This window comes from Sporosarcina sp. ZBG7A, assembly GCF_000813425.1.
Lineage (GTDB): Bacteria > Bacillota > Bacilli > Bacillales_A > Planococcaceae > Sporosarcina.
Genome location: NZ_JWIB01000007.1, coordinates 1 through 57,671, shown reverse-complemented (window position 1 = coordinate 57,671; position 57,671 = coordinate 1). Strand labels below are relative to the sequence as shown.

General features: G+C 41.9%; 62 protein-coding genes (1 of these 62 running past the window's edge). 52 read left to right on the top strand and 10 right to left on the bottom strand.

What is annotated here, in order from left to right:
- The 8 genes from yhbY to RL70_RS01710 all read left to right on the top strand — a co-directional run.
- Positions 1–141: the end of a ribosome assembly RNA-binding protein YhbY gene (yhbY, locus tag RL70_RS01745; RefSeq protein ID WP_039041720.1), read on the top strand. The gene continues 150 nt to the left of window position 1, outside the view; 141 of the gene's 291 nt are visible here — the last part of the coding sequence; its start codon lies off the left edge, out of view; it ends in the stop codon at positions 139–141.
- Positions 142–152: 11 nt separating this feature from the next.
- Positions 153–725, top strand: a complete 573-nt coding sequence (locus tag RL70_RS01740; protein WP_039041719.1) for a nicotinate-nucleotide adenylyltransferase — start codon at positions 153–155, stop codon at positions 723–725.
- Positions 712–1,266, top strand: a complete 555-nt coding sequence (gene yqeK, locus RL70_RS01735; protein ID WP_039041718.1) for a bis(5'-nucleosyl)-tetraphosphatase (symmetrical) YqeK — start codon at positions 712–714, stop codon at positions 1,264–1,266. The genes RL70_RS01740 and yqeK overlap by 14 nt, the downstream gene beginning before the upstream one ends.
- 15 nt (positions 1,267–1,281) lie before the next feature.
- Positions 1,282–1,632: a ribosome silencing factor gene (rsfS, locus tag RL70_RS01730; protein ID WP_039041717.1), complete on the top strand. Its 351-nt coding sequence runs from the start codon at positions 1,282–1,284 to the stop codon at positions 1,630–1,632.
- Positions 1,629–2,363, top strand: a complete 735-nt coding sequence (locus RL70_RS01725) for a class I SAM-dependent methyltransferase (RefSeq protein ID WP_039041716.1) — start codon at positions 1,629–1,631, stop codon at positions 2,361–2,363. The genes rsfS and RL70_RS01725 overlap by 4 nt, the downstream gene beginning before the upstream one ends.
- 156 nt (positions 2,364–2,519) lie before the next feature.
- Positions 2,520–3,113, top strand: coding sequence for a helix-hairpin-helix domain-containing protein (locus RL70_RS01720; protein WP_231567214.1), 594 nt, complete (start codon positions 2,520–2,522; stop codon positions 3,111–3,113).
- 40 nt (positions 3,114–3,153) lie between these two features.
- Positions 3,154–3,717, top strand: a complete 564-nt coding sequence (locus RL70_RS01715; protein WP_039041714.1) for a ComE operon protein 2 — start codon at positions 3,154–3,156, stop codon at positions 3,715–3,717.
- Positions 3,718–3,956: 239 nt separating this feature from the next.
- Positions 3,957–6,011, top strand: coding sequence for a DNA internalization-related competence protein ComEC/Rec2 (locus tag RL70_RS01710; protein ID WP_197054065.1), 2,055 nt, complete (start codon positions 3,957–3,959; stop codon positions 6,009–6,011).
- Between the two features lie 53 nt (positions 6,012–6,064).
- Here the strand turns inward: RL70_RS01710 and RL70_RS17440 are convergent, their stop codons facing one another.
- Positions 6,065–6,199 (bottom strand): YqzM family protein, encoded by a 135-nt coding sequence (locus tag RL70_RS17440; protein ID WP_025784809.1) that lies wholly within the window; start codon positions 6,197–6,199, stop codon positions 6,065–6,067.
- 156 nt (positions 6,200–6,355) lie between these two features.
- Here RL70_RS17440 and holA point away from each other — a divergent pair, with 156 nt between their 5' ends.
- Positions 6,356–7,366 (top strand): DNA polymerase III subunit delta, encoded by a 1,011-nt coding sequence (gene holA / locus RL70_RS01700; protein WP_039041713.1) that lies wholly within the window; start codon positions 6,356–6,358, stop codon positions 7,364–7,366.
- A 39-nt stretch (positions 7,367–7,405) separates the two neighbouring features.
- On the opposite strand, the gene rpsT is transcribed toward holA, so the two are convergent.
- Positions 7,406–7,657 (bottom strand): 30S ribosomal protein S20, encoded by a 252-nt coding sequence (gene rpsT / locus RL70_RS01695; protein WP_039041712.1) that lies wholly within the window; start codon positions 7,655–7,657, stop codon positions 7,406–7,408.
- A 196-nt stretch (positions 7,658–7,853) separates the two neighbouring features.
- On the opposite strand from rpsT, the gene gpr reads away from it, so the two are divergent.
- The 25 genes from gpr (at position 7,854) to recO (ending at position 32,617) form a co-directional block, all read left to right on the top strand.
- On the top strand, positions 7,854–8,897 hold the full coding sequence (gene gpr / locus RL70_RS01690) for a GPR endopeptidase (RefSeq protein ID WP_039041711.1): 1,044 nt from the start codon (positions 7,854–7,856) through the stop codon (positions 8,895–8,897).
- A gap of 44 nt (positions 8,898–8,941) precedes the next feature.
- Positions 8,942–9,739, top strand: a complete 798-nt coding sequence (spoIIP, locus tag RL70_RS01685) for a stage II sporulation protein P (protein ID WP_052245726.1) — start codon at positions 8,942–8,944, stop codon at positions 9,737–9,739.
- A 182-nt stretch (positions 9,740–9,921) separates the two neighbouring features.
- A complete protein-coding gene (gene lepA, locus RL70_RS01680) occupies positions 9,922–11,745 on the top strand; it encodes a translation elongation factor 4 (RefSeq protein ID WP_039041825.1) in 1,824 nt (607 codons plus the stop codon).
- 69 nt (positions 11,746–11,814) lie between these two features.
- On the top strand, positions 11,815–12,948 hold the full coding sequence (hemW, locus tag RL70_RS01675; RefSeq protein WP_039041709.1) for a radical SAM family heme chaperone HemW: 1,134 nt from the start codon (positions 11,815–11,817) through the stop codon (positions 12,946–12,948).
- Positions 12,949–13,044: 96 nt separating this feature from the next.
- A complete protein-coding gene (gene hrcA / locus RL70_RS01670) occupies positions 13,045–14,097 on the top strand; it encodes a heat-inducible transcriptional repressor HrcA (RefSeq protein ID WP_039041708.1) in 1,053 nt (350 codons plus the stop codon).
- Positions 14,094–14,684, top strand: coding sequence for a nucleotide exchange factor GrpE (gene grpE, locus RL70_RS01665; protein ID WP_039041707.1), 591 nt, complete (start codon positions 14,094–14,096; stop codon positions 14,682–14,684). Before hrcA ends, grpE begins: the two co-directional genes overlap by 4 nt.
- A gap of 48 nt (positions 14,685–14,732) precedes the next feature.
- Entirely contained in the window at positions 14,733–16,559 is a 1,827-nt protein-coding gene (gene dnaK / locus RL70_RS01660; RefSeq protein ID WP_039041706.1) for a molecular chaperone DnaK, read from the top strand.
- Between the two features lie 128 nt (positions 16,560–16,687).
- Positions 16,688–17,824, top strand: a complete 1,137-nt coding sequence (gene dnaJ / locus RL70_RS01655; protein WP_039041705.1) for a molecular chaperone DnaJ — start codon at positions 16,688–16,690, stop codon at positions 17,822–17,824.
- Positions 17,825–17,839: 15 nt separating this feature from the next.
- Positions 17,840–18,784: a 50S ribosomal protein L11 methyltransferase gene (gene prmA, locus RL70_RS01650; protein ID WP_039041704.1), complete on the top strand. Its 945-nt coding sequence runs from the start codon at positions 17,840–17,842 to the stop codon at positions 18,782–18,784.
- A 1-nt stretch (position 18,785) separates the two neighbouring features.
- Positions 18,786–19,526 carry a 16S rRNA (uracil(1498)-N(3))-methyltransferase gene (locus RL70_RS01645; RefSeq protein ID WP_039041703.1) on the top strand — a complete coding sequence of 247 codons (741 nt, stop codon included), beginning with the start codon at positions 18,786–18,788 and terminating at the stop codon, positions 19,524–19,526.
- A 16-nt stretch (positions 19,527–19,542) separates the two neighbouring features.
- Positions 19,543–20,886, top strand: a complete 1,344-nt coding sequence (mtaB, locus tag RL70_RS01640) for a tRNA (N(6)-L-threonylcarbamoyladenosine(37)-C(2))-methylthiotransferase MtaB (RefSeq protein ID WP_039041702.1) — start codon at positions 19,543–19,545, stop codon at positions 20,884–20,886.
- Positions 20,887–20,984: 98 nt separating this feature from the next.
- Positions 20,985–21,653, top strand: a complete 669-nt coding sequence (deoC, locus tag RL70_RS01635) for a deoxyribose-phosphate aldolase (protein ID WP_039041701.1) — start codon at positions 20,985–20,987, stop codon at positions 21,651–21,653.
- Between the two features lie 100 nt (positions 21,654–21,753).
- Positions 21,754–21,927 (top strand): 30S ribosomal protein S21, encoded by a 174-nt coding sequence (rpsU, locus tag RL70_RS01630; RefSeq protein WP_025784794.1) that lies wholly within the window; start codon positions 21,754–21,756, stop codon positions 21,925–21,927.
- A gap of 270 nt (positions 21,928–22,197) precedes the next feature.
- The gene (locus RL70_RS01625; RefSeq protein ID WP_039041700.1) at positions 22,198–23,541 is read left to right on the top strand and encodes a nodulation protein NfeD; all 1,344 of its coding nucleotides are present in this window, start codon (positions 22,198–22,200) and stop codon (positions 23,539–23,541) included.
- Positions 23,538–24,539, top strand: coding sequence for a flotillin-like protein FloA (gene floA, locus RL70_RS01620; RefSeq protein WP_039041699.1), 1,002 nt, complete (start codon positions 23,538–23,540; stop codon positions 24,537–24,539). The genes RL70_RS01625 and floA overlap by 4 nt, the downstream gene beginning before the upstream one ends.
- 36 nt (positions 24,540–24,575) lie before the next feature.
- Positions 24,576–25,106, top strand: coding sequence for a hypothetical protein (locus RL70_RS01615; protein ID WP_039041698.1), 531 nt, complete (start codon positions 24,576–24,578; stop codon positions 25,104–25,106).
- Between the two features lie 57 nt (positions 25,107–25,163).
- Positions 25,164–25,421, top strand: a complete 258-nt coding sequence (locus tag RL70_RS01610; protein WP_039041697.1) for a hypothetical protein — start codon at positions 25,164–25,166, stop codon at positions 25,419–25,421.
- Positions 25,411–26,505, top strand: a complete 1,095-nt coding sequence (locus tag RL70_RS01605) for a sporulation protein YqfD (RefSeq protein ID WP_039041696.1) — start codon at positions 25,411–25,413, stop codon at positions 26,503–26,505. The genes RL70_RS01610 and RL70_RS01605 overlap by 11 nt, the downstream gene beginning before the upstream one ends.
- A complete protein-coding gene (locus RL70_RS01600; protein WP_039041695.1) occupies positions 26,506–27,462 on the top strand; it encodes a PhoH family protein in 957 nt (318 codons plus the stop codon).
- 54 nt (positions 27,463–27,516) lie between these two features.
- Entirely contained in the window at positions 27,517–29,634 is a 2,118-nt protein-coding gene (locus RL70_RS01595) for an HD family phosphohydrolase (protein ID WP_039041694.1), read from the top strand.
- Positions 29,635–29,654: 20 nt separating this feature from the next.
- Positions 29,655–30,125, top strand: coding sequence for an rRNA maturation RNase YbeY (ybeY, locus tag RL70_RS01590; protein ID WP_039041693.1), 471 nt, complete (start codon positions 29,655–29,657; stop codon positions 30,123–30,125).
- 40 nt (positions 30,126–30,165) lie between these two features.
- Positions 30,166–30,480 carry a diacylglycerol kinase family protein gene (locus RL70_RS01585; RefSeq protein ID WP_052245731.1) on the top strand — a complete coding sequence of 105 codons (315 nt, stop codon included), beginning with the start codon at positions 30,166–30,168 and terminating at the stop codon, positions 30,478–30,480.
- A gap of 18 nt (positions 30,481–30,498) precedes the next feature.
- Positions 30,499–30,906 carry a cytidine deaminase gene (locus RL70_RS01580; protein WP_039041691.1) on the top strand — a complete coding sequence of 136 codons (408 nt, stop codon included), beginning with the start codon at positions 30,499–30,501 and terminating at the stop codon, positions 30,904–30,906.
- Positions 30,893–31,801: a GTPase Era gene (era, locus tag RL70_RS01575; protein WP_039041690.1), complete on the top strand. Its 909-nt coding sequence runs from the start codon at positions 30,893–30,895 to the stop codon at positions 31,799–31,801. Before RL70_RS01580 ends, era begins: the two co-directional genes overlap by 14 nt.
- A 30-nt stretch (positions 31,802–31,831) precedes the next feature.
- The gene (gene recO / locus RL70_RS01570; RefSeq protein WP_039041689.1) at positions 31,832–32,617 is read left to right on the top strand and encodes a DNA repair protein RecO; all 786 of its coding nucleotides are present in this window, start codon (positions 31,832–31,834) and stop codon (positions 32,615–32,617) included.
- A 28-nt stretch (positions 32,618–32,645) separates the two neighbouring features.
- Here recO and RL70_RS01565 read toward each other — a convergent pair whose 3' ends face one another.
- Positions 32,646–34,025, bottom strand: a complete 1,380-nt coding sequence (locus tag RL70_RS01565; RefSeq protein WP_039041688.1) for a glycine--tRNA ligase — start codon at positions 34,023–34,025, stop codon at positions 32,646–32,648.
- 324 nt (positions 34,026–34,349) lie between these two features.
- On the opposite strand from RL70_RS01565, the gene RL70_RS01560 reads away from it, so the two are divergent.
- The 9 genes from RL70_RS01560 to RL70_RS01520 all read left to right on the top strand — a co-directional run bounded on the left by RL70_RS01560 (position 34,350) and on the right by RL70_RS01520 (position 42,975).
- On the top strand, positions 34,350–34,979 hold the full coding sequence (locus RL70_RS01560; RefSeq protein ID WP_039041687.1) for a helix-turn-helix transcriptional regulator: 630 nt from the start codon (positions 34,350–34,352) through the stop codon (positions 34,977–34,979).
- 10 nt (positions 34,980–34,989) lie between these two features.
- On the top strand, positions 34,990–35,832 hold the full coding sequence (locus RL70_RS01555; protein WP_039041686.1) for a pyruvate, water dikinase regulatory protein: 843 nt from the start codon (positions 34,990–34,992) through the stop codon (positions 35,830–35,832).
- 165 nt (positions 35,833–35,997) lie between these two features.
- Positions 35,998–37,809: a DNA primase gene (gene dnaG, locus RL70_RS01550; protein ID WP_039041685.1), complete on the top strand. Its 1,812-nt coding sequence runs from the start codon at positions 35,998–36,000 to the stop codon at positions 37,807–37,809.
- A gap of 33 nt (positions 37,810–37,842) precedes the next feature.
- Positions 37,843–38,961: an RNA polymerase sigma factor RpoD gene (rpoD, locus tag RL70_RS01545; protein ID WP_025784778.1), complete on the top strand. Its 1,119-nt coding sequence runs from the start codon at positions 37,843–37,845 to the stop codon at positions 38,959–38,961.
- A gap of 61 nt (positions 38,962–39,022) precedes the next feature.
- On the top strand, positions 39,023–39,580 hold the full coding sequence (locus tag RL70_RS01540) for a hypothetical protein (protein WP_039041684.1): 558 nt from the start codon (positions 39,023–39,025) through the stop codon (positions 39,578–39,580).
- 84 nt (positions 39,581–39,664) lie between these two features.
- Positions 39,665–40,807 carry an acyl-CoA dehydrogenase family protein gene (locus RL70_RS01535; protein ID WP_039041683.1) on the top strand — a complete coding sequence of 381 codons (1,143 nt, stop codon included), beginning with the start codon at positions 39,665–39,667 and terminating at the stop codon, positions 40,805–40,807.
- A gap of 145 nt (positions 40,808–40,952) precedes the next feature.
- Positions 40,953–41,327: a cytochrome c550 gene (gene cccA / locus RL70_RS01530; protein ID WP_039041682.1), complete on the top strand. Its 375-nt coding sequence runs from the start codon at positions 40,953–40,955 to the stop codon at positions 41,325–41,327.
- Positions 41,328–41,470: 143 nt separating this feature from the next.
- Positions 41,471–42,169 (top strand): tRNA (adenine(22)-N(1))-methyltransferase TrmK, encoded by a 699-nt coding sequence (locus RL70_RS01525; RefSeq protein WP_039041681.1) that lies wholly within the window; start codon positions 41,471–41,473, stop codon positions 42,167–42,169.
- A complete protein-coding gene (locus RL70_RS01520; protein WP_039041680.1) occupies positions 42,166–42,975 on the top strand; it encodes a Nif3-like dinuclear metal center hexameric protein in 810 nt (269 codons plus the stop codon). Before RL70_RS01525 ends, RL70_RS01520 begins: the two co-directional genes overlap by 4 nt.
- Before the next feature lie 45 nt (positions 42,976–43,020).
- Here RL70_RS01520 and RL70_RS01515 read toward each other — a convergent pair whose 3' ends face one another.
- Both RL70_RS01515 and vrrA read right to left on the bottom strand, forming a co-directional pair.
- Entirely contained in the window at positions 43,021–43,992 is a 972-nt protein-coding gene (locus RL70_RS01515; RefSeq protein WP_039041679.1) for a 4-hydroxy-3-methylbut-2-enyl diphosphate reductase, read from the bottom strand.
- Positions 43,993–44,058: 66 nt separating this feature from the next.
- Positions 44,059–44,538, bottom strand: coding sequence for a VrrA/YqfQ family protein (vrrA, locus tag RL70_RS17180; protein WP_052245725.1), 480 nt, complete (start codon positions 44,536–44,538; stop codon positions 44,059–44,061).
- Positions 44,539–44,652: 114 nt separating this feature from the next.
- On the opposite strand from vrrA, the gene RL70_RS01505 reads away from it, so the two are divergent.
- On the top strand, positions 44,653–45,948 hold the full coding sequence (locus tag RL70_RS01505; RefSeq protein WP_039041678.1) for a DEAD/DEAH box helicase: 1,296 nt from the start codon (positions 44,653–44,655) through the stop codon (positions 45,946–45,948).
- 11 nt (positions 45,949–45,959) lie between these two features.
- On the top strand, positions 45,960–46,862 hold the full coding sequence (locus RL70_RS01500; protein WP_039041823.1) for a deoxyribonuclease IV: 903 nt from the start codon (positions 45,960–45,962) through the stop codon (positions 46,860–46,862).
- Positions 46,863–46,990: 128 nt separating this feature from the next.
- On the opposite strand, the gene RL70_RS01495 is transcribed toward RL70_RS01500, so the two are convergent.
- The gene (locus RL70_RS01495) at positions 46,991–47,239 is read right to left on the bottom strand and encodes a hypothetical protein (RefSeq protein ID WP_039041677.1); all 249 of its coding nucleotides are present in this window, start codon (positions 47,237–47,239) and stop codon (positions 46,991–46,993) included.
- Between the two features lie 99 nt (positions 47,240–47,338).
- On the opposite strand from RL70_RS01495, the gene RL70_RS01490 reads away from it, so the two are divergent.
- From RL70_RS01490 to RL70_RS01480, 3 genes are read left to right on the top strand one after another with little or no spacing between them, the layout of a single operon-like run.
- Entirely contained in the window at positions 47,339–48,112 is a 774-nt protein-coding gene (locus RL70_RS01490) for a metal ABC transporter ATP-binding protein (protein ID WP_039041676.1), read from the top strand.
- Positions 48,105–48,968, top strand: coding sequence for a metal ABC transporter permease (locus tag RL70_RS01485; RefSeq protein WP_039041675.1), 864 nt, complete (start codon positions 48,105–48,107; stop codon positions 48,966–48,968). The genes RL70_RS01490 and RL70_RS01485 overlap by 8 nt, the downstream gene beginning before the upstream one ends.
- Positions 48,965–49,375: a Fur family transcriptional regulator gene (locus RL70_RS01480; RefSeq protein ID WP_039041674.1), complete on the top strand. Its 411-nt coding sequence runs from the start codon at positions 48,965–48,967 to the stop codon at positions 49,373–49,375. Before RL70_RS01485 ends, RL70_RS01480 begins: the two co-directional genes overlap by 4 nt.
- Positions 49,376–49,412: 37 nt before the next feature.
- Here the strand turns inward: RL70_RS01480 and RL70_RS01475 are convergent, their stop codons facing one another.
- The 4 genes from RL70_RS01475 to RL70_RS01460 all read right to left on the bottom strand — a co-directional run bounded on the left by RL70_RS01475 (position 49,413) and on the right by RL70_RS01460 (position 52,109).
- A complete protein-coding gene (locus RL70_RS01475; protein ID WP_039041673.1) occupies positions 49,413–49,994 on the bottom strand; it encodes a nucleotidase in 582 nt (193 codons plus the stop codon).
- Complete coding sequence (gene ispG / locus RL70_RS01470) at positions 49,991–51,115, bottom strand: flavodoxin-dependent (E)-4-hydroxy-3-methylbut-2-enyl-diphosphate synthase (RefSeq protein WP_039041672.1); 1,125 nt, start codon at positions 51,113–51,115, stop codon at positions 49,991–49,993. Before ispG ends, RL70_RS01475 begins: the two co-directional genes overlap by 4 nt.
- A gap of 92 nt (positions 51,116–51,207) precedes the next feature.
- Positions 51,208–51,543 (bottom strand): hypothetical protein, encoded by a 336-nt coding sequence (locus RL70_RS01465; RefSeq protein WP_039041671.1) that lies wholly within the window; start codon positions 51,541–51,543, stop codon positions 51,208–51,210.
- Positions 51,544–51,587: 44 nt separating this feature from the next.
- On the bottom strand, positions 51,588–52,109 hold the full coding sequence (locus tag RL70_RS01460) for a DUF1189 family protein (protein WP_039041670.1): 522 nt from the start codon (positions 52,107–52,109) through the stop codon (positions 51,588–51,590).
- 197 nt (positions 52,110–52,306) lie between these two features.
- On the opposite strand from RL70_RS01460, the gene RL70_RS01455 reads away from it, so the two are divergent.
- The 4 genes from RL70_RS01455 (at position 52,307) to RL70_RS01440 (ending at position 57,422) form a co-directional block, all read left to right on the top strand.
- The gene (locus RL70_RS01455) at positions 52,307–53,938 is read left to right on the top strand and encodes a Na/Pi cotransporter family protein (RefSeq protein WP_039041669.1); all 1,632 of its coding nucleotides are present in this window, start codon (positions 52,307–52,309) and stop codon (positions 53,936–53,938) included.
- A gap of 16 nt (positions 53,939–53,954) precedes the next feature.
- Positions 53,955–54,437 (top strand): DUF456 domain-containing protein, encoded by a 483-nt coding sequence (locus tag RL70_RS01450; protein WP_039041668.1) that lies wholly within the window; start codon positions 53,955–53,957, stop codon positions 54,435–54,437.
- Positions 54,438–54,521: 84 nt separating this feature from the next.
- Positions 54,522–55,130 (top strand): superoxide dismutase SodA, encoded by a 609-nt coding sequence (gene sodA / locus RL70_RS01445; protein ID WP_039041667.1) that lies wholly within the window; start codon positions 54,522–54,524, stop codon positions 55,128–55,130.
- Between the two features lie 105 nt (positions 55,131–55,235).
- Positions 55,236–57,422: a penicillin-binding protein 2 gene (locus RL70_RS01440; protein ID WP_039041666.1), complete on the top strand. Its 2,187-nt coding sequence runs from the start codon at positions 55,236–55,238 to the stop codon at positions 57,420–57,422.
- Positions 57,423–57,671 lie beyond the last annotated feature (249 nt).

The window sequence follows — 57,671 nt, the reverse complement described above, 5'->3', positions numbered from 1 at the left end:
CTACAAAACTGTGAACAAGACAAAGAGGAAATTGCTGACTTACTTTCTGAACAAGCTGGTTTGGAAGTTGTACAAATTATCGGCAAAACGATTGTCCTTTACAAGGAATCGACAGAAAAGAAAAAGATCGTTTTACCATAAGGAGTGACGGAATGCGGAAAATCGGTATTCTTGGTGGTACTTTTAACCCACCTCATATCGGACATCTCATAATGGCCAATGAAGTTTGTGAAGCCCTCGAGTTAGATGAGGTGAGACTGATGCCGACAGCAATCCCTCCACATAAGCAGCTTTCCGATACTGCGACACCGATTCAACGTCTTGAAATGACGGAGTTAGCGGTGACTGGAAATGACTATCTCCACACTTGCGATGAGGAAGTGCATTTTGGTGGCGTTTCTTATACGTTCAATACGATGCAGAGATTGCTCGCAAAAGAACCTGAGACGGTGTTTTATTTTATTATCGGTGGAGATATGGTCGATTCTTTGCATACGTGGTACAAGATTGACGACTTGGTCAAGATGGTTCACTTTGTTGGTGTCAGGAGACCGGGTTCTATGAGTCTTACCGATTATCCGATTCAATTTATTGATACACCTATGATCGATCTGTCCTCGACTCTTCTTAGGGCTAAGTATGCACAGCATAAAACAACTGCGTATCTCATACCAAAATCTGTGGATCGCTACATTCGTCAGGAGGGCTTATATGGAGCCTGGTAACCTCATTCAAGAATTGCAGCAAAGGATGCCCCATCAGCGTTTTCAGCACGTGCTGCGTGTCACGGAAACAGCTAAATCCCTCGCCCAAATGCATGGCGAGTCAATCGAGGCGGCAGAAACAGCTGCACTGTTTCATGATATTGCAAAGTTTATGGATGCAGAAGAAATGCGAGAGCTTTTACTCGCACAGGACGTAGACCCATTGCTATTTGAATTTCATAAAGAACTTTGGCATGCTCCAGCAGGTGCTATCATTGCCTATAAGGAATTCAAAGTTCACGATGAAGACATACTAAATGCGATTCGTTTTCATACGACCGGCAGAGCTGCGATGTCAAAATTAGAAATGATTATATATATTGCAGACATGATCGAGCCTGGAAGAAACTATCCTAGTGTAGAGGAATTACGGCTAAGTGCAGAAGGTCCGTTACAACAGGCGATGCGTACATGCATTATCCACAGCGTTACACACTTAATTGGAAAACAGGTACCAGTATACCCGGACTCCATTGAGTGCTACAATTATTTTGTGAAGTGAAAGGGAAGTGAAACAATGCCAACATTATTAGAAGTAACATTTAAAGCAGCAGACGATAAACGTGCAGAAGACATTGTCGTCCTCAATATGGAAGGCGTATCTTTGATAGCAGATCAGTTTGTAATCTGTCATGCAAATTCCGAACGTCAAGTTCAAGCGATTGCTCGCGAAATTGCTGACAAAGCTTCTGAAGAAAACTATGAGGTGAAACGTATCGAAGGTATGGATTCAGGTCGATGGGTTCTAGTTGACCTAGGAGACGTTGTCGCTCATATTTTCCATAAGGATGAGCGTGGTTTCTATAACTTGGAAAGACTCTGGGGCGATGCACCAATGATTGAAATTGGAGAAGACTCCGTTCAATGATGTATGCTCAATTTGCGTCTGTATATGATGAGCTGATGTTAGATATTCCATATCCAGCATACGTGGACTTAGTCAATACTGCGCTACATGGGTTATCAGGTAAAAAGATCCTGGATGTCGCTTGCGGCACCGGGATTCTTTCCGTTCTACTTGCTGAAAAAGGAGCGGACGTCACGGGAATTGATCTATCGGAAGAAATGCTTGCTGTTGCTGAATCTCGCGCGAATGAGCGTTTTCCATCTATGGAATTTTCACAACAAGCAATGCAGCATTTGAATGTACCGGGTCAATATGATGCGGCGGTAATTCCGATTGATTCATTGAATTATTTAGAAGACGAACTTGAAGTGAAACAAACGTTTAAAGGCATCCACGATGCGCTTCTTCCAGGTGGATTATTGCTGTTTGATGTGCATTCAACGTTTAAAACTGATGAGCTATTCATGGAGAGCCCTTTTACGTATGTTAGCAATAATATTTCGTACATATGGGAGACTGAAGAAGGGGAAGAACCTCATTCTGTCCAATCTGAACTTGCATTTTTTGTGCGTGAAGAAGATGGTCGATATACTCGTTTTGACGAAGTCCATTATCAGCGGACTTTTCCAATTATGAAATACGTTGAATTACTTGAGGAAACAGGTTTCTCTGTAGAACGGATTTTCGCGGATTGGTCAGATGAAGCACCTGAATTAGAAAGTGAGAGAATATTTTTTCAAGTCCGTAAATAACAGTACCGCTTCATGAACGGATACGTTATAGTAAAGAGGTCTCCATAAGCTAACAACTTTTAGAAAGGATGACCGAATCTGTTTTCTGAACTAATCTTTGGGAAATGGCGGAAAGTCACCACTCCTCTTGCAATAGCGGCAGTCATCTCAGTTTTTTTGTTCTTTCCCCGAGGACAAGGAGATGACAAGCATCTTCCTGATGAAAGTTTGTACGATTCACTAGAAGTAACTTCGGAAACTCCACATGAAGTAACTCCTGGAAATGAGAAGATTGAATTGGTTGCTGATTCTACACCTCAGCCACCTGAACTAATTATCGTGGATGTGAAGGGTGCGGTTGTTCACCCTAACGTTTACACGTTACAAGAAGGACAGCGGCTAATAGATGCCATTACAGCTGCAGGTGGATACACCTCTGACGCGGACAGTCGACTTTTAAATCATGCGCAGCGCTTAACGGATGAAGCGGTAATTTACGTTCCTCTTACAGGTGAAGAACTTCCGGTTTTTGAAAATCCGACTAGCGTTTCGGACGAAATAGACGAGTCGGGTTCTGCATCGGTTAATATTAATACTGCAGATGAAACCGAATTGATGACACTGACAGGAATCGGTCCTGCCAAAGCAACTGCAATTGTGAAATACCGAACTGAACAAGGTGTTTTTCAAACAATCGAAGATTTAAAAAACATTTCTGGTATTGGGCAAAAGACCTTTGACGCGCTGTCTGATTCAATAACTGTAAAATAATATATAGTGTGGAATTTGGTAAAAGTTTGGAGGCAACCATATGGAAAGAATTACATGGGAACAATTTTTTATGGCGCAATGTAGCTTGCTTGCTGTTCGAAGTACGTGTACTCGGCTAGCTGTAGGAGCGGTCATTGTCCGAGATAATCGAATCATCGCTGGTGGTTATAACGGATCAGTTTCTGGTGGAGATCATTGCATTGACAAAGGGTGCTACGTCGTTGACAATCATTGCATTCGTACGATTCACGCGGAAATGAACGCCTTGTTGCAATGTGGCAAGTATGGAATTCCGGCTGCGGGTTCTGCGTTGTATGTGACACACTTCCCTTGTTTGCAATGTTCAAAGGCTATTATTCAAGCTGGTATTTCTAAAGTCTACTACGGCCAAGATTATCGCAATAATGATTATGCAATTGAATTGTTTAAACATGCAGGGATTGATGTAGAACATATTCCATTTGATGGACATGCCTTGGATTTTGAGAAAGCATCTAAAGAGAAATTGTTTAACGATATGTTGCACACGATGCAAAACGCCAATGTTCCTGAAAACGACCTGAAAAGCTTTTCGGAACGTGCACAAGAACTATTTGGAAAATAGTTCCTAGAACCCGCTTAATGTACTGGACAATCTCAGTAGCCGTATCAGCCATGGCTGCATACGGTATTACTGAATTGTTATGGCTTAACCTTCTTCTACTTCCCCTCATACTGACAAGTAAAAAAGACATCCCCAATTTAATTATTCTGTTAGCAGTTAGTTCACTTTCCTATTGTTACTTCATAGATTATCTATCTACACACACTCCTATACAGACTAAGGAGACAATAATACGCTCTATGCAATGGAGTGAAACCGTCAAAATTGATGGGGGTAAAGTAAAAGGATTCGCGAAAGATTCAGAGGGCGTTCCTTATTATGTCTCGTACACCATTGGAAGTGAAGAAGAAAAAAATAGCTTACTGGAAACCCCTTTAGCAGGTAGAGCAATTTCTGTGCAAGGTACGCTTGAACTACCAGAACCACCAGCCCATGAGTTTTCATTTGACATGGCTTCTTATCTACGTATGAATGGTGCCATCTATCTATTTCGTGCAACGCAAATGACTGTACATGGAAAGGTAAATCGACCATCGACTCGGTTAACAGAGAGGCGTAATGCAGTAAAAACTCATATAAAAAATACGTTTCCCGTTTCCTTGCAAACCGAAGCCGAAGCATTATTGATTGGTGATAGGAGTGGCATGGATACGGAACTATCCTCCGAATATAGAACCCTGGGTATCACCCATTTGTTCGCAATCTCAGGACTGCATGTTGGTTTGTTAACGGTCATGCTCCGCTTAGTCGCTAAACGGATGCGCCTGAGGATCGAGACGACTGATACACTACTACTGTTCCTGTTGCCTTGCTATGCACTATTGGCAGGTGGTGCACCCTCTGTATGGCGTGCAGTAACTGTTACGATGCTGTTGCTATTATCAGCATCCGGAAAGTTGAAATTGAAAATGGACGATGCGTTAGCGTTGAGTGCATTAGGTTTCATATTCTTAAAGCCATACGTTTTGTTTCAACCAGGATTTCAGCTATCTTATATGGCTGCCTTCTCGTTGCTGTATTCCGCTCAGTATCTCCAGAAACAACAATCGGTTCTTATGATCTCTGCTAGTGTGACCGCGATAACACAAGTCGCGCTAGCACCGATTTTATTGTTTCATTTCTATGAGTTATCACTTTCATCCTTTCTCGTGAATTTACTCTACGTTCCTTTATACTCAATAGTAATTCTTCCGAGTAACATTGTTCTACTCATCGTTTCATTATTTTCCAAAACAGCTGTTGCACCACTGTTTTTCATATACGAACCTTTTCGTAATTCCATCTCAACCGTTACCAGTTGGTTGGCGGGTTTACCTTGGCAAGTGTGGACTGCAGGTAAGCCGGGAGCTGTATGGCTAGTAATAATGGTTGTTAGTATTGCATGTGCCTTTATAGTGATCGAACGATGGAACAGAAGAATACTAGGACTTGTAATTGTCCTCATTCCAGCGCTACTCTTCCAAGTCAAACCGTATATAGATCCGACTACGTATGTTTCTTTTTTGGATGTTGGTCAAGGGGATAGCATAGTCATTGAACTTGGTTATAGAAAAGGTGTATACGTCATTGATACAGGTGGAACGGTTTCCATTGGTCCACCGACATGGAAAACCCCAGATAATCAGTTTGATGTAGGTAGGCAAATTGTCGTTCCGTATTTAAAAGGGAGAGGGATTAGTGCGATTGACAAGTTGGTCATTTCCCACGCGCATGACGATCATATGGAAGGTGCAGATGAAGTACTACAAGAACTAAAGGTTAAGGAAGTGCATGCTCCTGTTGGAAGTTTGACAGAAGAGAATATGATCCCGGTTTTAACAGAAGCAAAGCGTCGAAATGCTCGTATCATAAGCATGCAAGCGGGGGAAGGGTGGAAGACTGGTCGAACAGAATTTACGTACTTATCTCCATTCGATGAAAAGTACTCACATAATGACAGTTCACTTGTATTGCTGATGAAAAATGAATACGGGTACTTATTGTTCACGGGTGATTTGGAAATGGAGGGAGAACGGAAAATCATTAAGAAATACGGACAAACAGAACTTTCCCCTCTCATTTTGAAAGTTGGCCACCATGGAAGCAAAACATCGACAACGCAAGCGCTCTTGGACTTCCTACAGCCGGATATCGCAGTGGTTTCGGTTGGCCGTAATAATCGGTATGGGCATCCTCATGACGAAGTTATTGAACGTCTCTTAGCACAAAAAGTGAAGGTGTTTTCAACAGCAGAACATGGAACGGTCACCTTGCAGATTGACGGAGAAATATTGAAACCCTCTATTACGAGATAAAAAAAGAAAGACTCCAAGTTCTGGAGTCTTTCCCTAGTTTAACTATTGTCTGATCAGCGCGCAGCGACTTCGACAATCGTAGCAATTACCCAAATTAAAGAGAAACCTACGAAAGATACAATGAAGCCAACACCTGAGTCAAGAAGATCATTACGTTTGGACTGGACGTCCTTTTCGAATTCGTTCATTGCTACACCTCCTGATTCAACTTCAAGTATAGAACAATGGGACTTAAAAATCCATAGTAAAACAGAGATATGGCAATTGCGTTTCAATTTGTCACAAATTCTCCATACACATCATCTGTCATGTATACTTAGAGGTAGTGAATGAGGTGATTGAATATGGTATCAGCAGCGTGGAAAGAAATTGGAAAAAACCCTGAACAACCAATTTACTTACTAACAGGAACAGAGTTGTATTTGTTACAGCAAACATTGTCTAAAATCATTACTGGGACACCTGGTATAGAGCAGCAAGATGTCATGTACTTCGATCTGGAGGAAACATCAGTCGATCGAGTAATTGAAGAGGCGGATACCCTCCCTTTTTTACAAGATCGAAAAGTGATTGTCGCTAAAAATGCGTCATTCTTAAAGGCTAAGGAGCGAGGTAAAGAAAAGATCGAGCACCCCATCGACCAGCTTGAGGCGTGGCTCGAAAATCCCTCTCCAACAGCGACAGTTATTTTTACCGCGCCTTACGAGAAGTTGGACACTCGGAAAAAAATCACAAAAATGATGACGTCAAAAGCTGTTATCATTGAAGCGAATAAGTTGACTGGAAGTGACCTTACGGTTTGGGTACAACAAAATGCGACTTCGTTTGGGATTAGTATGGACCGGGAAGTAGCCGACTACCTGGTTGAAACAACGGGGGAAAATATGATGCAGCTCTCTAAGGAGCTGGAAAAAATCGCAGCATTTTTAGAGGAATCAGGGAAGGTAACAAAAGAAGTTATCGATAGCTTGGTACCAAGGTCCCCTGAAACAGAGATTTTCAGGTTAACGGACACGTATATTTCTGGAAATCGTGCTCAAACATTAGCGGTATACCATGATTTGTTGAGGAGTGGAGAAGAACCGATTGCGATGACCTCGTTAATCGCTGGGCAAGTTCGGCTGATGCTACATGTAGGAACGCTTAAAAGAAAAGGGTACCATCAACAACAAATAGCCAGCACTCTTAACGTACATCCATATCGTGTGAAACTAGTGATGAATAATCGAAACAGTCCTTCAGAACAAAGGTTGTTGCGGGTGTTGGATAAGCTGGCATCTATCGATTTGAAATTGAAATCCACATCTGGTAACCGTGAAAGAGTCCTCGAACTCTTTTTCATGGAAAAGTTATAACAAAAAAAGCTGTCCGTCAATGACGGACAGCTTTAAAAATTACAAAGCTTTTTTTGTAAGACGTGCTTTTTGACGTGCAGCTGTGTTTTTATGGATAAGGCCTTTACCGGCAGCAGTGTCCAATGATTTAATAGCAGCGCGCTTCAATTCCTCTGCATTGTCAGCTTTGTTGTCAATTGCAACATCAGCTTTACGCAAAGCAGAACGCATTGCAGACTTTGTGCGTGAGTTTTGTTCATTAGTCGCGTTGCTTTGCTTAACGCGTTTGATTGCACCTTTAATGTTTGGCATTTCATTCACCTCCAGAAATCAGGTAAGAAGAGTGTTTCCACGATCTCTCGGATATCTCTTTATAACAAAAATAATTTTATCAAATTCACACCATTTATGCAACAACAAAACGCAGACAGGGAGAATCTCCTGTCAAAAAAACGACAAAGCATAAAAAGTAACCATCGCGTACACACTTGTAATAGAGGTGATGGTCATGGAAAACTACGACTTTTACAGGACGGATCTAGTCGTTGAGAGTGAAGAAATGGTGAGACACCAAACTTCCGAGGAAAAAGAAAAGCTTGATGAATCAGCTGGTATACTGTTCAACGAAGAAAAAAAGGGAAGAACCATTCTAACGACCGTTGTTGTGGATGAAGAAGGTGAAAAACGAATTGGGAAGAAAAAAGGAACATACATTACGTTAACAGACCCACTGTTACATGCGGATGATAACGTAGGATTAACGAAATTGGCAAAATCAATGACCCAGCAACTAAAAAAGTTGACTGAGCCTTTAAATCTCAAGGAAGATAGTAAGATTTTGTTTATCGGGCTTGGAAACAAGGATGTGACACCTGATGCAGTCGGTCCGCTCACTATGGAGCGGCTCAATACAGTTGTTCCGGATTACTATAAAGATGAAGGAGCAGATGTATATGTGTATTCACCCGGAGTTACAATTCAAACGGGGTTAGAGACAGCCGACTTCATTAAAGCGGTTGTCGACGTTGTGAATCCGGATTTACTCATAGTCGTTGATGCACTTGCTGCACGTGATAGTTCAAGGTTGTGTAGGACAATCCAACTTACCGATACCGGGATTCACCCAGGCTCTGGAGTTGGCAATAGTCGTAAAGAAGTGTCTCAGGAATCGTTGGGAATTCCAGTTGTTGCAATCGGAATACCAACCGTAGTAGATGGACCTGTGCTAATTGCAGATGCAATTGATACATTATTCGGATATATGGCTGCTAAAATTGAGGAAGAAAGCAAACCATCTTCAAGGCTTTCTGTCACACCATGGCTACATTCTGATACCAAAAGTGCAGACCGAAAAAGTTTGATTCCTGTATTTGGTGATTGGGCATCTTGGCCGCACGAAGAGCGCGTGCAATTATTCGAAGAAGTCCTATCGAATCATCAGTTGAAGACGTTCATCTCCCCTAAAGAAATTGATAGCTGGGTGCAACATTATTCTTTGGCACTGTCGAGTTCCCTTGAATCTTGGATACGTAGTGTAAAACAGAGTTCTTGATAGGCATCCCCCTGCATATAGTAGCTGAGACGGGGGGATGACTGTTGAAAAAGACACTAAAAATCTGGACTCTTGCTGTATTAATCTTATTTCTATTTCCAATCTTGCTCCAATTGCTTCCCGCAAAACAATCGGACAGTTCCTCAGTGATGCTAAAACAAAAAGCATACATTGTTTACGCATCCAATGTACTGGAAGCACCTAAACCATCAAGCGACAAGAAGGTCTTAATCCATTTTACGCATTCTGAAGAAGCATATGAGCCGATCACACTCGCTGCAAATGGAAAAGTTGCCGTCTCTCACAAAACAGAGAATATCACGAAAATGGGAGAGAAACTTCAATTGCAGTTTGCTGCATACGGTGTGGAAGCTGATTTGCTACCAGTGGATATTCAAAAAGTAATGGCGAAAAAGAGCATTCCTTACCACCGTTCATACAAAACGATTCGGCCATATTTGCAACAAACACTTGCAGATAAAAACTATGACATTGTATTGGATATCCATCGGGACTCGTTGGCTGCGGACAAAACAACGGTTACTGTAGATGGGGAGAGGTATGCAAAAGTAGCATTTGTCATCGGAAAAGAACATAAGAATTATACCAAAAATTATGAAGTGGCTAAGCGATTGAATAAAGAAATGGAAACTCGAGTACCCGGCATTACGCGTAATATTATTGTAAAAGGTGGTCCGGGAGTGGATGGCAAGTACAATCAGGATCTTCATCCAGGATTTGTTTTAGTGGAACTAGGAGGAATCGGGAATAATGAAGAAGAACTAAATCGAACGGTTGCTGTAATTGCGGAAGCGGCCGCTTCAATATTTGGCGAAGAATGATAGGAAGTAATAGATAGTAATTTAACGGAAGCAGTGTTTCAAGAAAGGAGAAGCAGATACTGCTTCTCTTTTTTAGTTTTAAAGGAATTACGCATTTAATCTATAGTGAAAAGGAAATGTGTAACACCCCTGCTCGGTTTCTGCTATAATTCATACTAGCCGAATTAGGAGTGAGAATTATGATGAATCATCAACAGAAATTAGATCGACAGAAAAATATACGTAACTTTTCAATTATTGCTCATATCGATCACGGGAAATCCACACTCGCAGACCGAATACTTGAAAAAACTGAAACCATTACTGCTCGTGAAATGAAATCACAAACGTTGGATTCGATGGATCTCGAAAGGGAACGTGGAATTACGATTAAATTGAATGCAGTTCAGATTTCTTATACTGCGAAGAATGGGGAAGAGTACACGTTCCATTTAATCGACACTCCTGGGCATGTCGATTTCACGTACGAGGTGTCTCGAAGTCTTGCGGCGTGCGAAGGTGCGATACTCGTAGTGGATGCAGCACAGGGGATTGAAGCACAAACCTTAGCAAACGTTTACTTAGCGTTAGATAATGATCTTGAGATTTTACCAGTAGTAAATAAAATCGACCTTCCAGCAGCGGATCCAGAGCGTGTGAAAGACGAAATCGAAAATGTAATCGGCATCGATGCATCAGAAGCAGTCTTGGCATCAGCAAAAGCAGGAATCGGGATTGAAGAAATCCTGGAACAAATCGTTGAAAAAGTTCCAGCTCCAACGGGAGATCCAAGTGCCCCACTGAAAGCATTGATATTCGACTCCCATTACGATCAGTACAAAGGTGTCATTGTTAACATTCGGATAATGGAAGGCTCCGTTAAACCAGGAGATACAATTCGTATGATGGCAACTGGAAAAGAATTCGAAGTTGTCGATCTTGGTGTTTTCACTCCAAAGATCTCACCACGGGATGAATTGACAGTTGGAGATGTTGGTTATTTGTCAGCTGCTATTAAAACAGTAGGGGATACACGAGTGGGAGATACAATAACACTTGCTGAAAACCCTGCAGATATAGCATTAGAAGGGTACCGTAAGATGAATCCGATGGTGTTCTGTGGCTTATATCCGATAGACACTTCCAAATACAATGATTTAAGAGAAGCGCTCGAGAAGCTTGAGCTTAACGACTCGGCTTTGGAATACGAGGCGGAAACTTCTCAAGCTCTCGGGTTCGGATATCGTTGTGGCTTCTTAGGACTTCTCCATATGGAGATCATTCAAGAGCGAATTGAGAGAGAATTCAATATCGACTTAATCACCACGGCACCAAGCGTAATTTACAATGTCGTCATGACAGACGGTAGTGAAATGAAAGTTGACAATCCTTCAATGATGCCAGATGCACAAAAAACGGAATACGTGGAAGAGCCTTATGTTAAAGCATCGATAATGGTACCGAATGATTATGTAGGTGCAGTTATGGAACTTTGTCAGAAAAAACGAGGCAATTTCCTTACGATGGACTATATGGATTCTTCCCGTGTCAACATTATGTATGAACTACCATTAGCGGAAATTGTTTATGATTTCTTTGACCAGCTAAAATCGGGAACTAAAGGGTATGCATCCCTCGATTATGAATTAATCGGTTATAAGAAATCCAAACTTAATAAGATGGACATCTTGTTGAATGGCGAGACTGTCGATGCGCTTAGCTTTATCGTTCACCGTGATTTCGCATACGACCGTGGGAAAGCGATTGTTGAGAAGTTGAGATCCCTGATCCCACGTCAGCAATTCGAAGTTCCAGTACAAGCTGCAATCGGACAGAAAATCATTGCACGTTCGACGATTAAGTCAATGGGTAAAAATGTACTTGCGAAATGTTATGGTGGAGATATTTCACGAAAGAGAAAACTTCTTGAAAAGCAAAAAGAAGGTAAGAAGAAGATGAAACAAGTAGGATCAGTAGAAGTGCCACAAGAAGCTTTCATGGCAGTACTACGTATGGACGAAGAGTAATTGGAATAAGCTGCATGAGCAGAGGGCATATAGCCCTCTGTTTGGCGTTTACAGGAGGGAAAGCAACTAATGAGAGGTATTTACATCCACATCCCATTCTGCCACCAAATCTGCCACTATTGTGATTTCAACAAAGTATTTTTTGAAAACCAACCAGTGGACGAATACATTGAGACGATAGACAAAGAATTGTCGTTGTTAAAACAAAGCGGGGCCGATTTCACAAAAGTTGAAACTGTTTTTTTCGGAGGAGGAACTCCAACAGCACTAACAGCAAAACAGTTAGAACGATTACTTGAAATTGTTCATAGCTATATAAATGTCAAAGCTTTAACGGAGTTTTCAACAGAAGCGAATCCTGATGAGTTAACAATAGATAAACTGAGCGTGTTAAAAAATGGTCAAGTGAAACGGCTAAGTTTAGGAGTTCAATCATTTGATGCGGACCTATTGAAAAAAATCGGTCGTTCTCACAGTCCAAAGCAAGCAATTGACGTTGTCAACAACGCCAGACGCGCTGGTTTTGAAAACATCAGCATTGATATGATTTATGCGTTGCCAGGGCAAACACAAGCTCAATGGAAAGATACGCTAGACCAAGCACTTGCGCTTGAGTTACCACATTACTCGGGGTACTCGCTTATCGTTGAACCGAAGACGGTATTTTATAACTTGATGAATAAAGGACGACTTCCGTTACCAGGGGAAGATGAAGAGACGGTTATGTTTGCAGAACTTATCGATAGGATGGAGCGCGCAGGAAGATCACAGTATGAAATCAGTAACTTTGCAATTCCTGGCAGTGAGTCTATTCACAACATGATCTATTGGGAAAACGATGAATACGCTGGAATCGGGGCAGGAGCTCATGGTTATCTTAATGGTGTTCGTTATGCAAACATCGCACCTCTAAAACGGTATATGGAACATGTGGAAACTGGGGAGTTGCCAAGAAAAGAAGAGAATACAGTGACTCTTCAAGAAAGCATGGAAGAAGAAATGTTTCTCGGACTTCGAAAAACAGAAGGAGTTTCTATCCAACACTTCGCTGAAAAATTCGGAATTACAATGGATGAAAAGTACGGTGCGGTCATCCAGAATCTCATGCAAAAAGATTTGCTTGAACTCCATGAGAATCGAATTCGCCTAACGCGAAACGGAATTTTTAAAGGAAACGAAGCCTTTCAACAATTTCTTGGATGAAACAAGATTCAAATGTTTGACACTATCTTTGTCATTTGATAAATTATGAGTAGTATTAGCACTCGTTTAAAAGGAGTGCTAACAGGAGTGATGATTATGTTGACAAACAGGCAATTGCTTATCTTGCAACTGACGGTTAACGACTTCATCGAATCCGCTCAGCCAGTGGGCTCCCGGCAACTTTCCAAAAAGGAGGAAGCTCCTTTTAGTCCGGCAACCATCCGAAATGAGATGGCGGATCTTGAAGATATGGGGTTTCTTGAGAAAACCCATACGTCTTCGGGAAGGGTTCCTTCTGAAAAAGGATATCGATTTTACGTCGACCACTTGCTGACACCTCAAAAGCTAAAAATGGAGGACAACCTTCAATTACGTTCAGTCTTTCAGGAAAAAGTTCTGGAAGCGGAAGTACTCATCAGGAATTCAGCATCTATTCTTTCGGAACTGACGAACTATACAACAGTCTTACTAGGGCCGGATACAACGGCTCATAAAGTAAAACGGTTTTCAATAGTTCCTTTATCAGGATCGAAAGCAGTTGCCATTATGGTAACGAATAGCGGAAGAGTGGAGAATCATGTATTCGATGCAGCTGACGGATTATCGCCTTCAGATATTGAGAAAATGGTCAATCTCTTGAATGAGCGACTCGTTGGAACTCCGCTGTCTGAAATACCGCGTAAACTAGCTACGGAATCGAAACTGTTGTTTGAACGGCATGTCAAAAATGCGGGTACAATTCTTACTTCCATTCAAGACGCCATGGCAGGTAAAACAGAGGAACGTCTATTTTACAGCGGTCAGATGAACATGATGAAACAACCAGAATTTAATGATGTTCAAAAAGTAAAAACGTTCTTAGAAGCAATTGAGCATGGGATGCCGCTCACATTGTTCAAAAATGATCTCGCAGGCATCCAAGTACGGATTGGTTCAGAAAACAATGAGCAAACATTAGATGATTTTAGTGTCATAACGACAGCCTATGCAGTAGGTACGGATATGACTGGCTCAATTGCAATCATTGGGCCGAAACGTATGGATTATGGCAGAGTAATTACATTGCTTGATATTTTAAGTGATGATCTTTCTACTGCACTTGCGAGACTCACAATTGAGGGAAGAACGGATAGGAGGAACGAATCATGACAGAAAAAGGCCAAACATCTGAAGAGTTGGACACTGAAACTTCTGTACAACAGGACGAAGCAGTGACTGCTGATACAGTTGAAGATGAAACAGTTGAAGTGGAAGAACAAGAGACTCTAACAGCAGAAGAACTAAAAGATGCTGAAATTGAAGAGTTGAAGACAAAGTTGCAGGAAGAAGAGAACAGACGCTTACGAGTATTAGCGGACTTGGATAACGCTCGTAGAAGAGCTACGCTAGACAAAGAAGCGTTGCAAAAATACCGTTCACAAGAGGTTTTGACAAACCTTGTACCGGTATTGGATAACTTTGAACGTGGACTTTCTGTTAAAGCAGAAAGTGACGATGCCAAGTCATTACTTACTGGTATGGAAATGGTATTCCGTAGTTTGGAAGAGGCCTTGAAATCATCAGGATTAACTGAAATTGAAGCAGCTGGTATTGAATTCGATCCGAATTACCATCAAGCCGTCATGACAGACTCCGATGAGAATTTTCCGTCAGGATCGGTGCTTGAAGTGTTGCAGAAAGGGTATACGTTGAAAGATCGCGTACTCCGACCTGCAATGGTTAAAGTGAACGAATAACTATTCTACTAAAAACTTTGATGAACCAAAATTAGGAGGAATTTAGATATGAGTAAAATTATCGGTATTGACTTAGGAACAACAAACTCAGTAGTAGCAGTATATGAAGGCGGAGAGGCAAAAGTTATTCCAAATCCGGAAGGCAACCGTACGACACCTTCAGTTGTTGCGTTTAAAAATGGAGAACGTCAAATCGGTGAAGTTGCAAAACGTCAATCGATTACAAACCCGAACACAATCATGTCTGTTAAACGCCACATGGGAACAGATTACAAAGAAAAAGTGGAAGACAAAGAATATTCACCACAAGAGATTTCAGCAATGATCCTTCAATACATGAAAGGCTATGCAGAAGAATATCTTGGTGAAAAAGTAACGAAAGCAGTTGTTACAGTTCCTGCTTACTTTAACGACGCACAACGTCAAGCAACAAAAGACGCTGGTAAAATTGCTGGACTTGAAGTCGAGCGTATCATCAACGAGCCAACTGCAGCAGCACTTGCATATGGTTTGGATAAAACAGATGAGGACCAAACAATCCTAGTTTATGACCTTGGTGGCGGTACGTTCGACGTTTCCATACTTGAACTTGGCGACGGCGTATTCCAAGTACGTTCAACTGCTGGAGATAACAAATTAGGTGGAGATGACTTCGACGATGTCATCATCGAATATCTAGTGCAGGAGTTCCGTAAAGATAACGGTATTGACCTCTCTAAAGACAAGATGGCAATGCAACGTTTGAAAGATGCTGCTGAAAAAGCGAAAAAAGACTTGTCAGGTGTTACAAACACACAAATTTCACTTCCTTTCATCACAGCAGGAGAAGCGGGACCACTTCACTTGGAAGTATCAATGTCTCGTACTAAGTTTGACGAACTAACTGCATCACTAGTGGAACGTTCTATGATTCCAACTCGTCAAGCTATTAAAGATGCGGATCTTTCACCTTCAGATCTAGATCGCGTAATCTTGGTTGGTGGTTCTACTCGAATCCCAGCAGTACAAGAAGCGATCAAGAAAGAAACTGGAAAAGAGCCATTCAAAGGCGTTAACCCGGACGAAGTAGTAGCGATGGGTGCGGCTGTTCAAGGTTCAATCCTAACTGGGGACGTAAAAGACGTAGTATTGCTTGACGTAACTCCACTATCTCTTGGTATTGAGACAATGGGTAGCGTCTTCACGAAATTGATTGACCGTAATACAACGATTCCAACAAGTAAATCACAAGTGTTCTCAACTGCTGCTGATAACCAGCCAGCTGTAGACATCCATGTACTTCAAGGTGAGCGTGCGATGGCAACTGACAACAAAACACTTGGTCGTTTCCAATTGACGGATATCCCACCAGCTCCACGTGGCGTTCCGCAAATCGAAGTGACGTTCGATATCGACAAAAACGGTATTGTTACAGTTAAAGCGAAAGATATGGGAACTCAAAAAGAGCAAAATATCACAATTCAGTCAAGCTCAGGTCTTTCTGATGATGAAATCGATCGCATGGTAAAAGACGCTGAAGCTCACGCTGAAGATGATAAGAAGCAAAAAGAAGAAGCAGATCTTCGTAACGAAGCAGACCAACTCGTATTCATGTCTGAAAAGACGTTGAAAGACTTGGAAGGCAAAGTGTCTGAAGAAGAAGTGAAGAGCGTTGAAGAAGCGAAAGATGCTTTGAAAGCTGCAATTGAAGCAAATAACCTTGAAGAGATGAAAGAAAAGAAAGATGCTCTTGAAGCGGTTGTTCAACAAATGACTATGAAAATGTATGAGCAAGCCCAAGCTGAAGCTAACGCTCAAGGCGAAAATACAACGGATTCAGATGACGGTGTCGTTGACGCTGATTTCTCTGAAGTAGAAGATGACAAGAAAAACTAAATCAATAACTGATTGACGGAAAAGTCAAAGTCCGATATTCCGGCTTTGGCTTTTTCGTTTGTTACCAAACTTACTCAAAAAGTGTTACAATGCACACAACGCTAAATGAGTTTCGGGAGTGTAGATGAATGAGCAAACGGGATTATTATGAAATACTTGGAGTGCCGAAAACGGCTACTAAAGAAGAAATACGGAAAGCTTATCGTAAACTTTCCAAAAAGTTCCACCCGGATTTGAACAAAGAAGAAGGGGCGGAAGATAAGTTCAAAGAAGTTACAGAGGCTTTTGAAGTCCTTAGTGATGAAAATAAGCGCGCTTCTTATGACCAGTATGGGCATGCAGATCCGAGCCAAGGTTTTGGCGGAGGCGGATTCAGCGGCTTTGGTGGCGGTGGAGATGGATTTGGATTTGATGACATTTTCAGTTCGTTCTTCGGTGGTGGCGGAGGACGTCGCCGCGACCCGAATGCACCACGTAAAGGAGACGATCTTCAATATACAATGACCGTCGACTTCATGGAGGCTGCTTTCGGTAAAGAAACGGAAATTGAAATACCTCGTGAAGAAGTCTGTAATACATGTGATGGAAGTGGTGCCAAAAAAGGGACATCTGCGAAAACATGTACAAATTGTGGCGGTACTGGTCAAATTTCAGTTACGCAAAACACGCCGCTTGGTCAAATGGTGAATCGAAAAGTATGTAACGTCTGTCAAGGTACAGGTAAGATCATTCCTGAGAAGTGTGAAACTTGTCATGGTAGCGGCAGAATCAAAAAACGTAAAAAAATCAAGATTACCATTCCTGCAGGTGTTGACGATGGGCAACAACTACGCGTGGCGGGTCAAGGTGAAGCGGGAGTAAATGGTGGGCCATCAGGGGACTTGTATATCGTGTTCCGGGTGCGACCACATGAGAAGTTCATTCGTGAAGCGGATGATATCATTTTGGAAGTTGCGCTTACATTCCCACAAGCTGCTCTTGGTGATGAGATAGAAGTGCCGACTATTCATGGGTCTGTGAATTTGAAAATCCCGGCTGGTACACAACCAGGAACTACATTCCGGTTACGTGGAAAAGGGATTCAAAATGTTCATGGACATGGAATCGGTGACCAGCATGTAATTGTGAAATTGCTGACACCTAAGAAAATGACGGAAAAACAAAGAGAACTGCTTCGGGAATTCGCTTCAATCGATGGGGATGCTCCGGGAGAATATTCAAGTTCACTGTTTGATAAAATCAAACGATCGATTAAAGGTGATTGAAGGGACTGAGCGTAGGTGAAATGGTCTGAAATAGCGATTCACACGACAAATGAGGCAACTGAGGCAGTTGCCAACATACTTCATGAGGCAGGAGCAAGTGGTGTAGTCATTGAAGATTCAGGAGAACCGGAACGTACTCATGAAGATCGTTTCGGCGAAATATATGACTTGGATCCACAAGACTTTCCCTCTGAAGGCGTTTTAGTGAAAGCCTATTTACCAGCAAGCAGTTTCTTAAAAGAAACGGTGCAGGAAATTAGCGAATCGATTGATAAACTGAAGCAATTCAATTTGGATACAGGTAAGAAAGCCATAACAACTACGGAAGTGGATGAAGAAGACTGGGCGACTGCTTGGAAAAAGTATTATCATCCGGTGAAGATTTCAGGACGTTTCACCATTGTTCCAACTTGGGAAACATATGTACCGGTGGAATCTGATGAGCTAATTATTGAGTTGGATCCAGGAATGGCATTCGGCACAGGTACTCATCCGACTACGGTCATGTGTTTACAAGCACTTGAAAAGTATGTGAAGCCTGAAGACTATGTTATCGATGTAGGAACAGGCTCGGGTGTTCTCGCAATTGGTGCAACCTTGTTGAATGCTAAACGAGTACTCGCTTTGGATTTGGATGAAGTTGCAGTTCGGTCAGCAAAAGAAAACATTGCGTTAAATAATTGTGACGAAAAAGTTGAAGTCGTGCACGGCAACCTTTTGGATTCTGTCAAAGAGCCAGCAGATTTAATCGTCGCCAATATTTTGGCTGAAGTGATTGTTACATTCTCGCAAGACGCATTTCAGCTATTAGCGGATAACGGGTTGTTCATCGTATCTGGTATCATAGGGGCTAAAAAAGACTTTGTAAAAGAAGATCTCATTCAAAAAGGATTCGAAATCGTTGAATCTGTTGTAATGGAAGATTGGGTCGCATTGGTTGCCCGCAAACGGGGGGAATAACGTGCAACGCTATTTTCTTGATCAGCCGTTTAAAGAAGACGGCATTGCAATGATAACTGGTGAAGACGAAAAGCATATTACTCGTGTGATGCGTATGCGCGAAGGTGAAGAAATCTGTTGTGTTTCAGAAGGCGTTGGCCACATTGCAACAATTCTTCGGTTTGATGAAGATGGTGTAACTGTACAGGATACAGGTAATACTTCTTCTATGAGTGAACTTCCTGTGCAAGTTACACTAGCGTGTGGCTTACCTAAAGGGGATAAGTTGGAGTTGATCGCCCAAAAAGGAACTGAACTAGGAATGACAGGAATCATCCCTTTTCAAGCAGAACGATCTATTGTAAAATGGGACGAAAAAAAGGGAGACAAAAAAACAGCAAGGCTTCGTAAAATTGCCAAGGAAGCCGCTGAACAATCTCATAGAACCGTCATTCCAGAGATTTCGGAGCCTCTCACTTTTAAAGAGATATTGAAGCAAGCAAAATCTTTCGATGTTTGTCTATTTGCGGATGAAGAAGAAGCAAAAGAAGGAACTTCAAAAAGAATTGCGGTCCGTCTCGAGAAGGTGTATCATGGACAAACAATACTGGTATTATTTGGTCCTGAAGGTGGTCTCTCAAGATCCGAAGCAGAAATATTAAGGGTTGCTGGGTTCTTACCTATATCGCTTGGGCCACGTATTCTCCGCACAGAAACTGCGCCATTATACGTATTATCCGCCATGTCTTACGAATTTGAATGAAAGAGGTGAGCAGCTGATGTCATTGGTTGCCTTCCATACATTGGGCTGTAAAGTGAATCACTATGAAACTGAAGCAATCTGGCAGCTTTTTAAAGATGCTGGCTATGAACGGACTGACTTTGAAAAAAACTCTGACGTTTATGTCATTAATACATGTACAGTTACCAATACAGGAGACAAAAAAAGTCGACAAGTCATTCGGCGCGCAGTTCGTCAAAATCCAGATGCAGTCATTTGTGTAACAGGTTGTTATGCACAAACTTCACCTGCAGAAATTATGGCGATCCCTGGCGTGGATATCGTAGTCGGTACGCAAGATCGTACAAAATTGCTTGGGTTAATCGAAGAATATCGTGAAGAACGTCAACCAATCAATGCTGTCCGTAACATCATGAAAAATAGGGTCTACGAAGAACTGGATGTACCTGCTTTCACTGACCGTACACGTGCATCGTTGAAAATCCAAGAAGGGTGTAACAACTTCTGCACATTCTGTATTATTCCATGGGCTCGTGGTCTTATGCGTTCACGTGATCCTGAAGAAGTTGTTCGCCAAGCCCAGCAGTTAGTCGATGCTGGATATTTGGAAATCGTATTAACAGGTATCCATACAGGTGGCTATGGTGAGGATTTGAAAGACTATAATCTCGCTAAGTTGCTTATCGATCTCGAAACAAAAGTCAAAGGAATCAAAAGACTTCGTATTAGTTCGATTGAGGCAAGTCAGCTGACGGATGAAGTGATTGAGGTTTTAAATAACTCGTCAATTATCGTTCGCCATTTGCACATACCAATCCAATCTGGTTCTAATACCGTTCTAAAGAGAATGCGACGTAAATATACGATGGAGTTCTTTGCAGAGCGTCTGGATCGTCTTCGTGAGGCATTGCCTCATCTAGCGATCACATCAGATGTGATTGTAGGATTCCCAGGTGAAACGGAAGAAGAGTTTATGGAGACATATAATTTCATCCGTGATCATCGATTCTCGGAATTGCATGTATTCCCATACTCAAAACGTACAGGGACACCTGCAGCCCGCATGGAAGACCAAGTGGATGAAGACGTGAAAAATGATCGCGTTCATCGTCTGATCGAACTGAATGATCAGCTTGCAAAGCAGTATGCAGCCGAGTTTGAAGGGGACGTTCTTGAAGTCATCCCAGAAGAGAAGTTCAAAGAAGATCCGGAAAGTGATCTGTATGTAGGCTATACGGACAATTACTTAAAAGTGGTGTTCCCTGCTAACGAAGCAATGGTCGGTAAAATTGTTCGTGTGAAATTATTAAAGGCAGGATATCCTTACAATGAAGGACAATTCGTTAGAGTAATGGAAGAAGAACAAGAATTAGTCCATTAATGGAAACCGCTGGGCATTGTGCCTAGTGGTTTCTTTTCTATTTGGATTGATTCTGATATGATGGAAGAGGTACGTACATCCTCTAGGAGGTCATAACTATGAATTCAATAGCAAAAATGATCGATCACACATTATTAAAAGCAGATGCTACAAAAGAACAGGTTATAGAACTTTGTAATGAAGCGAAGCAATACGAATTTGCTTCTGTATGTTTAAACCCAACATGGGTAAAGACTGCTGCTGAATTACTTAAGGGAACCTCGGTAAAAACTTGCACTGTTATCGGTTTTCCGCTCGGTGCAACAACATCAGAGGTTAAAGCATTTGAAACGAAAAATGCGATTGAAAACGGCGCAAGTGAAATTGATATGGTCATTAACATTGGCGCTTTAAAAAGTGGAGATACGAAAGCAGTTCAACAAGACATCGAAGCTGTTGTGAACGCGGCAGCAGGAAAAGCCATCGTAAAAGTGATTATTGAGACGTCGTTGCTTACAGATGAAGAAAAGCGTACAGCTTGTGAATTATCAGTTCTTGCGAAAGTGGATTTTGTAAAAACCTCCACAGGATTTTCAACTGGCGGAGCAACAGTTGAAGACGTTAAATTGATGCGTAGCACGGTAGGTCCAGAAATGGGCGTCAAAGCTTCTGGTGGAGTTCGTAGTTTAGAAGATTTGACAGCTATGAAAGAAGCAGGTGCAACACGCATTGGTGCAAGCTCCGGTGTTGCGATCATGAATGGTCTTCAGTCAAAATCCGACTATTAATTTCATCTTTTATATTGACCGTTAGAAAATAATACGTTATAATTTTCAAGTACATAGCAGTATGCTATGTTCGAAGTGTGTTCGGAGGGAGGGACAAGAGATGACTAAAACAACTGTTCGTAAGAACGAATCACTTGAAGATGCTCTTCGCCGCTTCAAACGTACTGTATCAAAGAGTGGTACGATACAAGACGTAAGAAAGCATGAGTTTTATGAGAAGCCAAGTGTTAAGCGTAAAAAGAAATCTGAAGCTGCTCGTAAACGCAAATTCTGATTAACTCCTATATTGTTTGCTTAAAGCAACGTTAACCCAGTAAAATGCGCGTAAGCCAGAAAATCCTATGGATTTTCTGGCTTATTTTTTTAGCTTCACAAATTAAGTTCATTTCTTGATAGGAGTCCAAAGAGCTCATAGAACCTTAAGAACTCACAATCGCAGAAATATTTTTCACAAGAAACTTTCCGTATAGTGAAACTTACGTGTGTTTCGTCCGTATAATAGGTATACTTGAAGAGCAAACAACTTAGAAAGTAGGTGGGGTTTTTGCAGAAGCTCATTAGAGGATTTCTGCTTTTGACACTTATTGTTTCAGCCGTTGCACTTCCATTTTCGACTACGTCTCTAGCGAAAACTGGAACCGTTTACAAAGTTCCTATTCATGATGAAGTAGAGAAGGGATTGTATGCGTTTTTAAAACGTTCTTTCAATGAGGCTGAAGAAGCAGGTGCAGATGTAATTGTGCTTGATATCAATACACCAGGAGGCTTTACAGATACTGCAGGTGAAATCGCGAAGCTAATGGATGAGACTGAACCTAAAATTGTTGCATACATCAACAAACGGGCTTTATCAGCAGGGGCTTTTCTTGCCCTCCATGCAGACGAAATTTATATGGCACCAGGTTCTACAATGGGTGCTTCTGCAGTGATTGACGGTTCTGGTAATGCGGCAGATAAGAAAGCCCGCAGTGCATGGTCAGCTGCCATGAAAAATGCGGCTGAGTCACAAAAACGTGATCCTAAATTTGCACTGGCTATGGCAAATCCTGAGGAAGATCTCCCGGAATTCCGCGCGGGTAAAGGTGAGTTGTTAACATTGACTGACCGTGAAGCTGCATTACCGGATGTCCGATACAGTGAAGGAACAGTCGCTAATTATGATGAGTTGTTGGCGGAAATCGGCATGAAAGATGTAACAACTATCTCTACGGATCCGACATTTAGTGAAAAGATTGCACGATTCATTACCAATCCTGTAGTTGTTCCAATATTACTTTCAATAGCAGGTCTTGGGTTAATTGTAGAATTGTACTCCCCAGGATTTGGTGTAGCGGGTACAATGGGAGTTTCAGCTCTATTACTCTTTTTCTACGGACATTTGATAGCCGGTTTAGCGGGCTATGAAGCGATTCTCTTGTTCCTCCTTGGTGCGGGATTGATTGTTGCGGAGTTGTTCTTGCCCCATGGGATTGCAGGAATAGCGGGTGCAGTCGCTGTCACCGGTAGTATTATAATGGCAGGTGCGAATCCTGCATATATGGCGATTTCTGTGCTCATTGCACTAATAATTGCTACAACGGGGATGGTGGTTATTATGAAATTCTTTGGAAAGAAACTGCATTTGTTGAACAGAATGATTCTTATGGACGCAACGGATACGGAAAGCGGATATGTTTCAAATGTAAACCGTATTGATTGGCTTGGTAAGACAGCAATCACTCTAACACCGTTACGTCCATCAGGAGCAATCGTGTTAGACGGAGAACGAATCGATGTCGTTTCAGAAGGAAACTACATTGATAAAGGAAAGCGTGTTAAGATAGTGAAAGTTGAAGGATCTCGGACAGTTGTCAGGGAACTTCAAGAAATGGAGGGGAATGAAGGATGATCAGTGGTAGTCTAATTGGGATCGTAGTAATCGCCGTCGTTGCGATTATCGTGTTGTCTGTGTTCTTTACGTTCGTACCCGTTGCATTGTGGATTTCCGCAATATCAGCAGGAGTCAGAGTAAGCATCTTTACATTAGTGGGAATGCGTCTTAGAAGAGTAATTCCAAGCCGTGTTGTAAACCCACTCATTAAAGCACACAAAGCAGGAGTGGACGTTTCGATTAATCAGCTAGAGAGTCATTACCTTGCTGGTGGTAACGTTGACCGCGTTGTAAACGCACTAATTGCAGCTCAACGTGCAAATATTGAACTGACATTCGAACGTGCTGCAGCAATTGACCTTGCAGGTCGTGACGTGTTGCAAGCCGTACAAATGTCTGTAAACCCTAAAGTTATTGAAACACCATTCATCGCGGGTGTTGCGATGAACGGTATCGAAGTGAAAGCGAAAGCGCGTATTACAGTTCGGGCTAACATCGACCGTCTCGTCGGTGGTGCTGGTGAAGAGACAATTGTTGCTCGTGTTGGTGAAGGTATTGTTAGTACAATCGGTTCTTCAATTGACCACGCAAAAGTATTGGAAAATCCGGATTTGATTTCTCAAACAGTCCTTACAAAAGGATTGGATTCTGGAACAGCATTTGAAATCCTATCTATTGATATCGCTGACGTTGATATCGGTAAGAACATTGGTGCAGAACTTCAAACTGAGCAAGCTCAAGCAGATAAGAATATTGCACAGGCAAAAGCTGAAGAGCGTCGTGCAATGGCTGTTGCTAGCGAACAAGAAATGAGTGCCAAAGTTGTTGAAATGCGCTCTAAGGTTGTAGAAGCAGAAGCAGAAGTACCACTTGCTATGGCTGAAGCACTTCGTAGCGGCAATATTGGTGTGATGGATTACATGAACTATAAGAATCTTCAAGCAGATACAGGTATGAGAGATTCCATCGGGAAAATAAGCGGTTCTGGCGATCAGGACAATAAGCCGAAGAACTAATGATAAACCGCAACTTCCCGGAAAGGGGATGTGCTGATGGAACAAATTATAATTCTGATTGCGATTGGACTTATCAGTACGTTATTCGGTAAGAAGAATAAGAGCGACGATCAAAGTCAGAAGCAAGGGACACCTCAGAAAACTGAGATGCCTAAAAAGCAACCAGTGACAGAGAGACAGTCGATGCCACAACGAGCTCAACAGACTCAGACACGACAGTCATCAACCTCTGAACAGATGGATCCTTTTAAAAGATTAAAAGAGCTAACAGGTGAAATTTATAAGGAAATCCAACAAGATCAGCGGAAAACGGTCGCAGAACAACCCGTTCCGATTGAACCTGTTTTAATTCCTGAAGCACCTATGAGAAAGCCTGTAAGCCCAAAATCAGGTCGACCAGAAAGACAAACAAGTTCTCGATCTTCAGGTAGACTCTCGACGCATAATCCAGACCAACAGCGGTTTGTGAAGAGTGAATCCCTTAATGTGGATGTTACGAGTAAACAAGATATACTGAGAGGGATCGTGTTTTCAGAAATTCTGGGGCCACCTAAATCTAAACAATAAACCAATACGCATTGACCCCCTGTACCGAGCATAAGAATGGTATAGGGGGTCAATGCGTTGAGAAAACTATTTGAAATGGGATCTTTAATTTCACTGGAAGATTTAACTTCACTCAAAGTACTTGGTGGGTATGAGCTAGTGATCATTTCCGAAGGGTATGCGAAATTACGTAAGGAAGGCTATATCATCCATATTAAAGGCACTGATATTCATTTTGACATGTTAATGGAAAAATCAGCGTTACTCTCCTTCACAGAGTTACACGAACTTCGGATTACGAAAGACGCGAAGGAAGGAGAGGTGTATGAAGCGTAAGCTATTTGACGTAGAATTGAAAGGCGAAGGAAAACCCGCCCATCTAGTGAACGAGATGATTCGGAATAAGAAACGTGTTTCGAGACTTGAACACATAGATGGTGCTATTTGGTTTCGTACAGACTCAAGTGGTTTAAAGTACATCCGTACAAATAGGCGACGATTTAAATTGAAAGTCCATGTTGAGCGCTTAGGTGATGGAACCCCGATTAATCGATTATTCCATTCGTGGGTCGCTTTACTGCTCTGCATTATCCCGTTTCTTGCTTCGCTGTTTCTGTGGCAAGTAAACGTTGATGCGGAGCATCCTGAAATTGCTGAACGAATAGAACAAACTTTGCAAAAGTCAGCAGTCGTTCCAATGAAGTTGTTGCGTCAGCTACCAGATGAGACAACGATCCGGAGCCAAATTATGACTGATGAGCCGGACTTATCATGGGTGCGCTTCGAAAAAAAGGGTGCAACACTTACTGTGATTCCGATGATTTCACCAAAAACCTCAAGCAAGGTTGAAAAAACAGGGAAACCGGGTGAGTTAGCAGCACGCACTGGAGGAGTCATTACAGGCTTTCAGCTAAAAAGTGGAGAAAGGGTCGCTCGACTTAACCAAACCGTTAAAAAAGGGGATCTGCTGGCGACAGGCGTATTAGAACAAGGTGATAAGGTGGCAGTAGTAGGAGCAGAAGGTGCTGTTTTTGCGGACTATTGGCTAGAGTACAAATTCTCATTACCGAAAACGATTCAATATCGCGCTGCTGGGGAAAAAAGTGTGTCTATAGAATGGCACTTACCATGGCTGAAACAACAATCTGCAAATCGTCCATTTTGGAAGATTGTAGAGTGGAATGAAGAAGTGGATAATACCGTAAAAACTATTACTTTAGAAAAAGGAATGGAGAAAAATTTTTTAGTCCCATTATTAAAACATAAATTACTATCTGAAACCTCATTTGAAAAGGATATAAAGGATGAAAATATTTTACAGGTGACGTTTGGTAGTGATAAAGTAACAGGGACTATACTTTTTTTGATCAACGAAAATATTGCGGTAAAAAGACCATTATCCCAAGGGGGAGACGATTGATTGAGTGAACAACAACTTCAACTACATCTAGAAGATCCAAACGAAGCGATCATGTTACTTGGAATTTCCGACCAGAACATTAAGCTGATTGAAGAAAATCTATCCGTTGCTGTACTGTCACGAGGTGAAACGATTTCTCTCAAAGGGTCGGAAGAGAATACAGATGCAGCGAAACAACTCTTAGAACAATTGTTGAAAGTGATTCGCAAAGGAATCCAAATAAACCAAAGAGATGTTGCAACTGCTATTGAAATGGTGAATAATGGTACTATTGAATACTTTGCCGAACTGTATGATGTGGAAATCGCTCGGAACAGTAAAGGGAAAGTGATTCGTGCTAAAACAATCGGACAACGGGAATATGTTCAAGCAATCCGACAGAACGACCTAACATTTTGTATTGGACCTGCTGGAACTGGGAAAACGTATTTGGCCGTTGTACTTGCCGTGCATGCCATGAAAACCGGTTCTGCAAAACGAATTATTTTAACGCGACCGGCTGTGGAAGCTGGAGAAAGTTTAGGCTTTTTGCCTGGTGATTTAAAAGACAAAGTCGATCCCTATTTGCGTCCACTTTACGACGCACTACATGATATGTTAGGCGCTGAACATACGGAACGTCTAATAGAACGAGGAACCATTGAAATTGCTCCTCTTGCTTATATGAGAGGACGTACACTGGATGATGCGTTTGTTATTCTTGATGAAGCGCAAAATACGACGCACGCTCAAATGAAAATGTTCTTAACTCGATTGGGCTTCGGTTCTAAAATGGTCATTACGGGAGACAAGACACAGATAGATTTACCCAAGGGTTCAAAGTCGGGCCTCATTGCGGCGGAGTCTATTTTGTCAAAAGTTCGAGAGATCCACTTCCAATATTTAGAGCCAGCTGACGTGGTCCGACATCCTATTGTTGCAAAAATTATCGATGCATACGAAGAAGAGCAGTCCTAACCGGGCTGCTCCTTACATACTTTTTGTATTTCAGACTGAAAGGGGATTCAAGGGATGCTAAAGCCGTTGATCCAACTTATCAAGTCCTTAAAGTTTCATGTAACTGCCTGGTTGGTTATTGGATTGTCTGCAGTCGTTTTATTTTTTTTCATTTATGATGATGTGAAGCAAGAGACTTACGAGTTAACACCATTTCAAATTGCTCCAAGTACGCTCCGATCTTTAAAAACGGTAGAGGATACTGTGAAAACAGAGGAAGAGCGTGATCGTGTTGCAGAAGAACAACCACCTGTATATCAGTTCAATGAAGAGATTTCTACCAATCGACAGTCAATCGCTTCCTCATTGTTCGACTATATTCTTGAAGTGAAAAAAAGTACATTAAGTGAAGAAGAGACGATTTCGGCAACTTCGCTGAAATCGGCAATTCGTGAAATGAATAATAAGTTAAAAGAATTAAAAGAGACTGAACCAGACATTTACTTGAGTGAAACCGTTTTAACAGGACTACTCACTGAAAATGAAGCAGTATTACTAGAGATGCGCTCTGAACTCATTAAAATTGTGGCATCTGAACTATCGAAACCGATTAAGGCAAAAGATGTAACGGTTGCTCAATATGATGCTGAGCGTAAACTCAGAACTTCTTCAAAAATTCCTGATGGACAAGTTCAAACGATGATTCAGCTAGTACGACCGTTAATTGTCCCTACAGAAACTGTCAACGAAGATTTGACAGAGGAACGATTGAAACAGGCTCGAGATAGTATAGAACCAACCAGAATCCTACAAGGGCAAGTGATTGTAAGGGAAGGTCAAGTGATTGATAAGGAAATTTACCGACAGCTTGAAGTAACGGGATTGCTGACAAACCAAACATCTATCAAACCGATACTTGCACTAATTTGTTTGATTGTCCTTTTGTCGGGTCTTGTCTATGTTCATTTCATGTCAAGAAAAGAAGATAAACAAGTCTTAAAGAAAGCACTACTTATCTTTTACTCGATTTTCTTTTTAGTTGTTGTAATGATGAAGTTTACAGGTGTATTGGAAAAAGAGTTCGATGTCCAAGTCTCATTTCTTTTTCCTGCTGCATTAGCACCTTTGCTAGTGAAAATTCTTACGAATGAACGATTAGCCATACTCTCTGTCGTAATGATTGCTGCAACAAGTGGCCTCATGTTACAAGAAGGCGTTACGTCGATAATGCAAATGGAAGTAGTATTGTATTTCCTACTAGGCGGTGTAACGGCGCTACTTGTCCTTGGTGAAAGTGGAAGACGTCTTACGATTATGAGAACAAGCTTGGCGGTCGCCATTGCAAATTTGTTGTACGTTGCGTTTTATCTACTTATGACACAATCTACCTATACGCTTTCGGAAATACTTTTTTATGCGATAGCTGCAATCAGCTCAGCTATTCTCTCTGCGGCGCTCACGATTGGCTTGTTGCCGTTCTTTGAATCGATATTTGGGATCGTCTCTGATTTACGTCTAGTTGAGTTATCCAATCCAAACCATCCACTATTGAAAAAGGTATTGACAGAAACACCAGGAACGTATCATCACAGTGTGATGGTCGCCAATTTAGCCGACGCGGCTTGTGAGGCGATTGGAGCGAATGGATTACTAGCTCGAGTGGGCAGTTACTATCATGATATTGGAAAGACAGTAAGACCTTTGTATTTTATCGAAAATCAGCATGGTGTGAATCCCCATGATCAGCTAACACCTGAAGAAAGTCGCGATATTATTATTGCTCATGCGGGAGATGGCGCAGATCTACTTGCTGCAAAGAAGATGCCTCAACAAATTATAGATATCGCACGTCAACACCACGGAACCAGTTTCTTGAAGTACTTTTATTTTAAAGCGAAGGAACAAGGGAAAGATGTAGTAGAGGACGATTTTAGATACCACGGACCAAAACCGCAAACGAAAGAAATTGCAGTCATTTCAATTGCAGATAGTTGTGAAGCGGCCGTTCGTTCAATGAAAGAACCGACTCCTGAAAAAATCTCGGGTTTGGTTAAATCGATAGTGAAGGACAAACTTAACGATGGCCAATTCGATGAATGTGAGTTGTCCTTGAAAGAAATCCGTACTGTGGAACAAGTGATTTGTGAAACGTTGAACGGTATTTTTCATAGCCGGATTGAATACCCGAAATAAGGAAACTGAGGAGGGAGTATATGTTGGAAATCGATTTTATTGATGAAATAAATGGTGATGGGCAAATTGCAGAAAAACTTATTCAGAAGCTCCTTTCTTTTGCTGCTGATGCAGAAGGCCTTGAAGATGGAACTGAACTGTCGGTCACTTTTTTAGATGATAGCTCCATAAAACAGATCAACCGAGATTACCGAGGGAAAGATCAGCCAACAGACGTCATCTCATTTGCTCTTGAAGAAGAGGGTGAAGGAGAAGCGGCTATCATCGGTGCAGATGATATGCCACGTCATTTGGGCGACTTGCTAATATCGGTAGAAACCGCTCAACGCCAAGCCAAAGACTATGGGCATAGTGTGGAGAGAGAACTTGGATTCCTCGCATTGCATGGCTTTTTGCACTTGCTCGGATATGATCACATGACGGAAACTGATGAAAAGAAAATGTTCGGTCGACAAGATGAAATCTTAAAGTCGTACGGACTCGAGAGATAAAACTGTGAAAACATTTTTCAAAGCATTCTCCTACGCTTGGATGGGTATTATGCATGGAGCAACAAGGGAACGGAACGTAAAGTTTCATCTAGTGGCAGCAATTGTTGTGATAGTTGTAGGAGGGTTGACTGGATTAAGTCAATTTGAATGGATAATTATTACCGCTGTTATTGCACTGATGATTGCATTAGAATTAATGAATGCTGCAGTTGAGCGTGTGGTAGACTTAGTTACGCAAGAAAGGCATCCTTTAGCGAAACAAGCAAAAGACCTCGCAGCCGGGGCTGTGCTTGTTTTTTCTATCGCCAGTGCGATAATTGGGTTGCTGATCTTTTTGCCGAAATGGCTGATGTAAACGAATGGAGTGGAATTTTTGGACAAACAACAACTCATGGAGCATGCAAAACATGCAATGCAAAATGCATATGTACCCTATTCTAAATTTCCTGTAGGTGCTGCCTTACTTACAGAAGACGGGACCATATTTGAAGGGTGTAATATTGAAAACTCAGCTTATAGTATGACAAATTGTGCAGAACGCACTGCTTTTTTTAAAGCGATATCAGAAGGCAATCGCTCTTTCGTAGCGCTAGCTGTGACAGGGGATACAGACGGACCAATCTCACCGTGTGGCGCATGCCGACAAGTGATTTCTGAATTTTGTTCTGTAGACATGCCTGTCTATTTAACGAATCTTAAAGGTGATGTTCTGGACACAACAGTTGGAGAACTGATACCTGGTGCGTTTCGTAAGGAGGACCTCGAATATGGCGCAAAGTGAATTTAAATCAGGATTTGTTTCTATAATTGGAAGACCTAACGTTGGAAAATCAACATTTTTGAATCGTGTCGTCGGTCAAAAGATTGCCATTATGAGCGATAAGCCTCAAACAACCCGTAATAAGGTTCAAGGGGTCGTCACGGGCGATAGTTCACAGATTGTATTCATTGATACACCAGGGATCCATAAGCCAAAGCACAAGCTAGGTGATTTTATGGTGAAGTCTGCCAAGAATACATTAAAAGAAGTAGATGTGATCATGTTTATGGTGAATGCCAACGAGAAAATCGGACCTGGAGATCGCTTTGTTATTGAAATGCTTAAGAACTCAGATACGCCAGTGTTCTTGGTCATCAACAAAATCGACCTCGTTCATCCTGATGACTTGCTCGGAATCATTACATCTTATGTAGATGAATATGACTTCGCAGAAATTGTTCCGTTATCAGCATTAAACGGCAATAATGTTGATCGCTTAATGGAGACAATCAACAAGTATCTTCCGGAAGGCCCGAAATATTATCCGGACGACCAAGTAACCGATCATCCGGAACGCTTCATTATTTCAGAGTTGATTCGTGAGAAAGTACTTCACTTGACACGCGAAGAAGTTCCGCATTCGATAGCAGTTGTTATTGAGAAAATTGCGCGTGATGAAGACAAAAATATTGTCAATGTTATGGCGACAATTATTGTTGATCGGGATTCACAAAAAGGAATTGTTATTGGTAAGCAAGGAGCCTTGTTGAAGCAAATTGGTACAAAAGCACGACGCGATATCGAAATGTTATTAGGCTCTAAGGTATTCCTTGAATTGTGGGTGAAAGTACAAAAAGATTGGCGCAACAAACCAGGACAGCTGAAAGAATTTGGCTTCCGCGACGACGAGTATTGATCGTCCCGCACACTAGTGGAGGCGAACGTCATGATGAACAAATGGGAAGGTATTGTACTACGGACGATGCCTTACGGTGAGACCAACAAGATTGTAACGATTTTAACGAAGGAAGCAGGGAAGATGACAGCAATGGCCAGGGGAGCAAAAAAACCAGCCAGTCGGTTGTCTTCCATTTCTCAAGTCTTCGTCTATGGATCCTTTTTATTGCGTACAGGAAAAGGGATGGGTTCTCTTGAACAAGGGGAGCCCATAGATTCCATGCGTCATATACGTGAAGATTTGGAAGCCACTTCGTATGCCAGCTATATTGTAGAATTGGTAGACAGACTTACTGATGATGGTGAACGATCCACAGGCGTCTTTAATCTATTATACGAAGCATTGCATGCAATTAACGAAGGATATGATCCTGAAGCCATAGCGCTGTTCGTTGAGTGGAAGATGCTTCCCGTAGCAGGTATTCACCCTGTGTTGCATCATTGTGCGTCATGCGGTTCTGTTGAAGGGGAATTTGCATTTTCGTTCCAGGAAATAGGGTTTTTGTGCCATCGCTGCTTCCATACGGATCCATATATCGTAAGAATCACTCCTGCTCAACTGAAACTCATCCGTACATTTGCAACAGTACCGATTACACAAGTAGGTTCTCTTACATTAAAAAAATCGACCAAGCAATTCATGAAAAAGCTGGTTCGTCAAATTTATGATGAACAAGTAGGACTGAGATTGAAATCAAGGTCTTTTCTGGATCAGCTCGATCGGACACCTAACCTATTACCAACAAAAGAAAAACCGGCAGAGTCAGATGAATAATCTGACTCTGCCGGTTTTTAGTTTTTGGTTAAAATGCAATACGTTCTTCGATATAAGCTTTTAGCTCTTCAATCGGCAAGCGAACTTGTTCCATTGAGTCGCGGTGACGTACTGTTACTTGACGATCTTCTTCAGAATCGAAATCGTACGTAATGCAGAATGGAGTACCAATTTCATCTTGTCGACGGTAACGCTTACCGATGGACTGTGAGTCGTCATACTGTACAGGGAAGTGCTTGCAAAGCTCTGCATACACATCTCCAGCGCCTTCAGCCAACTTCTTGGATAACGGCAACACAGCTGCTTTAACAGGTGCTAAAGCTGGGTGGAACCGCATGACTGTACGTTTGTCATCGCCTTCAAGTACCTCTTCGTCAAACGCATCGCATAAGAATGCAAGAGTGACACGGTCAGCACCGACAGATGGTTCGATACAGAACGGAACAAACTTTTCGTTTGTAACAGGATCTTGGTAATGGAAGTCTTCATTGGAATACTCCATATGACGCTTCAAGTCGAAGTCTGTACGGTTAGCGATGCCCCATAGTTCACCCCAACCGAACGGGAATTTGAACTCGATATCGACTGTTCCTTTTGAGTAGTGGGATAGTTCGTCTTCATTGTGCTCACGAAGGCGCATATTCTCTTCAGTTAGGCCGAGGTCAAGTAACCAGTTCTTCGAAGCATCACGCCAGAAAGCATACCACTCTTCGTCCTCACCTGGTTTACAGAAGAATTCGAGTTCCATCTGTTCGAATTCACGTGTGCGGAATGTGAAGTTACCTGGAGTAATCTCATTACGGAAACTTTTACCGATTTGCGCGATACCGAATGGGAGTTTCTTACGCATAGAGCGCTGCACGTTCTTGAAATTCACAAAAATCCCTTGAGCCGTTTCAGGACGTAAGAAGATTTCGTTTGCAGACGAATCAGTAACCCCTTGAGTCGTTTTGAACATCAAGTTGAACTGGCGGATATCCGTATAGTCCAATGCAGAGCAAGACGGACAGACGATATTATGCTCGATGATCAAGTCCTTCATCTTCTCAAATGGCATTCCGTCAACAACAATTTCCATACCTTTAGCATCAAGTGCATCTTCAATCAGTTTGTCTGCACGATGACGTGTTTTACACTTTTTACAGTCAATCATAGGATCATTAAAGTTCCCGATATGGCCTGACGCTTCCCAAACTTTCGGGTTCATCAAGATTGCAGCATCGAGTCCTACGTTATGTGGAGATTCTTGAACGAATTTTTTCCACCATGCACGTTTGATATTGTTCTTCAGTTCAATACCAAGTGGACCGTAGTCCCATGTATTCGCTAGTCCTCCATAAATTTCAGATCCAGGAAATACGAATCCACGCTGTTTTGAAACGTTCACAATTTGTTCCATTGTATACATAATAATCCCTCCAATTAAAATAAGCACCCATCCTCGGACATATGTCCGAGGACGGGTGCGTAATGCCCCGCGGTTCCACCTCGATTGACTGCGCAACTAAACAGTCCTCTTTAAGCTTACTATGGCTCCAGGTTGCCTTTTCATGTCAAGTACGGGCTCTCACTATCCCCGTTCGCTTTTTGCTGACAGTACTTATTGACCTTTCTTCGCCTATTCAAATGTTGAGTTTAGTTTAGCACGGTTCATGATTCTTCGCAATAGAACTGGATTTGTTATATACTAAAGTAAGATTTGTTTAATTGAACGCTTAGGACGGTGACATAGATGGAACTCAATAAGCGCCAGACGGAGATCCTCGAGATCGTCAAGGCGGACGGACCGATTACCGGAGAACATATTGCCGAGCGGTTAAACTTAACAAGAGCTACCATACGACCTGATTTAGCCATCCTTACAATGGCAGGCTATTTAGACGCGCGCCCTCGTGTTGGTTATTTCTACTCGGGTAAAAAGCAAGTGCATTCCGTGGGAGATGAAATGATTGGCATGAAAGTTGGTGACTTTCAATCTACTCCAGCTGTTGTACCAGAACACAGTTCAGTTTATGACGCAATTTGCCAGATGTTTTTACAAGATGTAGGTACATTGTTTGTTGTAGATGAAGAAGCCTGTTTAACAGGAGTCCTTTCACGAAAAGACTTATTGCGGACAAGTATAGGGAATACGGAGCTTGAAAAAATACCCGTACACGTCATTATGACCCGAATGCCGAATGTTATATACTGTCACAAGAAAGACACACTTTTATCTGCTGCTCGAAAAATGATGGATAAGCAAATAGATTCGTTACCTGTAATAGGGACAGCAAAAGAAGGTCTAGAAGTGGTTGGAAGAATTACAAAAACAAATATAACTGCAGCGTTTTTAACACTTGCACAAGATCATGAGCTATGAGGTGAGTCCTATGAAAAAACTCAAGTTTTTTATCGTTTCAGATTCAGTTGGTGAAACTGCGGAACTTGTGGCGAAAGCGGCAGCGAGTCAGTTCCGCCAAGATTTGGATACGGTTTCGATGAAACGATTTTCCCATATTGAAGAAAAAAGTCAGCTTGAAGAAATTGCCTGGCTTGCTGAACAACAAAAAGCTGTCATCGTCTATACATTAGTTCGTAGTGATATGAGAGAATCGCTGACAGAGTGTTGTCGGGAGCGTGAAGTACAGTGTTTAGATTTATTAGGTCCCATTATGAAGTCTCTTGAACAAGTTTTAGATGAAAAGCCAACTGAAGAACCAGGACTTGTCCGACAGTTGGATGAAGACTACTTCCGAAAGATTGAAGCCATAGAATTTGCTGTGAAATATGACGATGGACGTGACCCACGTGGAGTATTAAATGCAGACATTGTACTCGTGGGAATTTCCAGGACTTCTAAGACTCCTCTTTCTCAATATTTAGCTCATCAGCGCTTTAAAGTCGCTAATGTTCCACTCGTTCCCGAGGTCGAGCCCCCGGCAGAACTTTATGAAATCGATCCTGATAAGTGTTTTGGGCTTGTCATTTCTCCTGAGATTCTCAATTCGATTCGTAAGGAACGTTTAATTGCATTAGGGCTAAAAGATGATGCGAATTATGCAAAAATCGATAGAATCGAACAAGAAATCGCTCACTTCAATAAAGTTGTTAGTAAAATCGGATGTACGGTAATTGATGTCTCAAATCGAGCAGTGGAAGAGACAGCAAATGTAATTTTATCGCATATGAATAGCCGGAAATTTGAGCAAATTCGGAAGGACCTCCATCGATAAGGCGGGTCCCTCTTTTTTCGTTCACATCTCCTTTTAGAACTATAACTAGTATTCACAGATATATTCCTGTAAAATAGCAGTTTCGGGGAAAAATAAAAAATTTGTCGAATAAGAAGGATTTTTAATGGATACATCGAATTTAAAGACAGTGAAGATGGTGATGGCATGTCAAAAATTCCTGAACAGACAATAGAGGAGATACGTTCAAAGACGGATATTGTGGATCTAATAGGTGAGCATGTCCGGCTTACGAAGAGAGGAAAGAATTGGTTTGGGTTGTGTCCATTTCATGGAGAAAGTACCCCGTCTTTTTCGGTATCTGAAGATAAACAGCTCTTTCACTGCTTTGGCTGTGGGGCAAGTGGAAACGCAATCACTTTTATAATGGACATTGATAACCGTCCATTTACAGAAGCAGTCGTACAGCTTGCTGAGCGACTTGATATTCCGATTGATGCATCTATTGAGATGGGAAGTGCGTCAGAAAAAGATGTGGCGCACAAACAGATGTATGAAGCCCATGAATTCGCGGCAAACTTCTATAATCACCTCTTGTTAAATACGGTGGAAGGCGAAAAAGCATATCAATATCTTGAACAAAGAGGATTTACAAGGGAAAACATCGAAAAGTATAGTATAGGATGGGCACTTGATGACTGGGAGGCGCTATCTTCCCTTTTACAGCGTCAAGGTTTTGATATGAATGAGATGGAACAAGCAGGACTTGTCATCCAACGAGACAATGGAACTGGATTTTTTGATCGGTTCCGCGGAAGAGTAATGTTTCCACTTTATGACGATCATGGTACAATAGTCGGGTTCTCTGGCAGAGTGCTTGAGAAGACCGAAAAAGACGCGAAGTACCTAAATAGTCCGGAGACTCCTATATTCGAAAAAGGTCGATTGTTGTATAATTTTCACCGTGCACGTCTTAATGCTCGGAAAAAGGGTAATGTAATAGTATTCGAAGGATTTATGGATACGTTGTCTGCGGATCGAAATGGTATTGAAAATACTGTAGCAGTCATGGGGACAGCGTTATCAGATACTCAACTGATCAAGTTGAAGCGGATTACTAACGATCTTATTATTTGTTGTGATGGGGACAACGCAGGTTGGGAAGCTTCTAAACGTTTTGCAGAGCTCGTCATGCAGAAAGGGTTTTCTCTTAAGGTTGCAGTACTTCCTAATAAAATGGATCCTGATGATTACATTTCTGAAAATGGAATTGAAGCATTTCAGGAAAAGATTCTGGGTCGTCCTCATTCTTATATGTCTTTCATTATGGCATATGCAAAAAGGTCTAAAAATTTATCACATGAAAATGATGTACTGCAATATATCCATGAAGTGATGGAAGAACTTGCGGGAGTCTTGGCACCGGTAGAAAAAGACATGATGTTGAGACAACTGTCGATGGATACCAATGTTTCGGTTGATGCGCTCGAGCAGCAGTATGCAAAAGCTGCAGGGAAAGCCGTCAGAAAGTCACAACCTGACAGCTTTTCCGAGCCCGTCATGCCGATCATACAACAAAGAAAGCAAAGCCTCTCTGCGACAGGACGTGCACAGAGGCTACTGTTAAGTCATCTGTTGAACGATGGGACCTTATTTGACACGATTCAGAATCACCACGAGGATCTGTTTGTTCATGATGATTACGCTACTATATATATCCATTTAGCGGGATTCTATGAGCAATATGGTGCACCTGATTTTCATCGATTTGCAGAAACGATTGAAGACCGTGAACTCCGAAAGATTGTGTTGGAAGCAGCTGTGATGGAACGGGACCCAGAACACGCAGAGCGGGAAGTGGAAGATTGTGTTTTACATTTAAAGAAACACCGAATTCAACAGCTCATTACGCAAAAAATGCACGAAGCCAAAGATGCAGAAAAAATGAACGATCTACCCGCAGCACTTCAGCTAGCGAGAGAGATCATACAGCTCCGGAAATCATTATCGGCAATGTAAGCCGACCGGCGTACTAAGGAGGAACAGGTTATTATGGCTAAAAAAGAGGAACTAACTGGAGAAACAGAGACAACGTTGGAGGAAGTCAAAGCTGCTTTGCTGGAAACCGGTAAAAAGAGTGGCGAGTTGACAATAGAAGAAGTCACTGAAAAATTGGCTACTTTTGAAATGGAGCCCGACCAGTTTGAAGAGTTCCTCGATCAAATCGAGGCAGCTGGTATTGAGATGGAAGGCAAAGAAGAAAGTTCTGAAGAAGCGCCGGGCAAGCCTGCTGCAGATGAAGAACGGTTCGACCTGAATGACCTGAGCGTTCCGCCGGGTGTGAAAATTAATGATCCCGTCCGCATGTACTTAAAAGAAATTGGCCGTGTTGATTTGCTTACAGGTAAAGAAGAAGTAGCTCTTGCTAAACGTATTATTGCAGGTGAAGAGGAAGCTAAGAAACGCTTAGCAGAAGCTAACTTACGTCTTGTTGTAAGTATTGCAAAACGATATGTAGGAAGAGGTATGCTCTTTTTAGATTTGATCCAAGAAGGAAATATGGGTCTTATTAAAGCCGTTGAAAAGTTTGACCATACAAAAGGTTTTAAGTTTAGTACGTATGCGACATGGTGGATTCGCCAGGCGATTACACGTGCAATCGCAGACCAAGCGAGAACGATCCGTATACCTGTTCACATGGTAGAGACAATTAACAAGCTCATCCGGGTTCAGCGTCAGTTATTGCAAGACTTAGGAAGAGAACCTTCACCTGAGGAAATCGGTGAAGAGATGGAACTGACTCCTGAAAAAGTTCGAGAAATCCTTAAGATTGCACAAGAACCGGTATCACTCGAAACACCGATTGGTGAAGAGGACGATTCGCATTTGGGAGATTTCATTGAAGACTCGGAAGCGCAGTCTCCTTCTGATCATGCAGCTTATGAATTGTTGAAAGAGCAGCTTGAAGATGTTTTGGATACACTGACAGATCGTGAAGAAAATGTCCTTCGATTGCGATTTGGATTAGACGACGGCAGAACTAGAACTCTTGAAGAAGTTGGTAAAGTATTCGGAGTAACTCGTGAGCGGATTCGTCAAATCGAGGCGAAAGCTCTTCGTAAATTACGACATCCTTCTCGTAGTAAGCGTCTGAAAGACTTTTTAGAATAAGAAACTGGCACCGGGCAAATTCCTTGCCGGTGTCTTTTTTCAGTAGAAGGAGAGAACGTTTATGAATGCGCAGCGTAAACGAATCATTATTTCAGAAATACATTATTGGAAAAAGAATCGTCTGTTGCCAGAGCATTATTGTGATTTTTTAATTACGTTATACGCTCAAGGGGATGCAGAAGCAGCGGCGAATGTAAAGATTGAAAAAGCTATTCTGGAAAAAGAGCGGTATTCGGTCACGAAGAAAATGATCATGTTGGTAATTTTAGCAGTAGGTCTTTCCGCTTTGATGTTTACAATTCGCAATTATCCTGTAATTATGATTGCAACTGCATCTATTTTTGTTCTTGGTTTACTAGTCAGGTTAATAATTAGTAAACCATTTCGTTCTGCCCTTATTCCTTTTACATATATTATTTCTGCTTTTATGTTGCTCGCGATATCACTTAAAATATGGTTTGCTTTTTTTGAAGGCGAAACAATGTTGTTAGTAGGCATTCTTATGTTGAATAGCATTTTATGGCTATTTGCAGGTCGTTTGCTCAAGCTATTGTATTTTACGATTTCAGGTGCTGCGGGATTACTGATGATTATCGGATTTTTGCTCATTTCATATTGAGCAAAAATCCTTTTTTTCTGTTAAACTATCAACTAATTCTGTATAATGAAATTTGTAAGCGTTCACAAAAAAGGGGATGTCATAATGGATTTCAATTTATCTACAGAACAACAAATGATACAGCGGACAATTCGGGAGTTTGCAAACGAAGTAGTCGCACCAGGTGCAATTGAGAGGGACCGGACGAATGAATTTCCTGTAGAAATCTTTAAACAACTTTCTGAAATGGGGATGATGGGACTTCCATTTTCAGAAGAGTATGGCGGAGCAGGAGCAGACACAATCAGTTTTGCGATCGTCACTGAAGAATTAAGTCGGGCTTGTGCGTCTACGGGAATTACTTATTCCGCGCACATTTCGCTTGGGGGAGCGCCACTTAACTTATTTGGAACAGAAGAACAAAAACAAAAATATTTACGTCCTATATGTGAAGGAACTTCTTTTGGTGCATTCGGACTGACTGAACCTAATGCGGGATCAGACGCAGGCGGCACACAAACAACAGCTAAACTTGGAGATGGAACTTATACTATTAATGGTTCAAAAGTATATATCACCAATGCCAGTTATGCTAAGAATCTTGCGCTTACCGCGATTACTGGACAGACAGATAATGGCGGAAAAGAAATTAGTGCGATTATTGTTCCTACAGATGCAGAAGGATTCAAAGTGATAGATAACTACGAAAAGATGGGATTGCACGCCTCTAATACAACTGAACTCGTTATGGAGAATGTACAAGTACCTGAAGAGAATCTACTTGGTAAAAAAGGGAACGGGTTCCGTCAATTTTTAGTAACATTGGATGGTGGACGAATTGGAATTGGAGCAATGGCAGTTGGAATTGCTCAAGCAGCCTATGAACGTGCCATGCAATATGCAAAAGAGCGGAAACAGTTTGGAAAGTCGCTATCTGAGTTCCAGGTGACACAATTTAAGCTAGCAGATATGGCGATGAAAATTGAGCTTGCAAGAAATATGGTCTATAAGGCGGCTTGGTTGAAAGACGAGGGAAAGCAGTTTACAAAAGAAGCTGCGATGTGTAAGTTGTATGCCTCCGAGATTGCAATGGAAGTTGCAGACGAAGCCATTCAAATCCATGGTGGTTATGGGTATATGAGAGAGTACGAAGTTGAAAGATATATGCGTGATGCAAAGTTATTGGAAATTGGAGAAGGAACTTCTGAAGTCCAACATATGGTGATTGCCCGCCAAATTGGCTGTTAACGAAAAAAGTTCACAAAGTATGTCCAAAATGTCACAAAAGAGAAAAGTCTGTTGATAAGTCTTTCGATTTCATCCAGAATACAGTACAATAAGATATGTGCACTATATACTACAGAATCGTTTCTGGTGAAGGAGGTTAAGTTCGTTGAGTAAAAATCCTGTTGTTCCTTATATTTTGATTTTCGCATTAGGTATCGGACTCATTTTCTTCATGTCCATGTATGGTATTGATCAACAAAAAGAGATTGCCGATGCAGATGGCGAAGCAACGGAAGAAGGTTCGAAAGAAGACGAAGGCGCATCTGCTGAATTCGATGCTGAAGCAGTAGCTCAGCAAAAATGTATCGGATGTCACGGTGGAGACCTAAAAGGAGCAGTCGGTCCTAGCCTTCACGGTGAAGACAAAGACGCTAAAGAGCTTCACGAAATCATCAAGAATGGTAAAGGCGGTATGCCTGGTGGACTCGTTCCTGATGAGAACATCGATGCAATGGTCGATTACATTCTAACTCTTAAATGATAATCTAGAGAGCAATCAGTGTGGCGGAACTCCGCTGCCTGATTGCTCTTTTGTTTGATGCGTGCAAAAAAGTCTAATTTTCGATAAGATTAATGGAAGAAGTCGACGACAGTTTGTCCGTCTGCTGAAAGGTGGAACAAAAATTGAACGCGAAAAATTTATCAGAACGATTGCGGTTGGTCGCATCATTTGCTGAACAAGGAACTGTCCTTGCAGATATAGGAAGTGACCACGCTTATTTACCATGCTGGCTAATTCAACAAGGGCAAATATCCCGCGCTATTGCAGGAGAAGTTGTAAAAGGACCATTTGAATCTGCGAAGCGAAATGTTGCGAAGGAAGGCTTAACGGATAAGGTTGTTGTGCGTCTCGAAAATGGACTACAAGCTATTTATCCTGATGATGGTGTTGAAACAGTGACCATCGCAGGGATGGGTGGTTCTCTAATTGCCTCTATTTTAGAAAATGACGCGGATAGGTTAACTGGGGTTAAACGAATCATTGTACAGCCGAATATCCATGCAAAGGCAATCCGTGTTTGGGCAGTCAGCAATTCATGGAAAATCTTGAATGAAGCAATTCTGAAAGAGGATCATAAAATCTATGAAGTCCTTGTGCTAGAGCGAGGAGATCAGTCTTATCACCCTGAGGAGTTACTAATGGGTCCACTTCTTTTACGACAACGTTCTGCTGTTTTTCAAGAGAAGTGGCAAGGTGAGCTAAATGAAATATCACGTGTAATCAATGTGTTAACACAGTCTGCGCAATCTGAAGAGGCAAAATCGAAACGTAAGCAATTGAGTGATACGAGGGATATGATTGAGAGGGTGTTGAAGTCATGAAAAACGTGAATGGTCATGAAATCATTCAAGTATTTGAAGCGTGGGCACCGAAAAAATTAGCAATGGAAGGAGATCCAATCGGCTTACATATTGGTCAATTGAATCGTCCGGTTGACACTGTCTTAGTCACATTAGATGTGAACGAAGCGATTGTTGACGAAGCGATCGAGCGTGGAGCGACGCTTATTATCGCACATCACCCACCCTTATTTAGACCTGCGAAACACATTTGGACTGATACACCACAAGGACGAATGATTGAGAAGTGTATCAAGAAGGATTTGTCGGTGTATGCAGCTCATACGAACCTGGATATAGCAAATGGCGGGGTCAATGATCTGCTTTCAGAAAAACTAGGGCTCACTCAGATAAAAATCCTTGAACGTACTTCTTTTGAATCTGATCAAGAATATGGCATTGGCCGAGTCGGTAAGCTTGCTTCGAGTATGTCGCTTGAACAGTTTGCCCTCCTTGTGAAGGAGAAGCTAGATGTGCCTGCAGTTAGAATGGTAGGAGATAAAGATCGATTGATTCATAAAGTAGGCGTTTTAGGTGGAGATGGAAACAAATATATACATGCCGCTAAACGTGCTGGAGCAGATGTGTTGGTAACGGGGGATTTGTATTACCATGTCGCCCAAGATGCCGAAGCGATTGACTTATGTATCGTAGATCCGGGTCATAATGTTGAAAAAGTGATGATTCAAGGTGTTGCAGAACATATGGCTGAGAAATGTGAACAACGTAACTACAATGTGACGTTTTTACAATCCCAACAAAATACAGAACCTTTCACCTTTATTTAAAAAAATCCCCCAATTTCTCAACTGAGAAGTGGGGGATTTACTCATTTATACATACGGTTCAATCCGTGTAACGGGTGCTGGTTTCTTAATCTTCGGTAACAGTCGATTTAAGTCAAACTTGCGCTCTGCAATGTGTGTTGACGGATCTGCAGGGTCAAACTTCGTAAGGAATTCGATCACTTCACGAACAATCAATGTAGGTGTAGAAGCACCTGCTGTGACGGCCACGCGTTCAACGCCCTCCAACCAACTTAAATCAATTTCAGAGACATCTGAAATTCGATAGGACGGGGTATTAGCAATTTCAACTGAAACTTGTGTCAAACGATTGGAGTTATTGCTCTTCGGATCACCAACTACAATCAGCAAATCTGCTTCGCCCGCTTGCTCGGCAACTGCTTCTTGTCTAACTTGTGTCGCCATACAAATTTCTTTATGGACTTCGATGTGAGGATATTTCTTTTTCAAGTCTTCCATGAGGTGGATTACGTCCCACTGACTCATAGTTGTCTGATTTGTGACAAGTAATTTGTCGTTTTGAAGAGTTAACTGCTCGATATGCTCGGCATTTTCAACTAAATGAACTCTTCCTGGGGCAACACCAAGAGCGCCTTCAGGTTCCGGATGATGCGCCTTACCAATATAGATGATATCGTAGCCTTCAGCAGTTTTCTCACGGATCAAGTCATGTGTGACAGTTACGTCAGGACACGTAGCGTCGATTGAAACTAGACCTTTTTTACGTGCGAGTTCACGTACTTCAGGAGAGACTCCATGTGCTGTGAATATTACAGTACCTGTTTCGACTTGATTGAGAATCTCGAGACGATTATTTCCTTCTAATGTGATGATGCCATCTTCCTCGAATGCATCCGTCACATGCTTGTTGTGTACAATCATGCCCAATATATAAATCGGTCTCGGCAATGATTCGTCGAGTGCCGCATTTCTAGCAATCACCATTGCATCGACGACCCCGTAACAATAACCCCGCGGGGAAATCTTCATTACTTCCATTTTAAGCTCACTCCTCTAAAGGGATCTACCCCTATTATAGCGGAGATGGCTTAAAGGTTCAAAGTCTTAGATTGGTGGCTGGAACACTTTAGGTATAGAAGGTAGTGGTCCTGAAGCGACTGGCGCTGCCCCGCGTGCAACAGATGCTGCTGCAGATGCTCCTGCTACCCCTGCATCCGGAAGAGATTGAAATCCTCGATACAATTTCCACATGGCAGGTATGTTTTGAAGCATTGGCGCAAACTGTTGTACCATTGGAGCATATTGTTGCACAGTTGTCATAAAACGATTGGCGGTTTCCATATACATTTCAGGTTTTGAAAGACCAGCCCCTGTAGGTGTTCCACCTTGTGCTTGCTGTTGACCACCAAATCCAGGATCCATCCCAAACGGGGAAGGTTGCTGATTCGCTTGGCCTTGTGTAAATGGTGCCGCAGGTCCCTGCATAAAGGGATTTGCCTGATGAATGTTTCCACGAAACATCTGTTGGCCAGCAGGAGCTTGCCGCTGCTGATTAGCAAATGGATAAAAAGATTGATATCTCATAATTATCTCCTTTCCCAAAGAGTACTTTGTCTATAATGTATCCTATGCGAAAAAAACAACCAGCGGTACAGTTTCGTGCTACAATGAACGAATGAATGATAGGAGGACACGAACATGTCTAGATACACTGATTACCAATTTAAACCGTTTCTTCGCGACGCGATAGAACAATTGGGCTTCACAAGTCCAACCCCCATCCAAAAGGAAATGATTCCGCTCATTTTAAAAGGTCAGAGCGCAATCGGACAAGCACACACAGGAACAGGTAAGTCTCATAGCTTCCTAATTCCAATTTTACAACGCATTAATACAGATGCAGATGAGCTTCAAGCAGTCATCACTGCTCCAACACGGGAGCTTGCTATCCAGTTATTTGATGAGTTGAAAAAACTAACAGCTTCTTCAGAAGTCCGCACAAGTTTATTGATTGGCGGGACGGATAAGAAACGTTCTGCTGACAAATTGAAATCGAATCCTCATTTAGTTGTTGGAACACCTGGACGTATCCGAGATATGTCAGATACAGGTGCGTTATCGATTCATACTGCCCGCATCCTCGTAATCGACGAAGCCGATCTTGCGTTTGATATGGGATTCATTGAAGACATTGACCAGTTTGCAGGAAAAATGCCAAGTGACTTGGAAATGTATGTTTTCTCTGCGACCATTCCAGAAAAACTTAAGCCGTTTCTTGCAAAGTATATGAACTCCCCTGTTCATATTCAGCTCGGCACAAAGAAGCCATTAACAGAAGGCATGCACTATTCGCTCGTTCCGGTACGAGGAATGGATCGCAAAAAGAAACTCTTAAACGTCATCCAGTCAATCAATCCCTATTTGGCGATTATTTTCACCAATACGAAACAAAATGCAGATGAGCTTGCGGGCTATCTTGCTGCGCAAGGTGTGAAGACTGGGAAAATTCATGGTGATTTGAACGCTCGTGAACGGACTCGTATGATGAAACAAATTCGTGACCTTGAATATCAATTCATTGTAGCGACAGATCTAGCAGCACGAGGAATTGATATCCCTGGCGTAAGCCACGTCATCAACTACGAGCTCCCTGAAGACCTAGAGTTCTATATCCACCGTGTTGGACGTACAGCACGTGCTGGTTTGGAAGGGGTAGCTATCACGTTATTCGATCCTTCTGAAGATGATGCTATCGTTAAAATCGAGAAAATGGGCATCCCATTCGTACATGAAGATGTAAAAAATGGAGAGTGGTCGCAACTGAAAGAGCGTCATTCCAGAAAAAATCGTCCGAAAGAACAGGATGAAATCGACAAGAAGGCTACTGCTTTAATCCGGAAACCTACTAAGGTGAAACCTGGTTATAAAAAGAAGCGGGCTGCGGAAGTGGATCGCTTTAAAAAGCGTGAAAGGAGAATGAATAAGAAAAAATGAGTGAACAACCTATATTAATCGGTTCCCATGTATCGATGAGTGGGAAGGACATGTTACTTGGTTCAAGTAAGGATGCTCTCGAATTTGGTGCTTCGACTTTCATGATCTATACAGGAGCTCCACAAAACACGCGACGTAAACCAATTGAAGAGTTGAACATTGCTGCAGGGCAAGCTCATATGTCGGAGCACGGACTATCCTCTATGGTCGTCCATGCGCCTTATATCATTAACATCGCAAATACCGTGAAACCTGAAACATTCCGCCTGGGCGTTGATTTCTTGCAAGAAGAGATTCGACGGACAGCAGCACTTGGAGCAAACCAGATCGTATTGCATCCAGGGGCACACGTAGGTGAAGGTGTTGACAAGGGCATTGCAAAAATTATCGAAGGTTTGAATGAAGTCTTAGCTGAAGACGCCGATGTCAAGATCGCGCTGGAAACAATGGCAGGTAAGGGCACTGAATGCGGAAGAAGCTTTGAAGAACTTGCGAAGATTTTTGATGGCGTTAAAAATAACGATCGTCTCTCAGTTTGTTTTGACACGTGTCACGTCCATGATGCAGGATATGATATTGTAAACGATTTTGAAGGTGTGCTGGAAGAGTTTGATCACTACATTGGTAGAAATCGAATTTCAGTTATCCACGTCAATGATAGTAAGAATGTCCGTGGGGCAGGGAAAGACCGTCATGAAAACGTAGGCTTCGGTCACATCGGTTTTGAACCACTGCACTATATCGTTCATCACCCATCATTCACGAACGTTCCAAAAATACTTGAAACCCCATTCATTGGTACGGATAAGAAAAACAAAACAGCACCATACAAAGAAGAAATCATGATGCTGAAAAGTGGGGAATTCACCCCTAAATATCGTGACGCATTATTGAACGAAGAGACTAACGTTTAATAGTTGTCGTTTTTATTGGTGAATAGTTGCGGAAGTGCTAATAAATCATCACAGTTTAAAATACTTGTTCCTAAAGAAAAAGACTGTCGAGCAAATCAGTAGTAACTGATTTGCTCGGCAGTCTCTTCTTACTTTCGCATATTTAAATAATCCTCCAACAACTGATTCGTACGTTTCTGTCCTAAAATCCGCTCCACCTTTGAAATAAAACTCTCAGGAACCCCTGTTAAAATCCAATGCATGGAGATCTCATCTAATAAAGGTCTAAGCATTCTGATTTCCTCAACAGTAAAATCTAATCCATACGACTTGGACATCTTCAACATCTCTTCATCGCTTCTTTTTTTCATTTCCAGTAGCAATCGTGTGTAATCCAAATTGTCACCTAGCTTCCTTTAAATTTGTAAGCCCGCGCCGTTTCGTTTATAATCATTGGAGTGAATCGTAATCATTACTATTAATAGAAGGATGGTTGTATGCAAGAAAGTCTAGTGAAATTAACAGATGTAACTTTTAATTATGGAAATTCATCGGTGTTGAAAGATATCACCTTATCTGTGAAACCAGGTGAATTTTGGGCACTTATTGGTCCGAACGGATCTGGGAAATCGACGCTCATTAAAATTTTATTAGGATTGTTAAAGCCGAATAAAGGATCAGTGGAACTATTCGGGGAGCCGATTTCTTCAGTTAGCCACAAAGAACGAATCGGCTACGTTTCCCAAAAATCAAATTCTTTCAATAGCGGATTTCCAGCAACTGTTCTGGAAGTTGTGAGAAGTGGTTTGACGAAAAAAACAGGATTGTTAAAGCGGTTTTCAAAAGCGGATACAGAAGCTGCTATGAATGCACTTCTTGAGGTGGATATGAGAGAATTCGCTGATCGTAATATAGGTGAGCTCTCTGGAGGACAGCAACAGCGTGTCTTCATAGCAAGAGCACTTGCGGCAAAACCAGAACTGCTCATCATGGACGAACCTACTGTCGGGGTGGACCAGCAAAACTCGGCTTCTTTCTATTCTATGCTTGAAAAATTGAATCGTGACAATGGCATAGCCATTATTTTAGTTTCTCATGAAATTGACCTTGTGACAGATCTTGCTTCACACGTTGCCTGTTTGAATCGGACGATGCACTTCCATGGTGGAAGAAGAGACTTTGCGAAGCTGAATGATAACGATCTATCACGATGGTATGGTCATTCTGTCCGTCTCGTTCATCAGAAGGAAGGAGACACTTCCAATGATTGATGCATTATTTACTTATGAATTCCTACAGAATGCGTTTTTCTCAGGATTAATTATCGGAGTGATTGCACCAATGCTTGGGCTCTTCATCGTTGTTAGGCGTCTTGCTTTAATTGCTGATGCTCTAAGCCATGTCTCGCTTGCAGGGATTGCAGGAAGCTTGTATTTAAGTCAGCAAGTGTTGTTTTTCGCAGGACTCAATCCGATTTATTTAGGTATGGCAGCTGCAGTGGGTGGCTCGCTCTTAATCGAGCGATTGCGTAGGGTTTATCGCAATTTTGAAGAACTTGCGATTCCAATCATACTCTCAGCAGGTATTGGATTCGGAGCGATATTCATTTCCTTAGCTAAAGGCTTTGGTGCGGACCTCGTAGGCTATTTGTTTGGTTCGGTCTCTGCAGTAAGCCGACAAGACTTACTAGTTGTTTCAATCCTTGCAGTCGGGGTGTTTGCATTCATTTATTTGTTCTACAAAGAATTGTTTACGTTATCCTTCGATGCGGATTATTCTCAAGCATCAGGCATTAAAGGACGCTGGATTCAAATGTTTTTCATGGTGCTTACGGCGCTAGTGATTGGAGCTTCGATGCGGATTGTCGGAATTCTTCTTGTATCGTCTCTTATGACTCTACCAGTTGCCGCTGCAATTCAAGTGGCAAAAAGCTTTAAATCAGCCATGTTACTGTCAATTCTTTTTGGGGAAGTATCCGTCGTTACCGGGCTATTCGCTGCGTATCACTTGGATATTGCACCTGGAGGTACGATCGTAGTGACGGCAATAGTCATATTACTACTTGTGTTAATGGGTAAACGTTTGACAGGGCAAAGTACGGTGAGAAGGAAGGGGGAAGTGCTGTGAATGTAGAAAAAGCTTGGGAAACGTTGAAGGAACATTCTTTCAAGCGAACAAAAAATAGAGAAGCGATTTTAGAGTTTCTTGCAGAGCGAGATGGATATACTGCTGCAATGGATGTTGGTGAATTTCTGAAGAAAGACAATCCCGGAGTGAGCTTTGATACAATTTACAGAAACTTAACCACTTTTGCGGAACTTGATATTTTGGAAGAAACTGATTTGAATGGGGAACGTCAATATCGGATGCACTGTGATCCGGGCGTTCATCACCATCACTTTATTTGCACGGTATGTGGCAAAACGAAACACATACCGTCGTGTCCGATGGATCACATCGCAGTTAACTTACCTGGAGTGGAAATTCAAGGGCATAAGTTTGAAGTGTACGGGAAATGTCCTCAATGCCAATAAGAAAAGGAAAGGCTCAAAAAATGAGCCTTTCCTTTTTTTAGTTCACTCGAGTTGTAAAGAAGTTGTGCTGTATCCACTCATTAGCTTCGTTCCAGTTATTGACCCTGATGACACCATTCGGAATAGGATTCCGATTATATGGAGTGTCAAAAAGGATGACAGGAATATCAAGTTCCTCGTGGAGGTCGACAGCATTATCGTGTTTGTCTTCGAAAAACACGTCTGTACCAAATTTGCGTGCAGTTTCAATTTTACGATGACTGCCGATAAGTTCGACATGGTCATAGGGGAGTTGCTCACGTTCAAACCATTTCATCGTCGCATCCATCACTTCAGAACCGCGGGCAGAGATGTAATACAGCTCTGCTTGCTTCTGCCAGTCTGTCAAAAATTGTTTAGCTTGTTCTTGCGTGGAGGATGTTAGACAAATCTCTGGTTCAGCTTCTTTGTACCACTTGTAAAATTCGGTAGGATCGACATCGAAAGCAGTTGTCAGATCATATTCCTTAATATCATCTAAAACGAGCTCGCAACCGAACTTTTTATTAATATGCGGAAGTAGAGAGGATGGAGTCGTTACAGTTCCGTCAATATCGATACCGAATCGATAGTTTTTCACTTAGAGGTTCCACTTTCTTCAAGCAGTTCTTCTTGTCTCTTTTTTTCGAAGTACTCTTCCGCAAGTTTATCAATTTCGATTTTCAATTCCTCGACCATTGTCTCTTCAGGAACCTTACGTACTGTTTTTCCGTGCATGAACAGAAGTCCTTCGCCGCGAGCACCTGCGATTCCGATATCCGCTTCTCGTGCTTCACCTGGTCCGTTCACTGCACAACCAAGAACTGCTACTTTAAGAGGTGCTTTAATGTGTGAGATATATTCTTCTACTTCATTTGCAATGGATATCAAGTCAATTTCTATACGTCCACAAGTTGGGCATGAAATGAGAGTAGCTGCGTTCGATGAAAGACCGAATACTTTCAATAACTCACGTGCCACTTTAACTTCTTGTACAGGGTCAGCACTCAAGGATACACGCATTGTGTTACCAATGCCTGCTGATAGTAACGCTCCGAGACCTGCAGAACTCTTAATGGAACCGGTAAATAGTGTACCGGACTCAGTAATTCCAAGGTGAAGCGGATAGTCGAATGCAGCTGCAGCTTTCTTATAAGCTTCGATTGCCAAGTTCACATCTGACGCTTTCAACGACACGATGATGTCATGGAAATCGAGGTCTTCAAGGATTTTAATGTGGTGCAAGGCACTTTCAACCATTCCGTCAGCTGTTGGGTAGCCATATTTCTCAAGGATTTTCTTCTCAAGAGATCCGGCGTTTACACCGATTCGAATAGGAATTCCTTTTGCTTTAGCTGCATTAACAACAGCTTCCACTTTTGCTTGCTTCCCGATGTTACCAGGATTAATACGAATCTTATCAGCACCTTGTTCAATCGCAATCAGTGCTAGTTTATAGTTAAAGTGAATATCGACAACGAGTGGAATGTTAATCTGTGCTTTAATCGCGCCAATTGAGTAAGCTGCGCGCTCATCTGGGCAAGCAACGCGGACAATCTGAACACCTGCTTCTTCCAAACGCTTGATTTCTGCAACAGTTGCTTCCACGTCATGTGTTTTAGTCGTTGTCATACTTTGGATGAATAGTTCGTTACTTCCACCAATTGTAAGATTCCCGACTTTAACAGGACGAGTGTTGGATCGATGTATCATTTCAGTCATTATTTTCTCTCCTTACTTCGAATTACTACTGTTTACTATTGTACATTTTATCAATCATTGTGCTAAAAAGACAAGGAACTGCCCTCCGGACTCTATTGTTTTGAGCAAAATGTGACGGTTTCACTACTAAGTGGAATTTCAATCTGCTCTCCACCTACAATGTCCTGAAGCTGTAAATGAGGGTTTAGTTGATAGAAAACTGTCAATCGATCAATGAAAGGCATACTTGGATCAGGATAAAGTGCAAATAACGTTTCGATTGTATCACCTTGAACCGTTGTGACAACAATAGATACAGGCTTGTCCACTTCTTCACAAGTGGGTTCATCTGATGCAAAAGCTGCAAGTTGAATCGTGCCTTCTGTCAAATCACTTTTCAGCATATGGATAAGCGCGAATACAGCTAGCGCGGTAATTAGTAGTCTCATAAGAAAAGCCCCCCTTCGCACACGATATGCACGAAGGAAGACAATTATGCGCGCGTTACTTTTGCTTGAGGCTGTTTCGGATAATAGTTTGTAGCCAATGCTAAATACACAATATGGATAATCGCGGTAAGTGGGAAATTAAAGGCGCTTTCAACATGAAAGATATCAAGTACTAAAGAAACTAAAATAGGGACAGTAATTGAAACAGCTGAAGTACGCCACATATGCCTGTATTCTCCGCGACGTTTGAAAATTTTCAAAAGTCCAAGCCCAACAAGCCCGAAGAAACTAACTCGGATGAATAAATAAAACGTACTAATGACAAGCTGAAGGACAAATGCCATAGGATAGAGCAAACCACCGACAGTTGCTGCGTAATCGATCAATTCTTGAGAAGAGCCGAACAAATCAATATCTCCCGTAAGGAATCGTATAAAAGACACCAAGGTTGAAAGAATTACAAATAGAAATACGTATTGAAATACTTTTCCGATAGGTAGCAATCGGAAAGCTGCGAGTTTTTTTGGCTCGTGGATGGAAGCAAAAAATAATTGATAGTTCTTCAAAACGGTGACTCCTTTCTGGGTATATCGCTAGTTTAGCATCGGTACTATGTAATTGGGTAGGGATTGTCACAACATTAGCCAGTTTAGCATGTCAAATGTTAAGGGATTGTAAAGATTGACCGTTGTCTATTTACATATGAGAAGTCGGCGACAATAATAGGGGAGTATACATATCGTTATTGGAGGTTGCGCATTACATGGATATTAATTGGCAGGAAGTGGCGTTTCAATTTCTTGGTGGACTAGGTATATTTCTTTTCGCCATTAAATACATGGGGGACGGTCTTCAGAAAGTAGCTGGAGATAGGCTACGTTCTATTCTCGACCGTTTTACAACGAACCCGTTCATGGGTGTACTAGTCGGTATTATTGTGACGGTTCTGATTCAGTCAAGTTCAGGTACGACCGTTATTACCGTTGGGCTCGTTAGTGCGGGGTTCATGAAACTGAGACAAGCAATCGGTGTTATTATGGGTGCCAATATAGGTACAACCGTTACGGCATTCATCATCGGATTGGACGTAGGTGCTTATGCGTTGCCAATCATGGCGGTTGGTGCGTTCATGATATTCTTCATCCCGAAACTGACGGTTAAACATTTTGGTGAGGTTGTATTCGGGTTTGGAGGCCTGTTCCTAGGGCTCGAACTAATGAGTGAAGGGATGGTGCCTTTACGATCACTTGAGTCGTTTACTGATTTGACCGTTTCGATGGCAGACCACCCGATGCTTGGAGTGGTTGCAGGTACGGTGTTTACCTTAATCGTTCAGAGTTCCAGTGCGACTGTAGGGATCTTGCAAGGCTTATATGCGGAAAATCTTATCGATTTGAAAGCTGCATTGCCTGTTTTGTTTGGTGACAATATCGGAACTACGATAACTGCAATTTTAGCAGCAATAGGCGCATCTGTTGCTGCCCGTCGTGCGGCTGCAACCCACGTTTTGTTCAATATTCTTGGTGCGGCCATATTCATGATCCTCCTCGTTCCTTTCACTGCTTACGTGGAATGGATAACGAGTACGTTCGGAATTGACAAGAAGATGCAAATTGCGTTCGCCCATGGTTCATTTAACGTGGTGAACACAGCAATCCAGTTTCCGTTCATCGGTGCTTGGGCGTACTTTGTAACGAAACTAATTCCTGGTGAAGATGTGACGATTGAATATAAACCGAAACATTTGGATCCTCATTTCATTACTCAGTCTCCAGCCGTTGCGATTGGACAAGCAAAAGAAGAAATCATTCGTATGGGTTCGTTCGCTGTCCAAGGATTAGAAGAAACATTCGAATACTTGAAGAGCAGTAAGAAGGGCCATGCAGAGACTGCGTATCAAATTGAAGATGCCATTAATAATTTGGACCGTAAAATCACGGATTATCTAGTTGAGATTTCTGCTGTCAATATCTCGCCGGTTGAATCCGTCCGTCACGTCATGTTGATGGATACGGTTCGTGACATCGAGAGAATTGGAGATCACTTTGAGAATATCATTGAACTCATTGACTTTAGAGAAGTTAATAAGGTAAAGCTTTCTGAAGATGCTCTAGAAGAACTTTCAGAGATGTTTGCACTGACTATTGGTACAGTACAAAAAGCTGTGGATTCCTTAGATACGAACGATTGGGAGCTTGCACGTACTGTGGCTAAACAAGAAGAGTTAATCGACAAAATGGAACGCAAATGTAGAAAGAGCCATATTATTCGTCTGAATGAAGGTGGCTGTTCTGCGCAAGCTGGTATTGTATTTGTCGATATTGTCTCTAACTTGGAAAGAATCGGAGATCATGCTGTCAATATTGCAGAAGCTGTTTTAGGAAAACGCGCATAAGGGAGGAGAAAGTCGGATGGAATGGATTGCATGGATTGTAGCAAGTCTGTTTTTCGTTGTTGCTTTTATTGGTTTAATCTATCCGGTGATTCCTTCTGTTCTCTTCATCATTGGCGGCTTTTTGCTCTATGGGCTAATTGATACATTCAGTTCCATGGGATGGCTGTTCTGGACAATACAAATTTTATTCACTATTTTGTTGTTTGGAGCAGATACGATTGCAAACCTTTTCGGTATAAAACGTTTTGGAGGATCTAATGCTGGAGGATGGGGGAGTACGATTGGTCTTCTCATTGGGCCATTCGTCATTCCGGTCGCTGGAATTCTAATTGGACCATTCCTTGGTGCTGTTTTTGCGGAATTACTCATTACGCGTGCTGGTTTTAAACAAGCCTTTCGTTCAGGAATTGGCTCGTTGATCGGATTTTTAACATCTGTTATCGTCAAAGGCATTGTCATGATTGTTATGATCGGTATTTTCATCTTCTTCGTCACATAAAAGACAAGATAATTGAATGCCTATGGGAAGTTTGATAATCTTGAAAGGTAGGAAAGAATTCAATCATTCAAGGAGGAATTGGAAATGGCTTACAAATTACCTGAATTGCCTTATGCATATGATGCACTAGCACCACACATCGACAAAGAAACGATGGAGATTCACCACACGAAGCATCATAATACGTACGTTACCAATGTAAATAATGCATTGGAAGGACATGCTGATCTTGCTGCAAAATCTGTTGAAGAGCTTATCTCAGATTTGAATGCAGTTCCTGAAGATATCCGTACTGCAGTTCGCAATAATGGCGGAGGTCATGCGAACCACTCCTTATTCTGGACACTTCTTTCACCAAACGGTGGCGGAGCGCCAACTGGTACTCTAGCTGAAGCAATTGACAAGAAGTTCGGAAGCTTAGACAAATTCAAAGAAGAGTTTGCGAATGCTGCAAAAACTCGCTTTGGTTCTGGATGGGCTTGGCTCGTTCTTGATAACGGCGAACTTTCAATCATGTCTACACCAAACCAAGACTCTCCATTAATGGAAGGTAAGACTCCACTTCTTGGGCTTGACGTTTGGGAGCATGCTTATTACTTAAACTATCAAAACCGTCGTCCTGATTACATTTCAGCATTTTGGAATGTTGTTAACTGGGATGAAGTACAAAAGCTTTACACAGAAAATAAGTAAGTGATTGATGCAACCAAGCACACATCTTGTTCGTCAAGATGTGTGCTTTTTCTTTTTTAATGCTATAATTCATTTGATGTGCACCTAATGAAGGAGGAGGAAAACGTGAGGAAAAATCAGCGTAAAGTCGATCAGGCAAAAGTACGCCAGCGCAAATTGACTTCCTTCAGAATGAACTTTTTATTCTTTTCTATATTCGTATTGTTTTCGTTGCTAATTTTTCGTTTAGGATATTTGCAAATTGTTAAAGGGGAAGACTATAAGCGTGAGTTAGAACGTACAGAAGAAATCGCAGTGAACACTAGTGTTCCAAGGGGCCGGATTTTTGATCGGAGCGGTCATTTGCTCGTAGATAACGAACCACGAAATGCGATTACATATACGAAGACAACTTCTACAACGTCTGAAGACATGTTGAAAACTGCTAAAAAGCTTGCAAAGTTAATTGACAAACCTACGACGCGAGTAACTCTAGGTGACAAAAAAGACTTTTGGATCCTGTTACATCCTGATGAAGCGCTGGATAAAGTTACAAAGAAGGAACAATTGGCGCTTCAAAATGACGAATCCATCTCAAAAAAGGAAGCGCAACGCGAAATCACGAAAATGACACGGGACCGCATTACAGACGAAGAAATGGATTCGTTTACAGATAGTGAGCTTGAAGTTCTCGCGATTTATCGGGAAATGATGTCAGGATATGCCTATACTCCACAAATCGTTAAGAGTGAAGAAGTGACTGATACGGAATTCGCAACGGTCTCTGAACAACTGGGATCACTTCCTGGAGTCAATACGACAACAGATTGGGAACGCGTCAAGATGTCAGATAGCGCGATCCTTGGAACAACGACTAGCCCTCTAGAAGGAATTCCTAAAACAGATCTGGACTACTTCCTTTCACGTGGTTATTCGCGGAATGACAGGGTAGGCAAAAGCTACATTGAACGTTATTATGAAGATTTGCTAAAAGGTCAGAAAACAGTTGTGAAAAATATTAAGGATAGAACCGGCAAAGTCGTAGAAACCAAAACCGTCCGTGAAGGGGAACCAGGAAAAGATCTGATGTTGACATTAGATCAGGAACTGCAATCCCATCTGGAAAAAATTGTAGAAGATAATTTACTGAAAGCAAAAAGAATGGGTGGCTCTCAATTTTTAGATCGAGCCTTCTTAGTGATGATGGACCCAAATACAGGTGAAGTATTATCCATGGTTGGTAAAAAGATTGTGAAAGACAAAGAAACGGGTAAACTAACTGTACAAGACTACACATTTGGTACGTTCAGTACGTCATATGAAGTTGGGTCGACTATGAAGTTGGCTACTGTGTTAAGTGGTTATCAGCATGATGTATTGAGTTTAGGAGAAAGGAAAATTGATGAGCCTATTTATGTAGGTAAACAACGCAAAGCATCTCTTTTCAACCAAAATTCTCGCGTTTCCGTTGACGACATTGAAGCACTTGGACGCTCCTCCAACGTGTATATGTTCAAAATTGCAATGGATATAGCAAACTATAATTATGTAAAAGGCGGTAGCTTAAAAATCGATTTTGATGCATTCAACAAATTACGAGACAGTTATGCCTCGTTTGGTTTGGGTGTCAAAACAGGAATCGATTTGCCGGGCGAAGTGTCGGGGTCTTCACCAGAGCCAAACCGTAAAGAGCCTGGTAAGCTACTCGACTTATCGATTGGCCAGTATGATACGTACACGCCTCTGCAACTCGCGCAGTATGTTTCCACTGTTGCAAATGGTGGATATAGAATTGCACCACAAGTACTGAAGGCTGTATATGATCCTTCAAAAGATGGAAAAGAATTCGGAGCTCTCTTGGAACAGAACGATCCGAAGATTCTCAACCGAATTGATAATACCCCTGAAGAAATTGAACGAGTTAAAAAAGGGATGCATTATACGTACTATCAACCCAAAGGGACTGCGTACAACATTTTCCAAGGTGAAGATTTCGATGCTGCAGGGAAAACGGGTACTGCGCAGGCAGGGTATTATGAGGGCGAAGATCGATCACTATGGGGGACTCAAACAATTTCTGTTGCTCACGTAGGTTTTGCTCCGTATGAAAACCCTGAAATTGCATATTCTGTTATTGTGCCGCACGTATCAACATATACAAAAGGTTATGCACATCCGAACAATGATATTGCCCAAGCGGCTGTCAAAGAGTATTTTGCACTTAAGAAAAAACGGGCTGAGTCTGAAATCTTTTCTACAGAAACACCGACTATTAAGCCGTCGTTAGAAGTGGAAGCTGGAACTAAAAAATAAAATTTCAAAACAAAAAGACAAGCTTAGTATCACTAAGCTTGTCTCAGACTGTAGACAAACTCCAGTAATCACGGAGTTTGCCTACAGTTTTTTTCTTTTACAATAGTATTAACTAGAAAAAGTTGATTTCCGCTGCGAGCGGACGCTTTCCGAGGGGCTTGCTCTCAGCCGCTTCCCTCGCTTTGCTCAGTCCAGGGTCTTCAAGCTTCGCTGATCCCTCAGGAGTCGCCGCTCTCCGCTACAATCAAC

Coding starts and splice junctions, on each gene's coding strand:
- RL70_RS01740 (WP_039041719.1), top strand. CDS start 153: ATGCGGAAAATCGGTATTCTTGGTGGTACTTTTAACCCACCTCATATC.
- yqeK (WP_039041718.1), top strand. CDS start 712: ATGGAGCCTGGTAACCTCATTCAAGAATTGCAGCAAAGGATGCCCCAT.
- rsfS (WP_039041717.1), top strand. CDS start 1,282: ATGCCAACATTATTAGAAGTAACATTTAAAGCAGCAGACGATAAACGT.
- RL70_RS01725 (WP_039041716.1), top strand. CDS start 1,629: ATGATGTATGCTCAATTTGCGTCTGTATATGATGAGCTGATGTTAGAT.
- RL70_RS01715 (WP_039041714.1), top strand. CDS start 3,154: ATGGAAAGAATTACATGGGAACAATTTTTTATGGCGCAATGTAGCTTG.
- RL70_RS01710 (WP_197054065.1), top strand. CDS start 3,957: ATGCAATGGAGTGAAACCGTCAAAATTGATGGGGGTAAAGTAAAAGGA.
- RL70_RS17440 (WP_025784809.1), bottom strand. CDS start 6,199: ATGAACGAATTCGAAAAGGACGTCCAGTCCAAACGTAATGATCTTCTT.
- holA (WP_039041713.1), top strand. CDS start 6,356: ATGGTATCAGCAGCGTGGAAAGAAATTGGAAAAAACCCTGAACAACCA.
- rpsT (WP_039041712.1), bottom strand. CDS start 7,657: ATGCCAAACATTAAAGGTGCAATCAAACGCGTTAAGCAAAGCAACGCG.
- gpr (WP_039041711.1), top strand. CDS start 7,854: ATGGAAAACTACGACTTTTACAGGACGGATCTAGTCGTTGAGAGTGAA.
- lepA (WP_039041825.1), top strand. CDS start 9,922: ATGAATCATCAACAGAAATTAGATCGACAGAAAAATATACGTAACTTT.
- hemW (WP_039041709.1), top strand. CDS start 11,815: ATGAGAGGTATTTACATCCACATCCCATTCTGCCACCAAATCTGCCAC.
- hrcA (WP_039041708.1), top strand. CDS start 13,045: ATGTTGACAAACAGGCAATTGCTTATCTTGCAACTGACGGTTAACGAC.
- grpE (WP_039041707.1), top strand. CDS start 14,094: ATGACAGAAAAAGGCCAAACATCTGAAGAGTTGGACACTGAAACTTCT.
- dnaK (WP_039041706.1), top strand. CDS start 14,733: ATGAGTAAAATTATCGGTATTGACTTAGGAACAACAAACTCAGTAGTA.
- dnaJ (WP_039041705.1), top strand. CDS start 16,688: ATGAGCAAACGGGATTATTATGAAATACTTGGAGTGCCGAAAACGGCT.
- mtaB (WP_039041702.1), top strand. CDS start 19,543: ATGTCATTGGTTGCCTTCCATACATTGGGCTGTAAAGTGAATCACTAT.
- deoC (WP_039041701.1), top strand. CDS start 20,985: ATGAATTCAATAGCAAAAATGATCGATCACACATTATTAAAAGCAGAT.
- rpsU (WP_025784794.1), top strand. CDS start 21,754: ATGACTAAAACAACTGTTCGTAAGAACGAATCACTTGAAGATGCTCTT.
- floA (WP_039041699.1), top strand. CDS start 23,538: ATGATCAGTGGTAGTCTAATTGGGATCGTAGTAATCGCCGTCGTTGCG.
- RL70_RS01615 (WP_039041698.1), top strand. CDS start 24,576: ATGGAACAAATTATAATTCTGATTGCGATTGGACTTATCAGTACGTTA.
- RL70_RS01605 (WP_039041696.1), top strand. CDS start 25,411: ATGAAGCGTAAGCTATTTGACGTAGAATTGAAAGGCGAAGGAAAACCC.
- RL70_RS01595 (WP_039041694.1), top strand. CDS start 27,517: ATGCTAAAGCCGTTGATCCAACTTATCAAGTCCTTAAAGTTTCATGTA.
- ybeY (WP_039041693.1), top strand. CDS start 29,655: ATGTTGGAAATCGATTTTATTGATGAAATAAATGGTGATGGGCAAATT.
- RL70_RS01585 (WP_052245731.1), top strand. CDS start 30,166: ATGGGTATTATGCATGGAGCAACAAGGGAACGGAACGTAAAGTTTCAT.
- era (WP_039041690.1), top strand. CDS start 30,893: ATGGCGCAAAGTGAATTTAAATCAGGATTTGTTTCTATAATTGGAAGA.
- recO (WP_039041689.1), top strand. CDS start 31,832: ATGATGAACAAATGGGAAGGTATTGTACTACGGACGATGCCTTACGGT.
- RL70_RS01565 (WP_039041688.1), bottom strand. CDS start 34,025: ATGTATACAATGGAACAAATTGTGAACGTTTCAAAACAGCGTGGATTC.
- RL70_RS01560 (WP_039041687.1), top strand. CDS start 34,350: ATGGAACTCAATAAGCGCCAGACGGAGATCCTCGAGATCGTCAAGGCG.
- RL70_RS01555 (WP_039041686.1), top strand. CDS start 34,990: ATGAAAAAACTCAAGTTTTTTATCGTTTCAGATTCAGTTGGTGAAACT.
- dnaG (WP_039041685.1), top strand. CDS start 35,998: ATGTCAAAAATTCCTGAACAGACAATAGAGGAGATACGTTCAAAGACG.
- rpoD (WP_025784778.1), top strand. CDS start 37,843: ATGGCTAAAAAAGAGGAACTAACTGGAGAAACAGAGACAACGTTGGAG.
- RL70_RS01540 (WP_039041684.1), top strand. CDS start 39,023: ATGAATGCGCAGCGTAAACGAATCATTATTTCAGAAATACATTATTGG.
- RL70_RS01535 (WP_039041683.1), top strand. CDS start 39,665: ATGGATTTCAATTTATCTACAGAACAACAAATGATACAGCGGACAATT.
- RL70_RS01520 (WP_039041680.1), top strand. CDS start 42,166: ATGAAAAACGTGAATGGTCATGAAATCATTCAAGTATTTGAAGCGTGG.
- RL70_RS01515 (WP_039041679.1), bottom strand. CDS start 43,992: ATGGAAGTAATGAAGATTTCCCCGCGGGGTTATTGTTACGGGGTCGTC.
- vrrA (WP_052245725.1), bottom strand. CDS start 44,538: ATGAGATATCAATCTTTTTATCCATTTGCTAATCAGCAGCGGCAAGCT.
- RL70_RS01505 (WP_039041678.1), top strand. CDS start 44,653: ATGTCTAGATACACTGATTACCAATTTAAACCGTTTCTTCGCGACGCG.
- RL70_RS01490 (WP_039041676.1), top strand. CDS start 47,339: ATGCAAGAAAGTCTAGTGAAATTAACAGATGTAACTTTTAATTATGGA.
- RL70_RS01485 (WP_039041675.1), top strand. CDS start 48,105: ATGATTGATGCATTATTTACTTATGAATTCCTACAGAATGCGTTTTTC.
- ispG (WP_039041672.1), bottom strand. CDS start 51,115: ATGACTGAAATGATACATCGATCCAACACTCGTCCTGTTAAAGTCGGG.
- RL70_RS01465 (WP_039041671.1), bottom strand. CDS start 51,543: ATGAGACTACTAATTACCGCGCTAGCTGTATTCGCGCTTATCCATATG.
- RL70_RS01455 (WP_039041669.1), top strand. CDS start 52,307: ATGGATATTAATTGGCAGGAAGTGGCGTTTCAATTTCTTGGTGGACTA.
- RL70_RS01450 (WP_039041668.1), top strand. CDS start 53,955: ATGGAATGGATTGCATGGATTGTAGCAAGTCTGTTTTTCGTTGTTGCT.
- sodA (WP_039041667.1), top strand. CDS start 54,522: ATGGCTTACAAATTACCTGAATTGCCTTATGCATATGATGCACTAGCA.